Annotated in this window: 44 protein-coding genes (2 of these 44 cut by a window edge); 12 read left to right on the forward strand and 32 right to left on the reverse strand. The window is 49.5% G+C overall.

Going from position 1 to position 57,671, the window contains the following annotated elements:
- The 6 genes from cpsG to QZQ97_RS10000 form a co-directional block, all read right to left on the reverse strand.
- Window positions 1–858, reverse strand: the 5' portion of a protein-coding gene (cpsG, locus tag QZQ97_RS09975; protein ID WP_311993297.1) for a phosphomannomutase CpsG. The gene continues 510 nt to the left of window position 1, outside the view; only the first 858 of its 1,368 coding nucleotides appear in the window; the start codon lies at window positions 856–858; its stop codon lies beyond the left edge, outside the window.
- Window positions 859–873: 15 nt separating this feature from the next.
- Window positions 874–2,298 carry a mannose-1-phosphate guanylyltransferase/mannose-6-phosphate isomerase gene (locus tag QZQ97_RS09980; protein WP_212559129.1) on the reverse strand — a complete coding sequence of 475 codons (1,425 nt, stop codon included), beginning with the start codon at window positions 2,296–2,298 and terminating at the stop codon, window positions 874–876.
- Window positions 2,299–2,599: 301 nt separating this feature from the next.
- Window positions 2,600–3,976: a TolC family outer membrane protein gene (locus QZQ97_RS09985; protein ID WP_311993298.1), complete on the reverse strand. Its 1,377-nt coding sequence runs from the start codon at window positions 3,974–3,976 to the stop codon at window positions 2,600–2,602.
- A 2-nt stretch (window positions 3,977–3,978) separates the two neighbouring features.
- Window positions 3,979–5,310 carry an HlyD family type I secretion periplasmic adaptor subunit gene (locus QZQ97_RS09990; RefSeq protein WP_311993299.1) on the reverse strand — a complete coding sequence of 444 codons (1,332 nt, stop codon included), beginning with the start codon at window positions 5,308–5,310 and terminating at the stop codon, window positions 3,979–3,981.
- A 56-nt stretch (window positions 5,311–5,366) separates the two neighbouring features.
- Entirely contained in the window at window positions 5,367–7,133 is a 1,767-nt protein-coding gene (locus QZQ97_RS09995; protein ID WP_311993300.1) for a type I secretion system permease/ATPase, read from the reverse strand.
- A gap of 387 nt (window positions 7,134–7,520) precedes the next feature.
- Window positions 7,521–10,499, reverse strand: coding sequence for a beta strand repeat-containing protein (locus QZQ97_RS10000; protein WP_311993301.1), 2,979 nt, complete (start codon window positions 10,497–10,499; stop codon window positions 7,521–7,523).
- A gap of 419 nt (window positions 10,500–10,918) precedes the next feature.
- Here QZQ97_RS10000 and QZQ97_RS10005 point away from each other — a divergent pair, with 419 nt between their 5' ends.
- Window positions 10,919–12,202, forward strand: a complete 1,284-nt coding sequence (locus QZQ97_RS10005) for a cellulase family glycosylhydrolase (RefSeq protein WP_311993302.1) — start codon at window positions 10,919–10,921, stop codon at window positions 12,200–12,202.
- Between the two features lie 112 nt (window positions 12,203–12,314).
- Here the strand turns inward: QZQ97_RS10005 and wbaP are convergent, their stop codons facing one another.
- The 14 genes from wbaP to galU all read right to left on the reverse strand — a co-directional run bounded on the left by wbaP (window position 12,315) and on the right by galU (window position 29,699).
- A complete protein-coding gene (gene wbaP / locus QZQ97_RS10010; RefSeq protein WP_311993303.1) occupies window positions 12,315–13,748 on the reverse strand; it encodes an undecaprenyl-phosphate galactose phosphotransferase WbaP in 1,434 nt (477 codons plus the stop codon).
- A gap of 198 nt (window positions 13,749–13,946) precedes the next feature.
- The gene (locus tag QZQ97_RS10015) at window positions 13,947–15,032 is read right to left on the reverse strand and encodes a glycosyltransferase (RefSeq protein WP_311993304.1); all 1,086 of its coding nucleotides are present in this window, start codon (window positions 15,030–15,032) and stop codon (window positions 13,947–13,949) included.
- Between the two features lie 6 nt (window positions 15,033–15,038).
- On the reverse strand, window positions 15,039–16,109 hold the full coding sequence (locus tag QZQ97_RS10020) for a glycosyltransferase family 4 protein (RefSeq protein WP_311993305.1): 1,071 nt from the start codon (window positions 16,107–16,109) through the stop codon (window positions 15,039–15,041).
- 27 nt (window positions 16,110–16,136) lie between these two features.
- Complete coding sequence (locus tag QZQ97_RS10025) at window positions 16,137–17,465, reverse strand: hypothetical protein (RefSeq protein ID WP_311993306.1); 1,329 nt, start codon at window positions 17,463–17,465, stop codon at window positions 16,137–16,139.
- Between the two features lie 20 nt (window positions 17,466–17,485).
- Window positions 17,486–18,658: an acyltransferase family protein gene (locus QZQ97_RS10030; protein WP_311993307.1), complete on the reverse strand. Its 1,173-nt coding sequence runs from the start codon at window positions 18,656–18,658 to the stop codon at window positions 17,486–17,488.
- Window positions 18,659–18,745: 87 nt separating this feature from the next.
- On the reverse strand, window positions 18,746–19,804 hold the full coding sequence (locus QZQ97_RS10035; protein ID WP_311993308.1) for a glycosyltransferase: 1,059 nt from the start codon (window positions 19,802–19,804) through the stop codon (window positions 18,746–18,748).
- A gap of 19 nt (window positions 19,805–19,823) precedes the next feature.
- On the reverse strand, window positions 19,824–21,050 hold the full coding sequence (locus QZQ97_RS10040; RefSeq protein ID WP_311993309.1) for a glycosyltransferase: 1,227 nt from the start codon (window positions 21,048–21,050) through the stop codon (window positions 19,824–19,826).
- Entirely contained in the window at window positions 21,004–22,080 is a 1,077-nt protein-coding gene (locus QZQ97_RS10045; protein ID WP_311993310.1) for a polysaccharide pyruvyl transferase family protein, read from the reverse strand. Before QZQ97_RS10045 ends, QZQ97_RS10040 begins: the two co-directional genes overlap by 47 nt.
- A gap of 43 nt (window positions 22,081–22,123) precedes the next feature.
- Window positions 22,124–23,569, reverse strand: a complete 1,446-nt coding sequence (locus QZQ97_RS10050) for a lipopolysaccharide biosynthesis protein (RefSeq protein WP_311993311.1) — start codon at window positions 23,567–23,569, stop codon at window positions 22,124–22,126.
- Between the two features lie 78 nt (window positions 23,570–23,647).
- Window positions 23,648–25,825, reverse strand: a complete 2,178-nt coding sequence (wzc, locus tag QZQ97_RS10055) for a tyrosine-protein kinase Wzc (protein ID WP_311993312.1) — start codon at window positions 25,823–25,825, stop codon at window positions 23,648–23,650.
- Between the two features lie 12 nt (window positions 25,826–25,837).
- Window positions 25,838–26,272: an arsenate reductase/protein-tyrosine-phosphatase family protein gene (locus tag QZQ97_RS10060; RefSeq protein ID WP_311993313.1), complete on the reverse strand. Its 435-nt coding sequence runs from the start codon at window positions 26,270–26,272 to the stop codon at window positions 25,838–25,840.
- Window positions 26,273–26,280: 8 nt separating this feature from the next.
- Complete coding sequence (locus tag QZQ97_RS10065; protein WP_311993314.1) at window positions 26,281–27,417, reverse strand: polysaccharide export protein; 1,137 nt, start codon at window positions 27,415–27,417, stop codon at window positions 26,281–26,283.
- Window positions 27,418–27,860: 443 nt separating this feature from the next.
- Entirely contained in the window at window positions 27,861–28,754 is an 894-nt protein-coding gene (locus QZQ97_RS10070; protein ID WP_311993315.1) for a UTP--glucose-1-phosphate uridylyltransferase, read from the reverse strand.
- A gap of 45 nt (window positions 28,755–28,799) precedes the next feature.
- Complete coding sequence (gene galU / locus QZQ97_RS10075; RefSeq protein WP_311993316.1) at window positions 28,800–29,699, reverse strand: UTP--glucose-1-phosphate uridylyltransferase GalU; 900 nt, start codon at window positions 29,697–29,699, stop codon at window positions 28,800–28,802.
- Window positions 29,700–30,377: 678 nt separating this feature from the next.
- Between galU and QZQ97_RS10080 the strand changes: the two genes are divergently transcribed.
- Entirely contained in the window at window positions 30,378–31,964 is a 1,587-nt protein-coding gene (locus QZQ97_RS10080; protein WP_311993317.1) for a TerC family protein, read from the forward strand.
- A 29-nt stretch (window positions 31,965–31,993) separates the two neighbouring features.
- Here QZQ97_RS10080 and dcuC read toward each other — a convergent pair whose 3' ends face one another.
- The 4 genes from dcuC to udk all read right to left on the reverse strand — a co-directional run bounded on the left by dcuC (window position 31,994) and on the right by udk (window position 36,768).
- Window positions 31,994–33,352: an anaerobic C4-dicarboxylate transporter DcuC gene (gene dcuC, locus QZQ97_RS10085; RefSeq protein ID WP_311993318.1), complete on the reverse strand. Its 1,359-nt coding sequence runs from the start codon at window positions 33,350–33,352 to the stop codon at window positions 31,994–31,996.
- A gap of 189 nt (window positions 33,353–33,541) precedes the next feature.
- Window positions 33,542–35,374 carry an outer membrane assembly protein AsmA gene (gene asmA / locus QZQ97_RS10090; protein ID WP_311993319.1) on the reverse strand — a complete coding sequence of 611 codons (1,833 nt, stop codon included), beginning with the start codon at window positions 35,372–35,374 and terminating at the stop codon, window positions 33,542–33,544.
- Between the two features lie 44 nt (window positions 35,375–35,418).
- Window positions 35,419–36,000, reverse strand: a complete 582-nt coding sequence (gene dcd / locus QZQ97_RS10095) for a dCTP deaminase (protein WP_004942378.1) — start codon at window positions 35,998–36,000, stop codon at window positions 35,419–35,421.
- A gap of 126 nt (window positions 36,001–36,126) precedes the next feature.
- Window positions 36,127–36,768 (reverse strand): uridine kinase, encoded by a 642-nt coding sequence (udk, locus tag QZQ97_RS10100; RefSeq protein ID WP_004942376.1) that lies wholly within the window; start codon window positions 36,766–36,768, stop codon window positions 36,127–36,129.
- A gap of 243 nt (window positions 36,769–37,011) precedes the next feature.
- Between udk and QZQ97_RS10105 the strand changes: the two genes are divergently transcribed.
- Window positions 37,012–37,641 carry a phosphatase PAP2 family protein gene (locus QZQ97_RS10105; RefSeq protein ID WP_311993320.1) on the forward strand — a complete coding sequence of 210 codons (630 nt, stop codon included), beginning with the start codon at window positions 37,012–37,014 and terminating at the stop codon, window positions 37,639–37,641.
- 49 nt (window positions 37,642–37,690) lie between these two features.
- Here QZQ97_RS10105 and apbC read toward each other — a convergent pair whose 3' ends face one another.
- The gene (gene apbC, locus QZQ97_RS10110) at window positions 37,691–38,803 is read right to left on the reverse strand and encodes an iron-sulfur cluster carrier protein ApbC (protein WP_311993321.1); all 1,113 of its coding nucleotides are present in this window, start codon (window positions 38,801–38,803) and stop codon (window positions 37,691–37,693) included.
- Window positions 38,804–38,963: 160 nt separating this feature from the next.
- Between apbC and metG the strand changes: the two genes are divergently transcribed.
- The 7 genes from metG to sanA all read left to right on the forward strand — a co-directional run bounded on the left by metG (window position 38,964) and on the right by sanA (window position 47,546).
- Window positions 38,964–40,991: a methionine--tRNA ligase gene (gene metG, locus QZQ97_RS10115; protein WP_311993322.1), complete on the forward strand. Its 2,028-nt coding sequence runs from the start codon at window positions 38,964–38,966 to the stop codon at window positions 40,989–40,991.
- A 244-nt stretch (window positions 40,992–41,235) separates the two neighbouring features.
- On the forward strand, window positions 41,236–42,462 hold the full coding sequence (locus tag QZQ97_RS10120; protein ID WP_311993323.1) for an MFS transporter: 1,227 nt from the start codon (window positions 41,236–41,238) through the stop codon (window positions 42,460–42,462).
- A gap of 138 nt (window positions 42,463–42,600) precedes the next feature.
- Window positions 42,601–43,008, forward strand: a complete 408-nt coding sequence (locus QZQ97_RS10125; protein ID WP_197912850.1) for a CidA/LrgA family protein — start codon at window positions 42,601–42,603, stop codon at window positions 43,006–43,008.
- Window positions 43,005–43,700, forward strand: a complete 696-nt coding sequence (locus QZQ97_RS10130) for a CidB/LrgB family autolysis modulator (protein WP_311993324.1) — start codon at window positions 43,005–43,007, stop codon at window positions 43,698–43,700. Before QZQ97_RS10125 ends, QZQ97_RS10130 begins: the two co-directional genes overlap by 4 nt.
- A gap of 137 nt (window positions 43,701–43,837) precedes the next feature.
- Window positions 43,838–44,722: a cytidine deaminase gene (gene cdd, locus QZQ97_RS10135; RefSeq protein ID WP_311993325.1), complete on the forward strand. Its 885-nt coding sequence runs from the start codon at window positions 43,838–43,840 to the stop codon at window positions 44,720–44,722.
- Window positions 44,723–44,943: 221 nt separating this feature from the next.
- A complete protein-coding gene (locus QZQ97_RS10140) occupies window positions 44,944–46,641 on the forward strand; it encodes an NAD-dependent malic enzyme (RefSeq protein ID WP_311993326.1) in 1,698 nt (565 codons plus the stop codon).
- A gap of 167 nt (window positions 46,642–46,808) precedes the next feature.
- Window positions 46,809–47,546 carry an outer membrane permeability protein SanA gene (gene sanA / locus QZQ97_RS10145; protein WP_311993327.1) on the forward strand — a complete coding sequence of 246 codons (738 nt, stop codon included), beginning with the start codon at window positions 46,809–46,811 and terminating at the stop codon, window positions 47,544–47,546.
- 269 nt (window positions 47,547–47,815) lie between these two features.
- Here the strand turns inward: sanA and mglC are convergent, their stop codons facing one another.
- The 7 genes from mglC to QZQ97_RS10180 all read right to left on the reverse strand — a co-directional run bounded on the left by mglC (window position 47,816) and on the right by QZQ97_RS10180 (window position 56,377).
- Complete coding sequence (gene mglC, locus QZQ97_RS10150; RefSeq protein ID WP_006322189.1) at window positions 47,816–48,826, reverse strand: galactose/methyl galactoside ABC transporter permease MglC; 1,011 nt, start codon at window positions 48,824–48,826, stop codon at window positions 47,816–47,818.
- Window positions 48,827–48,837: 11 nt separating this feature from the next.
- Window positions 48,838–50,346 carry a galactose/methyl galactoside ABC transporter ATP-binding protein MglA gene (gene mglA, locus QZQ97_RS10155; RefSeq protein WP_006322187.1) on the reverse strand — a complete coding sequence of 503 codons (1,509 nt, stop codon included), beginning with the start codon at window positions 50,344–50,346 and terminating at the stop codon, window positions 48,838–48,840.
- 175 nt (window positions 50,347–50,521) lie between these two features.
- Window positions 50,522–51,514, reverse strand: a complete 993-nt coding sequence (mglB, locus tag QZQ97_RS10160; RefSeq protein WP_006322185.1) for a galactose/glucose ABC transporter substrate-binding protein MglB — start codon at window positions 51,512–51,514, stop codon at window positions 50,522–50,524.
- Window positions 51,515–51,768: 254 nt separating this feature from the next.
- Window positions 51,769–52,806, reverse strand: coding sequence for an HTH-type transcriptional regulator GalS (gene galS / locus QZQ97_RS10165; protein WP_311993328.1), 1,038 nt, complete (start codon window positions 52,804–52,806; stop codon window positions 51,769–51,771).
- A gap of 129 nt (window positions 52,807–52,935) precedes the next feature.
- Window positions 52,936–54,117 (reverse strand): DUF418 domain-containing protein YeiB, encoded by a 1,182-nt coding sequence (yeiB, locus tag QZQ97_RS10170; protein ID WP_311993329.1) that lies wholly within the window; start codon window positions 54,115–54,117, stop codon window positions 52,936–52,938.
- Window positions 54,118–54,306: 189 nt separating this feature from the next.
- Window positions 54,307–54,972 (reverse strand): GTP cyclohydrolase I FolE, encoded by a 666-nt coding sequence (gene folE / locus QZQ97_RS10175; protein ID WP_004942347.1) that lies wholly within the window; start codon window positions 54,970–54,972, stop codon window positions 54,307–54,309.
- A 247-nt stretch (window positions 54,973–55,219) separates the two neighbouring features.
- The gene (locus QZQ97_RS10180; RefSeq protein ID WP_311993330.1) at window positions 55,220–56,377 is read right to left on the reverse strand and encodes a YbfB/YjiJ family MFS transporter; all 1,158 of its coding nucleotides are present in this window, start codon (window positions 56,375–56,377) and stop codon (window positions 55,220–55,222) included.
- 107 nt (window positions 56,378–56,484) lie between these two features.
- Between QZQ97_RS10180 and ptrR the strand changes: the two genes are divergently transcribed.
- Complete coding sequence (ptrR, locus tag QZQ97_RS10185; protein ID WP_311993331.1) at window positions 56,485–57,402, forward strand: putrescine utilization regulator PtrR; 918 nt, start codon at window positions 56,485–56,487, stop codon at window positions 57,400–57,402.
- 28 nt (window positions 57,403–57,430) lie between these two features.
- Window positions 57,431–57,671, forward strand: partial view of an S-(hydroxymethyl)glutathione dehydrogenase/class III alcohol dehydrogenase gene (locus QZQ97_RS10190; protein ID WP_164713374.1) — the start only. The gene runs 887 nt beyond the window's last position; 241 of the gene's 1,128 nt are visible here — the first part of the coding sequence; its start codon is at window positions 57,431–57,433; its stop codon lies beyond the right edge, outside the window.

Consider the following 57,671-nt stretch of genomic DNA (forward strand, 5'->3'; position numbering starts at 1 on the left):
CGGATCATGAATGATTTTTGCCCCTGGTTGTTTTTGCAGAAAAGCTTCCGCCAGCAGGCCAACAATATAGTAACCCTCGATGAAATCGCCTTTTTCATCAAACAGGAAGCAACGATCGAAGTCGCCATCAAACGCTATCCCCATATCTGCACCCTGTTCACGCACAGCATTGGCAGTATCTGCACGACACTCAGGCAATAACGGGTTAGGAATACCGTTCGGGAATGTGCCGTCCGGCTGATGATGGACCTTAATAAACTCCAATGGGACATTCAGGGCTTTGAGAGATGCCTCAATCGCATCGATTGCATGCCCGGCCGCACCGTTTCCTGAGTTGATAACCAGTTTCAACGGCTTAAAGTTTTCGGTATTCACATAAGACAGCACATGCTGAACATAATCGGCCAGCACGTCCTGACGCACATAGCTACCGCGCGTAGCGACCGGTGCAGGGAACTGATTGGTTTCCGCCAGCTCCTGAATTGCCCGTAATCCGGTATCTCCGCTGATCGGGCGTGAACCTTCGCGAACCAACTTCATTCCGTTATAGTCGATGGGATTATGGCTCGCCGTCACTTCCACGCCGCCGTCAGCTTTCAGGTGAGAAGTCGCAAAATAGACTTCTTCAGTGCCTGTCATGCCAATATCGATAACATCAGTGCCAGCGTCCTGCAAACCCTTTGCCAACGACAGCTTCAAGCTTTCGCTGGTCAGGCGCACATCACTGCCCAAAACAATGGTCTTTGGCTTTAAAAACTCGCCATAAGCACGCCCTATGCGGTAGGCAATATCATCATTTAATTCTTCACCTAATTTACCGCGCACGTCATAAGCTTTAAAACACGTTAACTTTTCCATCGCCAAACCCTTTAATTAAACTCTGCCATACCGATCGTGTAAACGCTCGATGTCATCTTCTTCAAGGTAAAACCCCGATCGAACTTCAATAATTTCAAGATCGATTTTCCCAGGATTCTCCAGCGTGTGAACGCTGCCGGCCGGGATGAATGTGGATTGATTTTCCGATAAAAAGAATTCTTTATCTTCAACATTCACTTTTGCCGTGCCACTGACGACCACCCAGTGTTCTGCGCGATGAAGATGACGCTGTACTGACAGCCCTTCGCCGGGACGGACAATGATCTTTTTGACCTGGAAATGCTCGCCGCTGTCGATATCGCAGATCTTGCCCCATGGGCGATAAGACGAGGAATGTTGGCGGAAGTGATGAAGATTGCGTTTCTTCAGTTCATCAACCACTTTTTTGACATCTTGAACGCGATCTTTAGTCGAGATTAACAACGCATCATTGGTGTTGATTACGATCAAATCGTCCAAACCGATGGTCGCCACAAGAGCAGAATCCGAGGAGATGTAGTTATTGTTGGAATCGATGGAGATAATCTGCCCAACGTTTACATTCCCCAAGCCATCTTTTTCGGAAACCTCCCATAAAGATGACCAAGACCCCACATCGCTCCAGCCGGCATCGATAGGAATGACGACCGCATCACGCGTTTTTTCCATGACCGCATAGTCAATTGAGTCGCTTGGGCAGTGCTTGAATATTTCCTGATCAACGCGGATAAAATTCATATCACGCTGGCTGTCAGCAACGGACTGCTGCGTAGTGTTAAATATTTCCGGGCTAAATTGTTGCAGCTCCTGCAGGAATTTGGCCGTTTTAAACATAAACATACCGCTGTTCCAGCTATACTCGCCGCTGGCCAGATACTCGACAGCTTTCTCCAGACAAGGTTTTTCAACAAACGAGTCAACCTTGAAGCATTCGTTAGAAAGAGCCTTACCGCGCTTGATATAACCGTAACCGGTTTCCGGATGTCCGGGAATGATGCCGAACGTCACCAAATTATCTTCGGTGGCATGTTGAATTGCGGTTTTTATCGCCGAGTGGAAATTATCAATTTTTTTAATCAGATGGTCGGCTGCCAACACCAGCAGCATGCTGTCCTCATCTTCTTCCGCCGCCAAATGTGCTGCCAGCGCTACGGCTGGGGCAGTGTTGCGCCCAACGGGCTCTAAAATGATATTGGTCGCAAGTTGATCGATTTCACGCAGTTGTTCAGCGACTAAAAAACGATGCCCCTCATTGCAAATAACCAATGGGGCGGCGACTTCCACGCCATCGAGCCCGGATAAACGTTGCAGAGTTTGTTGCAACAGGCTAAATCCACTGTCATCAATGGATAAAAATTGCTTGGGAAACGATTCGCGCGACAGCGGCCACAGCCGGCTACCAGTACCGCCAGCCATAACCACAGGAATTAGTTTTGCCATTATTAACCCTTTACTCAGTTGTCTTTCTCATAAACGAGTGCGCCATTTATCGCCAGCGGATCCCTTCACTATAAAAGCCCTTTATCTACACACAGTTACGTTTGTTATGCCAAAACCAACGCTTCCCCGGAGCTGGCTGGAGCTCAAAAGAGGTATGCGAGTACATTCATCGAAAAATGGGCCATCCAGGGTGACGATAGAAGCACTATTGACAGCTAACATAACGTATTCATGCAAAAAAGAGCAGCTTGGCGCTGCTCTTTCAGATTAATACTCATGGTCACTACGCAGCGGAAATTCTCTAGCGATTATGGAAAAAATACTGAGCCACGCGTTTCACATCATGCTCATCCAGGGTACCTGAATCACTTAGCAGGGTGATCCAAGCCTTGATATAGGTATATTTCGCCGACGCCAGGTCCTTTTGCGCGCTGTATAATTGTTGTTCCGCGTTAAGTACATCGACGTTGACGCGTTGCCCCGCCAACACGCTTTGCCGAGTAGCCGTGACCTGAGTGGTCGCGGACTTGACCGCCAACTCGTAGGCAGCCAGCTTGGCACGGCTGCTGATGCACAGGTTGAACTGCTTGCGTAAATCATTCAGCGTGGTGCCCGTCTGGGCATCCATTTCATACATTGCCTGCCCATAACGTGCGGCAGCCTGTCGGGTTGACGCCGAAACGCCGCCCCCGGCGTAGATGGGTACGCTGACCTGCACACCAATGCTGTCGGTGCGATATTTTTGATTAACCGTGTTATCGCTGCTGGAGTCATTTTCCGAATGTGAGGCGTAAAGCTGCACCTGGGGTATAAAACCTGCGCGATTTCTTTCCACTTCATATTTCGCCGCATCAACGCCGTGGCGCGACGCCGCCAACGTCGGGTTATTTTCCAGAGCGATCTTTTGCCATTCTTCAAACCTGGAAGGGATTAGCGGTGCCACCTGGAATTTCCCTGGGCGCAACGTTTGCAACTCATCCAGTTGGTTGAGCGGAACACCAATAATCACCTCCAGCTCGCGCTGGGCGGCATCCAACGCATCACGCGCTTCAATCTCCTGCGCCTCGGCCAGGCTGTAACGAGCCTGAGTCTCCGAAACGTCGGTAATGGTGCCTTCACCCGCTCCCATTAAACGATCGTTCAGCGCCAACTGCTCTTTATAAGCCGCCTTCTGCGCGGAGGCCAACGCGATCTGGTCTTTCGAGTACGCCACCTCCACGTAGGCAGAAATCACCCGCACCGCCAAATCCAGAAACTTGCTGCGATAGCGCTCATCCGACATCAGTGTTTGCGCCACGCCGGCTTTGTAACGGGCATAAGCCTCATAGTCGAACAACGGTTGTGTCAGCGTAATCGAGCTGGAATAGCTGCGATACTGCCTGCGCTGGGTGACTTCGCTAACATTGCCAAAAATGTCACTCGACGGATACTTTTGCGTCTGCCAGTTTCTCGGCGAGTTCTGGTAATTGCCCGATATCTTCGGCAGCAGCCCCGCCCTGCCGATATTTTCGTTTTCGTCTCCTGCCTCTTTCTCTTTTATGGCCGCCCGGAAGGTCGGATCTTTTTCAAGTGCCAGCGAATATGCGTCTAGAATCCCTATCGAATGAACCGGCGCAGATATCGCAAACAAGAGGGTACTGATAGCAAGGCCAGCAACCTGTCGTTTAAATTGAATCAAAATTATTCCTCGGTTAAAGAAGTATGAGCGCGATCCAAAATAGGTTTAAACAGATAACTCAACAGTGAGCGCGACCCCGTCTTCACGAACACCTCAACAGGCATGCCTGGTTTGATGTCCTCCCCACTCAGCATCTTCATGCCTTCAGGCGTTACCGTGACTTGCATCTGGTAGTAGGGTTCGCCGTTGGCCTTATCCACCAGCCTATCGGCGGAAACCAACGTTACCGTTCCCGGAATTTTTGGGGTCTTGTTTTGGTTGAAAGCGGTAAACATCAAATCTACCGGCAACCCGTTGTACACTTTATCTACCAACTCTACTTTCAGGCGAGAATCCACCACCAGCGTAGCCTGGCTGGGTACAACATCCATCAGGTGGTCACCCGCTCCCACGACGCCCCCCTGAGTAAAGATGCTTAATCCGACCACGGTGCCATCTACCGACGAAGTGATCGCCGTGTTGCCGAGCTCAAAATTCGCCATTTCAAGCTTATTTTTGAATTCACTGGCATCCATTTGGGTTTGTGCCAATTGGGTTCTGACTTCACGCTGATAATCGGCAAAGCGTTGATCGATCCGCTGCTGAGACTCCTGCAATTGTTTTTGCACTTGGCCAATCCGCCCAACGGTTTCATCGATACTGCTGTTCACCTCGGCAAACTGGCGCTGAACTTCCAGATAGCGGTTGCGCGGCAAATAGCCGTCCGCAGCCAGCTGTTTCATGCTGTTCATCTGCTCGCGCAGACTCGAAAGCTGGATCTGTTTGTTAACCCGTGAGTCCTGCAGGCCTTTTAACTGGAAACGCATGCCATCCATTGACTGCTTATAGCCGTCAATTTCGCTTTGCAGCCCCAGGCGCCGGGAAGAAAACAACTGTGTTTGCAATGCAATAATTTCGGCAACGCGTGGCTGATCTTTGATTTGCTCAAAAACGGGGGAAAAAGTGACTTTGCTTAATCCATCTCGCTCGGCGAGTAACCGCCCTTCCGAAGCCAGCGTGGTGTAGTACTGGTCCCGCAGCGAAGCGACCTGAGCCTGTGCCTGCACCTGGCTCAATTGCACCAGGACTTCGCCGGCTTTAACCTTATCACCTTCTTTAACTGCGATATTTGTGATAATGCCACTGGCCGGTGCCTGCACCGTTTTACGGTTACCGGAGACGGTAACGGACCCAGGTGTCGCAACCCCTTTATCCAGAGGCGCAAATGCTGCCCAGGCGAAAAAGCCAAACAGGCCAAACCCAACCACTAGCCATCCCATGCGGGTGAAACGCCGCTCGTCCTGAGGGATCTGCTCTGAATACGAGTCTTGCGGCTCGCCAATGTGCGTAGACATACCAACTCCTTTGACTGCAGACGACGCATTTCAGCGCCGCCCGGCAAGTTCACAGCTTAATTAATTTGAGTTTTTGGGATATTGCCTTCGTCCGGCTCGGAATTGACTGCACGAACCGCTGGCTGCGGAGCCTGCGCTTTCTGAGCATTCGCCAGCGCCTGCAACACCTGTTGAGTTGGGCCAAACGCATTGACGGTGCCGTTCACCAACAGCAACAACTTGCTGGTCATCGACAGCAGATTGGTTCTATGGGTAATCAGAATCACCGTTTTATTCCGTTGCTTAAGGAACAGAATCGCCTGATTCAGCGCCTTTTCACCGGCATCATCCAGGTTGGAGTTAGGTTCGTCCAACACGATCAGGGAAGGATCGCCATACAGCGCACGTGCCAAGCCAATGCGCTGTTTCTGCCCACCAGACAGCCCTGCGCCACCGTTGCCGATGACCGAATCATAACCATTAGGGAAACGCAGAATCAGTTCATGCACGCCAGCCAGTTTGGCGGCCTCAATCACTTTCTCTGAATCGATAGCGTTAAAACGCGCGATATTCTCGGCAATGGTGCCGGCGAACAGTTCAATGTCCTGCGGCAGGTAGCCGATATAGGGCCCCAATTCGTCTTTGTTCCATTGGTAAATGTCGGCGTTATCAAGCCGTACAATGCCTTCGCTTACTGGCCAAATACCGACCAGCAAACGCGCCAACGTGGATTTACCGGAAGCGCTTGGCCCAATAATCCCCAGCACGTCGCCCGGTTGAATGGCAAAGCTGACGTTATGCAATACCGCATCGGCTTTGGATCCCGGCGGCGTGGCGGTTACGCCTTCTACCGAGATGACACCTACAGGCCGAGGCAACGACATGCCCAAACCGCGTGGCGGGTGCTTATCAAGCAATTTTACCAGGCGTTGGTAGGAGAGCTTGGCTGAGCTCCAGCTTTTCCAGACGTTGATCACCTGTTCAATCGGTGCCAGCGTGCGCCCCATCAGAATAGAACCGGCAATCATCATTCCGGGAGTAATGTGGCCATCAATCGCCAACCATCCGCCCAACCCCAGCACCAATGATTGCAGCGAGAGACGAACAAACTTGGTGATTGAGGTAACGGTGGTGGCGCGTTCGCTGGCCACTCGTTGGCTATTGAGGAAGCGCTGGTGCAATGTAAACCAGCGCTGTTTCAGATTGGGCAACATGCCCAATGCCTCGATCACCTCGGCATTGCGCAAATTGGTGCTCGCCAGGCTGCTGGACATGATCGACAGCTTGCTCGCCTCGCCCAAAGGTTTCTTGGAAACCATTTCGTTGATAACCGCCAGGGCGATCAGCAACAACGATCCCACCAGCGCAAACAAACCAAGCCAAGGATTGAACAGGAAAATCACCAGCAGATAGATCGGGAACCAGGGCGCATCGAAGAAAGCGAATAAAGCGCTGCCGGTAAGGAATTGGCGAACGGTAGTTAAATCACCCAGCATCTGCCCTGCATCGGAAGAGCCATTTTTAAGATTTGCCTCATACGCCGCAGTATAAATGCGGGTATTCAAGCGCATATCCAACTGGCTACCGATACGGATAACCACCATGCTGCGGACATACTCTAATAACGCCATCATACCGAACATGCCCAGCATAATCAGCGTTAACATCAGCAACGTGATCTCGTTGCCCGACGGAAGCACACGATCATACACCTGGAGCATATAGATCGAGGGAACGAGCATTAACAAATTAATAAATGCGGTAAATATGCCAACGGTCCAGAAAATTTTGCTGCGAGTCCGTATAACATCCGCAATTTCATTACGCGGTATAAATTGGTTCACTTTCTGCCCTTACATCATGTGCACTGTCAGTCCAATCCGCATTGATTTCTTCTAAGGAAATTCCTAAAAAGGAAAAAATAAAAAAAATCCTAAAGAAGGCTCACCCCAAACATGCTCGAGACTGCAGATACTTTTTTTTAACTATAGGTAGAGAAAGTGGATATCGGCAAGGTGGAGCATGAAAAAAACCTCTCGCAACCGGCCGCGCTAAAACCAGTGAAAACAAGAAGATGAAAGGCATGATGAATAAAGTGGGATTATTTAGAAGAGAAATAAGACGGAGGTGATGACGCAGCTCACAAATTAAAAAACGGGGAGATTTACCCTCCCCGTATTATTTAATAACTAACAGTTTCCATAGCAACTATTACTCTGCGGAGTTTACACTCATGCGTAATGCAAAGTATCAATCAGTTGCTGATGGTTTTGACCCGTCAGGTAAACAACGCTGTCGCCGAGGTCCAGAGCGTGGTTATCGTTGTTATCGACAATCACGTAGGAGCTGGCATTGTCGCCTGCACCGCCGAACACCACGGATGCCACGCCGACTTTAGCGGTCAACGAGTTACTGCTGTCCAGACCGAGGATACCGCCCAACAGCCCGATAACGCCGTTGGTCAGACCGCCAACCAGGGTACCCAGCAGAGCATCCAGCGTATCGGAAGCACGAGTGCCGTAATCCGCCACCGCAGTGCCGCTGGTATCGCCGGAAATTGTCAAGGCAGAAGCTACGTCGACAATCTTGTCTTTGGTGCTGTCAAAATCGGAGATGGTGATACCGGCCTGAGTATTACTGGCCTTCGCTTCGAAGGTATTTGCACCACTCCCACCGGTCAACGTGGTATTGCCGATCGCCGCCAGGTTGTCGGCAGCTGTAGAGCCTTCCACAGTCAGTTGGTAACCATTCAGACCCAGAGCCGTCAGAACCGGCGCCAGCAGTGCGGTAGTGACACCACTCAGCGGCAGAATGTTCAGCAGCTGAATGATGATACCGTCGCCGGTACCGCCGTGGCTTGAATCAAGATTCAGGCCGCCAGTGTTGGCCGATGCATCGATATCACGCACGTTGCTGTACCCGCTACCCAGAGTCAGGTCAAGCAAGTGATCGCCGGTAACGGTGATGTTTTGTACCTGAGCATTGGTCCCGGTCAGCGCCAGAATGTTGTCGAAATCACCGGTGCCGCCAGAGGCGATGTTCACGTCGGTCAACGCCGTTGGTAACAACAGGCTACTGCTGCTGTTCAACGCCAGAGAGCCAGCGTTCACATCAGAAGAGCTTGTAGCGGTAAAATTGACATCAAAGTGATTGGTCGCATTCTGCAGGAAAGTAATTTCCACACTGCTTGCCGCAGTCGCATTACCCGTCACTTCCAGTTGCGCCGAGTTACCGCCGGCGGCGTTAATCACTTTCACCGCTTCAGCCAGGCCAGAGAGTACGAAGCCTTGTGAACCGATGTTAGAGGTTGCAGCCTGAACGACGTTATTGGTCAGCCCTGTGGTGCTGGATTCCGATACGGCATTGCCAGTCAGCACACCAAAGTCAAAGGTATGGTTTGCTGCAGTAGAACCGCTGCTTACCGTTGCTTTACCAATGTAACCGGCCAAATCCAGCTTCTCAAAGTTGCTGAACTGAGCAGAGTTACTGCTGATAGTCGCGGTACGCACAACGGCGTTGCCTGACATCACGACATTCTTGGTAATGAAGTTTGCGGAGATAGTGTCAATACCAGCGCCGCCATTGCCGGAAATGCCTGCACCTACGGTATTAGCACCACCAACCGCAGCATTGCCCAACCATTTCAGCGAGTCATTCCCTGCACCCAGATTGAAATCACCGGTACCGGTATTGACCGCCGCCGTAGCGGTTACCAGCACATCATCCGCGCCGGAGCTGGCGTTAAGGATTACGTTGCCGTTATTTACTGTGATATCAACACCCGGGTTAACCCCGTTGTCTGACAGGTTGACCGTTGCTGCGCTGGTACCGTTAATGGTCAGATTCGCCAGATGATCGGCGAACTTCAGATTCACAGCGGCCGCAGCCCCCGCATTCAGCACTGCATTCGTCAATACGGCTGTTTCAGCATTGCTCAAAACATGGCTGCTGCCTGTATTTACTGTTCCGGTAGCATTGCCACCTGCCGCAGTAACGGTTAAGTTCGCTGCAGTTTTATAAAGCAGGCTGTTACCAATATCGGCCTCAAAAGCATGCTGTTGAGTTACAGTGGTATCATCTGTAGCGATAGAGTTACGCAAATCATTAATAATCGCCTGAGTAATGACTGACTTATCACTGCCTAAACCACTGTATGCCGCCAATTGTCCTGCTGTCGCAGCAACGCCATGAACAGCGGTGTAAACATGTTGGATAAAAGCATCGCCAGTCAACTGAGCGCCCTTCAGCTGAAACTCCTTGGAGTTCAGCAGCTTAGCTGTCAACGAAATGGCTGTCAGGCTGCCTGAGGAAAGAATTTTGCCCCAAGTGTCCAATGCCTGTGCGTCAATACCACGCTCAGGTACGCCGAGGTAGATCGCCGCAACTTGTTCTTGAATATTCAGTGCAGGCAGTTGACCCGGTGAATAAACGCTTGTGATTGCATTAAAATGCGCTTGAGCGGTCGAATCTGTAGGAGCAACACTCCCACGCAAGGCTTCAATAAGATCGACAACGATGTTACCTCTCGTTGCGCCGCCTTCCAGTTGTGCCAGGTAACTTGCCGCCTCAGATGCCGTCGGCGCACGTTCAAAGCCTGCCTGGAAAATGCGTGCTATGAAGTCTTCATTGCTCAACGAACTAAGGTAGGAACGATCATTCACAAATGCTTGGGCAACTTTGTCGATGGTGGCAGTACCAGCATTGAGTACCCCCCCCCAATAGTTCAGACCTGACGTTGATAGCCCTGCGCCAAGTACATGGTAAATCGCCGCAACATCAGACGCCCCGCTGCCCGCAGAACCCGTTGAAGAAGAAGGGAATAAAGCAGATTTTATTTTGGTATCGAAGAATGTTTGCTGCGTGAGCGTTGCACTGTCAGACCCCAAATAACCTGTCAAATCATCAATCAGGTTATTGACAATGGTCCCTACACTGTCACCCGTTGCAAGTAACGCAGAAAGAACACCTGCAGAAGCTGCAACGCCATGAATATTAGTATAAATAGTTTGGAGAATTTCAGTAGGCGTCTTGGTACCATAACGCGCTGTACCATCAGCTGAAGAAAGCAATACATCAATGAATTGCACATCAGTCCGGGTGCCTACCTGCAATTGTTGCGCAAAGTAATCAATCGTACTCGAAGATGCGTTCTTACCCAAAACAGCGTAGTAAATCGCTGCAGATTCGTATTGAGAAACTAGAGAAGCCATAACATCCCCCTTGGATGCATTATTTGTACAATCACAAGATTACGACGCCTGCCGACATTAAAAAGGCCAGCTTTAACGGTAATAAATAAAAAAGTAATAAATAAAAAAATTTACTGCTCTTATATGAAAGGAAAAGAACCGAATTTTGTCAAGGTAGGTAACATTTTTACAACATAACCAACAAGGTTTAACAAAAGAGTTAAGCCTGCAATAATTACACATGACATGAAATCAATATGGCTTCAAAAACAATGAGATAATGGATAAAAACTCCCATTAATCCTATATACAGTTAACGAAAGATCAGCCACCATCACATAACTGGCTGAAAAAAAGACATTTTCCATTAAGCTCAAAAAACTGTTTCATGCTAATTTATTAGTGAAAAAATCCATCAATTTAACCAAAAAGGACATTTTATGACTCCTTACAAACTCGGCAAACGCGTGCTGCAGATGATTTCAGCGGCAATCATTTTACTGCCCATCAGTTATACCCATGCATTTGAAGTGGGAATAAACATGCATGTCCGTCATTATCCAAATTCCGGGGATTATTATTTAAAACTTGCAAAAGATTATGGCTTCACGTCAATACGGGAGGACTATCCCTGGTCACAAGTCGAAGGCCCAGTCGGAAAGTATTCGTTAATCGGTAACTTAGGCAAGGTCGATTCGGTTTTCAGCCGCAGCCAATCAAATTTTGGCATGAGTTCGATGCTTGTTTTAGCTTATACCAATCCTTTGTATGACAAAAACGGGTATCCATCAAGCGAGGCCGCTATTGATGCATTTGCTAATTACGCATACTGGACAGCAAAAAGATTTAAGGGAAAAGTTAAGTACTATGAAGTGTGGAATGAGTGGTTGGTGGGTACGGGAGTCCGGGGAAACAAAAAACCGCCGTCAGAAGAAGTGTTTTTTGAACTGGTAAAGAAAACTGCTTTGGCAGTTAAAAAAGCCGACCCAGATGCGATCGTAATGACAGGTTCTTTAAACCCTTTAAAAGACAAGGACAATGCCTGGCTGGATAAATTACTTGATATGGGATTGATGCAGTACGTAGACGGTATATCAGTACACCCCTACTCTTATCGTAATCCTGATCTTGAAATGCGAAAGCCTGAAGGCAATCTGGCCGGTATAGATGTTTTCGAAAAGAAATTACAGGCCAAGGTCGGTCGCACAGTCCCTATTTATATTACAGAAATGGGTTTCCCGACGCATATCGGCGATGGCGGTATTTCAGGTGATTTGGCGGCTCAGAACGTGATCAAATACACTTTACTCGCTAAATCCAGGGATTATATCAAAGGAATCTGGTGGTATGACTTGATTGACGATGGCTCAAATCCAAACAACCGCGAGCACCGGTTCGGATTTGTTGCACAAAACCTGGTTGCAAAACCTGCAGCGGCCAACTTGCAAAAAATCGCTTCAATTGCCAGTAACTACCAGATAGTTAACTATAAGCAATCAGAAAATGGCGACAACATTGTAGTGCTGAAAAAAGGCAATGAGCGAGCCACCGTCACTTGGAGCAACAGACCAATAAAAACTGAGGGCGGCGTGATCAATAAGCTCAAAAGTTTCTCTTTATCAAAACCACAACCCGATAAAGTAATACCGTTGCTGATTCAGGGCGATACCCCCGTCAACATTGATAGCAGTACCCCGGTTTTGAAAATGAGTAATCAGCCCTAATCGGTTTCGGTCTATTCCAATAACTTGTAATCAAATCCTTTAAATAAAAAAAACCTGCTTGCTAAGAATAGCAAGCAGGTTCTAAAGGTAATATGATACTTAGCAAATACTCTTAATAAGCACCATCTCGTTTGAGCACAACAGATATTGTTTTGAAAAGAATGGCGATATCATTCCATAAAGCCCAGTTTTTAACATACCAGGCGTCAAAGTAAACACGGGTGTCGTAATCAATATCATTACGACCACTTACCTGCCAAAGGCCAGTCATCCCCGGTTTTGCCATGTAGTAATAATCCACATCACCAGCATAACGCTCAAGCTCATCCTCAATAACCGGACGCGGACCAACCAGGCTCATTTCGCCGATGAAAACGTTCCACAACTGTGGAAGCTCATCAAGACTTGTCTTACGGATAAAAGCACCAATCTTGGTAATTCGCGGATCATTTTTAAGCTTGAAATCACGGTTCCATTCGGCCAGAGCTTCAGGATCATTTTTCAATAGTTCTTCAAGGACCTCTTTAGAGTTCATCACCATAGAACGGAACTTTAGGCACTTGAATTTTTTGCCGTTATGTCCAACTCTTTCATGACCATAAATAGGTTTTCCGCCGTCTCTCGAGACCATGAAAGCCAAGAAAAGTAATACTGGCGAAAGCATTAACATTATCGACAAGGATCCAAAAATATCGAAAGTTCGTTTGATAATGCGAGACGAACGCTTAGCCAAATTATTGCTTACACGCAGTATCATCACTTCATGACTGAAGATGAACGACATATCTGTACCATAAAGCGGCACACCACGGAGGGTCGGTATAACAGATACTGAACGACAATTATGCTTGGCGAGATCCTTTAACCACCGATCACGTAATGCATGCTGCTCAAACTCAAGTGCCACAATAAATTGTGTTGTCTCGATATCAGCAGCGGCCCAGAGTTCATCTTCCGAATTAATTACTGGAACCCCAAAGTAGTTGTTTTCGCAGGGTTCATCGGTACACACAAAGGCGCAGACCTCAAAACCAAGGATTGCCTCACTCTGCAGAGCAGCATAAGCTTCGAACGCATTTTTTCGAGACCCGATAATAATCGTATGTTTCTTCCAATAACCAAGCTTATCAAGCAATCTCTTGGTCAGTGAGCGTCCTAATGGAATCAGGAAAATTATGAGTAACCAAGAAATCAGCCACACATAGCGAGAGAAATTCCATTTTGAAAAAGCCACTAATGCCAAGTCTAACAATGCAAAAATTAATAGTGTTCGAATAACCTCTTTCAACTCAAACCAAAATGGCTTTCGGTAAGTGTAGTGCCGTAAACGCACCCAAAACCATACCATGCATATCACTGACAAAATAAACTGAACCAACAATCGAATATTGAACTGATCTGCTGGAACAAACTTCTCCAACCCACCAAAAAAATTATCCAATAATAAATAGGTTATATATACCGCTAGATTAAAAAAGAAGACATCAGAGAAAGCAAGAGCTAGCTTTGCCACTCCGCCACTACGGTACTTTTGTTTTTTTGCCATAATTTTTACCATGCCAAATAAATGACGAAACCGTCAAAAATCATTTAATATAAAACGGATTTGAAATCAGCGGAGCCTCATACCAATTGAATTACTTGTATAAAAATGAGAATCCATGAAACTAAAATACAGTTAACAAAACCATTTCAATAAATTTGAAAAGTCCTAGAGATGCAGTACAGTATAGCCCAACATCTGTTAGTTCAGGCTTTTTTTGTAAATGTTAAGTGTTCCCTCTATCATTTTCTCAGAGATGAATTTTTCCATAAAAATAACTTTGGCATTAATACCCATCAAAGCCCACTCCTCTTTTGATTTATCCTCAATTATTTCAGTCAGGCTTGACGGAGAAGATAAATCAAACATATAGCCATTCTTGCCAGGGAAAATCATTTCCGGAAATGATGTGCAATTACTGGACACGACAGGAATACCATAGCTCATTGCTTCAAGTGAGACCATTGCAAAACCTTCCCAGCGACTAGGGACAATCAAAACATCTGCGTGAGAAAAATAGGGTGCAATCTTATCAGAGGATAACCAGCCTGTATAAGTAGTTTGCGGTAGTTCGGGGTAAATATCCTCTCCATGAACGGCACCGCCAACAATAGTCAGGTGATAGGGTTTTCCCTTTAATTTTTCAATCATCTCTGACAGAATATCGAAGCCCTTCTGATAGTCGAAACGTCCTACGAACAATAAATTGACGACATCTTCTTGATAAGGATTAGGAAACGTTTTACTTACATCAACTACAGGAACTCCGTTATAAACAACATGGAGCTTTTCCTTCTTCAGACCATTCTCTATTGCAGCGTTCCGTTCAAACTCACTCACACATATGACAGCATCAGTGATCGGAAGTAACAAGCGCTCAATATTTTTATAAATACTCTTTTTTAACTTATTGCCTTCCATCAAAAAAGAAAAAGCATGGGGGCAATAAATCACCTTCGGCCGATAAATTGGGTAAAGTATCATTAAAGCAATTCGGCCCAGTACTCCAGCAAAAGTACTATGCAGATGAATTATATCCGGTTTATATCGATGGATGCTTAAGATGAAAACTCGCAAAAATGAAAAGAAAGAAGATATATTTCGTCCCGTTCGTTTAAATGTAATTACGTTATCAGGAGAAAGACCATTAATTTCATTTTTTTGATTTTCTGGCACTAAACAGTGAATATCTTCGACTTCCGCACTCGCAACATTGGCCAAGGCAATCTGGCGCATGACAGTGGCAACGCCACCTTTTATGGTTTCCGCAGCATGAAGAACCTTCATAGTATTTTAGGCCCTCGATGCAGTAGCAGTTTCAATTATGGAATTAACTTTTTCAGCTGAGTTTTTCCATGAATATTTTTTCACATTTTCCAGGCCTGCATTCACCAGTCTATCTCTGAGAGCCGAATCTGAGGTAATCTTGAACATAGCATCTGTCATTTCAGGAATATTATAAGGATCAAAGTAAATAACACTATCATTCAATACTTCAGGCATTGAGGCTTTGTTGGATGAAATAACAGGGCATCCGCATGCTTGCGCCTCAAGAGGGGGTATACCAAACCCTTCATAGAAAGAAGGGAATACAAATGCCGTTGCATTTTGATAAAGTGATATCAACTCACTGTCATCAACTCTACCCAAGAAGGTAATGTTTTCATCTTTTGCATTCGTTGAGAAATCTTGAGTCGCAAAGCTAGCCGATGATTTCCCAATAACTTTTAATTTAATATCACTATTATGATTACGTTTTAGTAAATTATAAGCTTCCAGCATACCATGAAAGTTTTTATGGAAATTTGGCGACGAAACCGCCAGGAGATATTTTTCTGACTTACTGGACCCTTCAAAATTAGGGGAGAACTCATCACCTACAGCGTTATAAACAATATGTATTTTCTTAGGATCATATGTAAAGCACTGTAATATTTCTGATTTTGAGAATTCACTCACAGTTATCAGCGCCTTACTACTCCTTAACATCATGGGAACGAGCATCGAATAAAGCATCCTAAACTTTAACGAGAAACTCTTTTTGTATCGCTTATACGTTACATCATGATGCGTGACAATTTGGTTTTTATAAAACACAGGTGCGGTACTGCAAAGATTCACTAATAATGGAGAGCCAATAGATTTTAAATATCTTGGCAATTCGATCTGTTCCCAGTAATGGCCGCTTTTTTTTCCGATAGTTTGAATATTAAATCCAGACGGAAGTGAAGATCGTTTTATATCCTTAGGAGCCAAGAGGACAATATCATCTCTCAACCCGACTAATTCCATGCAGATTTGTTCAGCAAATCGTTGCACACCAGTCACATCTTGCGTAAGAAATCTAGCGTTGATATAAATCATAACCTCTCTCTATTTTTTAAAAACTATTTATTTATAGCTATAAGCGGCAATATCTTCTCTTGTACAACCTTTTTTCTTAAGCACAAATGGAACTGCAACAAAAACCACCAAAAATATGTTATTAGGGAAATTACCAAGTCCCAAGTTATAAAAAAGCTCAATAGTCAGAGTGAAGAATATTAGATGACGAGCCCCAAAAACATCACAATCCTTTATCATGAACAACTTCAACTGAATATATACAAGAAGGAATAAATAAGTAAAGAATCCTACATATCCATAATTGCTAACCAGGTAAATATAAGCACTGTCAGTTGGGATTGCATTTATACCATACTCGGACTTATCTAATCCAAAGGTTCCATTAATACCCAAGCCAGCGCCAAAGAGTACTTTACCTACCGAATCTAACGAATTAATAATATTATGATGTTCTAACACACGCAGGTAGATAGAGTTATATGCTGCAGTCTGGTTATAAACACGAACGCTATTATAAACAGAGTAGTCATGGGTTGAGTATACGAAAAACAGAACGAGAATAGCGCCAATAATGAATATAGATATTTTTGAAATGGAAGGCAGAAATTTCTCAAAAAACTTAACAAAGAAATATACTACTACACCGATGATTGCCGTTTTATAAGTGGTACAGAAAATTGCAACGAGGAATAGACTAAAAAGAAATATTTTAATTATTCTGCTCTTGATAAAATGACTACACTCAACGGACAAGATCATACAGAACAACATCAAAACACCGGACATAGTAAAGGACAACTGCAACCCTATCGCACGGATATTTCCTTCAGTTGAGTTTAGTCGTACTCCCGCATCACTACCCCACTGCCCAGCGTCAAGACCTAACAACCCCATGAAAGAGTCTGGGAATAGCTGCTGAAGAATAACAGCGATGGCATTCAGTGCACCTAAGAACAGGGTCATTTTGACAAATTTAATACTAAAGGCCAGTAATTCTTCTTTACTCATCTTTGAAAAAATGAGCAATACTGCGACAATAAACATTACAGGAATAATATCAAACTTTAGCTGATAAAATATTATAAACGTATGTGATGCCAATATGTCGAGCATAGAGTAGATAGCAAAAACCCCAATAAGCACTAAAATAAGCGTCGGGATTATTATCTTACTACTCACTTTGCCTTTAGAGAATAATAATGCAACTACGAAAATGACAACTATCAATGCTTCTTTCCACACTTTTAAAACTGGCATAGCGAACATTGCCGAGGCAACACCGATGATACCTGAAAAAAAGCACAAAGTAAGAAAAAGCAAAAGTAAGCTTACCGGTATATTCTTAAGTTGAAATACTTTCATTGTATAAGCCATAAATGTAATCCATGCAAAGGCTAAACTTTACTGTCGGGTTTTGTTTTTAAAATATGAAGATCACTTTCTTTCTTGGAAAAACGTTTACCTGCAGATATCGACCTTACCTCTATTATCCTATATGTCAAATAGGAAACGATAACAACTACAGCTAGAATTATCAATGCGAAAGCATTATTAAACGTACTTGAACCAAAATCCATATACCTCGTCGTACTTTCAGATTTTGTAGTTACCGAGTAAGTTAGATCTTTACCAAAAAATTTCTCACAGGCCATGGTGGCACTTATCGCGATGAAAATAACAGCCGCATGGGTCATGTATATGGAAAAAGAAATCTTCCCAAAGAACTCAAAGAAGGCTTTACCTAGTAATGATGAGACAATACCCGCTTCAAAAGAAAAAACATATATAGTTATGCAAAATATCAAACTCGTAATCACACTTTTCAGTTCATATTGCATAGTCACAGAGAAATAACATAGCAATAACATCACAATTTCGAAGAGTGAGAACAGTGTTGAATTTATTTTTATCGGTTGTAATTTTTTATAAATAAAGTATGTAACAGCTCCACCAAAGAAGCAGGACAACCCATTAAGAACTTCAACTTTTACGTTATGCGCTATTGGGTAAATTAAACCAAGGAAAGAAACTATTGAAACAATAAGAAAAGCCAGCACTATAGTCTTGCTGAACTTACGCAATGAAAACATAATAATTGCGAATATAGCATACAAATAATACTCAATACTGATACTCCAAGAGGGATAGTTAAAGGACAGCGTCGCGGTTGTCGGTAACCAAGCTTGAAGCAACAAGAGATTCGGTAATATTTCTATCGGGGCATTAACACCGGTAAATGCTGGTTTATTGAAATCAACCCCTTTTGACTGAGCTATGAGCTTTATGAACTCAAGGGCAATAAAAACTACCAACATGAATAAATGTAACGGAAACAAACGAAATGTACGAGTTATTGCAAATGACCTCATGTTATTCCAGTCAAATTCACGCTTGCTGTATGCATGAGTGAGAACGAATCCACTCAGGACAAAGAAAAACTCAACCATGTAGGTTGCATTTCTAAACAAACTCCATTCCGTAATGCTGCCTGTAATATTAAAATGATGTAATACAACACACAGTGCACATATGCCGCGGAAGCTGTCAAGAACAGTGAATCGCTTCATGAATAACCTCGTACGCAATGGTAATGAAAGACCTTACGCACTTTACTAAGTAAACTGTACATTTCGTAACACTCAAAACGATTTCATTTACAAAATATCTTCATATTTCCGCAAAATGCTGTCGATAACACTTTGGTCTATGAAAACATTCTCGATTTTAAGAACTTTACTCAGTTCCGGCTCTATATCTCCCGTAATATCGCAAATGATACCGTTGTTATCATTTATGATTTCATTTATTCCGCCTGGGTAAGTATTCGCGAGAACAGGAGTCCCACAAGCAATTGCCTCAATGACGACGTTAGGATACCCTTCCCAACGTGAACTCGAAATAAATACATCACAATTTTTCAGCAGAGCATAAGGATTGTCCGTCGCAGGAATAAATGTCACGCTGCCGTCGAGCCCCAGCTCCGAAGACATTGTTTTCAACATAATTTCATCTTCGCCTTCGCCCACAATTGTCAAATGATATTTATCCTTTGACAATCTACTAAACGATTTTAATAATTGATCGTAACCTTTCTGATAGGTTAATCGTCCAATAGTAAGCAAATTTATTCTGTTTGCAGGAAATTGATGTTCGGAAGGCTTAGTGCTCATGGATTTAATGCGTTTATAATCGAGAGGGTTATTTATTTTAACTATTTTCCTCTCCGGAACATTCATTTTCGTAACAAGATCGTTAACCATGTCGTCACTTTGAGCCACAATCACATCATAACTTTTATAGCAAGTTTTATACAAGAACTTTGCAATAAAGTTTTTTTCAAACAAACTGGGTAAATTTGATTCCCGTGCGATCTTTCTAATGTTCCTCCCAAAATAAGAAAGGAAAGGAGATAATGTTGCGTTCGATGTTCCTGAACTAATGAAAATCGTATCTATATTATGTTTCTTACATGTATCTTTAATTCCGAAAACAATTTTCGGCAACGCATAGCGTGCCCTACCGGTAATATTTAAATATTCAACAACAACGTCTTTTTCCAACTCCTTCACAAGTGCATTTTTTTCCTTGTCATTTTTATAAAGGAGCAAGTGAGGCTGAAATTGACTTCTATCGATATTATTTAATAGTGTAAAAATAACCCTATCCGCACCTGACCGTCCCAAGATTGGCATAATAAAAAGAATTTTTTTCACAGTTCCCTCGACTTGTAAATCAGTGTGCATTGCTGTTGAAAATGATATCAAGAAGCTTATCCCATTTCGCCGTCTGAAGATTGCTCACATCCATTGCATTCTTCTTCCCGGATAATGACAACCGGTGATACAGCTCTTTGTTGTGATAAAGTTGAGAAATCCTATTTTCAATTTCGTTTATATTGACAGGATTAAAATAGACAACATTATCTTTACAGACTTCAGGGATACTTGAAACAGCAGCAGCAATCACTGGCGTTCCATAATGCATAGCTTGCAGCGGAGGGTAGCCATAGCCTTCATTAAGGCTTGGGTAGATGAAAGCAAAGGCATTTTTATAGAACCAGTCTAAAGAATCATAATCGACATAATCAATAAAGATAAACTTCTCAATGTTCTCGATACCTGGGTGAGGATCTTTTTTACCCAACACTACCGTTTTTAATTCACAGTCCGGGTTTTTTCTGTAAAAATCATCGAGTGCTTTTATTGCACGATAATTATTTTTCATCCACCGGTTCGCGCTAACCAGTAAGAAAAACTGACGACTGTACTGCGAGATATGAGCATACTCATTGGCTAACTTCGGTTCTTCTTTACCAAAAGGACAAGGTGCAGGAGATACGTAAATACTCTCTTTTTCCAAGTTAGGATAAAAACACAGCATCGAGTATTTACTATGTTCTGACACAGTGATTATTTTTATGTTCTTCTTGTTTAATAACCGTCCAAAACGATCGTAGTACGTATTCCACTCTTTGTTGCGAAATAACGCGCGCTTTATCAGCAGTTTCAGTTTTGACATCATTCCCTTTCGATAATGCCACTGTACCGGATCATAGCTGCATTCAATTTCACGCAAGCCGTGCACCGTCATAATAAACTGTACATTGCTAGTATCTATATCGTAAAGATGATAAGGCAAAGCCGAATAAAAGGTAGAAAATCGATTAGAATTAACAAGCGAAACTAGCGCACTATCGCTGTCAACCTCAATCATTTCTATATGATTCTCTTGACAAGCTTTTTTTATTTTTTCGTCAAGTTCCTTGTTCTTATCATAAACGCAGACAAAGTCTCTATAACCCTTTTCTACACTTGAAAAGAATATTTGCTTAGCATATTCAGAACCACCATGAAATTTAGACTCTGGCGATGGCTGTGTTGCTGTTAGATCAAATAAAAGCAAAATTCTCTCCTCACTTGAATCGCTTGATAATTGTTGAAAAAACGTCAACAAGCTCACTATTAATTTCCGAAACACTACGAGAACCATATTCGTCCATGAAATACTCAATTTTCTTGGAAATCAACCATGGTTCAAGATCATTGGCCAATATCTTACCAAGGATCAATGAGTGCATTCGTCCGGAGTAGACCTTATGTGAGGCATTGAGATAATTCAGATAGACCGGTAGCGCAGGTACAGCTTCACACAACTCAACATTGGCGCCAGGATTTTTATGCATGACTTCGCGATAGATCAATTTATTAAGTTCAGCATCTTCAACAGTAGTAGAAACAAGTACTATTTTATTTTCTGATGATGCTATTTCTTTTTCTACTACTTCTCGCCAGTCACTAACATATTCCTCTTGACTTTTAAAGTTAGTTTGCTGTAGTTCCTTCACGTTTTTCAAATAAACATAATAGGCTGTGGCACCTATAATTACGCTATTTTTATTCACAGCTTCCTTCTTGCCATAAAGCGCAAATGCCAGGTCAGGAATATAATCAGGCGTGATATTGAAAAAATTCTTCAGTTTATCAATCGAGCGTTTTTCCCGAACATATACTCCATCGGCCTGGCCAAGCGCGTACTTATACAGGAGCTTATCAAGATAGGTAAACTTCTCAGCACACCCTACTCCTAATATGACATAAGGTTTTTTTGCCACCTTGGAATATTTTGCCCAAGTGTACATAGCAATGGGAAAAGTCCCTCCGCTCTGAATTAATTGGCCACCACCAATCATCATCAAGGCTGCATCGCTTTGCGTCGCCGATTTTATTCTTTTCTGATTCTGCAAATACCACCGTAAATACTTTAATATTTGCACACGGTTGAAAAGGAAATTTTTTGCTTTTCTCAAAAAAACTTTTGGTGTTAATTTTTCATTTTTAACATTAGGTATAGCCGTCTTTTTTTCAGCATCAAAGCCATAACTCTTTGCTGCAAACCCTGTTTTATTAACAAGCTCGGTCAGCCCTTCATTAATCGCATGATCACCTATATTGTCTGAACAAATTTCGTTTATAATTAAAACCGTCTTCATTACCCTTCCTTAAAAACATTTTTTGTTGTCAGGCGATAGTTAATCATGCTTTCTTTTTATTTATTTTCGAAAGAATAATTCTGTTAACTTCATAGCAAGATTCTATTTTCAGAAGCATACTAGCCAGGTAATATACGATAGCACCAACAATGACCTTTACAAGAATTTCATAAATACCATTATCAACCCGTATAAACCATAATGCCGCCGACATGAGTAATGTGGCCATCATCATTGGAAGCATACTTTTAATCTGTTGCCACGCACCGTGCCCATACCATTTACCTGGATAGTAAGCATTGATGAAGAAGCAAATCAGCGACACCAGAAAGTTACCGACCACTACCGCAGTCAGACCAAATGGTGCGGTAATCAATAACGCACCTACAGTGATAGGTAACTTGCTTAAATCTACCTTCAAGTAAGTATCTGACCGCCCTACCGCATTAATCAAACTGCAATTAAGGGCACTAATAGGAATAATCATGCGTGACAAACAAATCCACTGAATCACCACTACTGCAGGCAACCATTTGTCAGTGAGAAAAAAGTGCACAAAGGGTTCTGCCAGGAAAGTAAACCCTACCATCGCAGGCATGACGATAAATGCTGTCATATCGAGGCTTTTCTTGTAAATACGAATAAGGCGCTCGGTATCATCTTGAGTAGATGATAATATCGGGAATAGTACACCCTGCAGAATATTGAACAAGTTCACTGATATGAGATCAGGAATGTTTCGCCCTTGTGTATAATAACCAACTTCTTTGCTGGAGAAGAAACGACCGATCAAAATAGCATAACAATTATCTACAATTGTCCGAACAAAGCTGGCAAGTAACAGTTTAGAACCGAAGCCAAAAAGGCGATTTAGTGAATCAAACGAGAACTCAAAATTTGGTCGCCATCTTAATAGCAGGGCCATGAAAATGGTAACACACACGGAGTTTATTAAAGTTTGATATACAAGAGCCATTGCACCATAACCATGGTAGGCAAGATACAAGGCAATTGAACCACTAATAATGACAGATAAGAAATTTATTTTCGTTCTTAACTTAAAATTAAGATCAATCGCTAACTTCGTCGTTTGAACTAAGCATAATGATTTTATTATTATACTAATCCCCAAAACGCGAATTATATGAACCAACGGTGGTGCACTATAGAAATCTGCGACATAGGGAGCAATAGCGTAAATAATTGCGTATAAAACAACGCTTATAAACAAATTAAAATAAAATACTGTGGAATAATCTGTCTGCGTTCTATCTTTTTTCTGAATAAGTGCCTGCGTAAAGCCACTATTAATTATTATGTCAGATAAAACGATAAAAACTGCGACCATGCCAATCAGGCCAAAATCTGAAGGGGATATAATACGAGCCAGAACTATACTAATACCAAACTGCACTCCCTGAACTAAAAACCGCTCTACAATGCTCCATATCATCCCTGATACAGCTCGCTCTTTTAATGAATGAGTCATTTTCTGCTACTTTTATTAAGTATCTGAAAGTAAAACTACCAGGTCTGACCCTGGTAGTTTTAACCTTAGAGCTTGGGACTACTGTTTTTTATCACTTGTATAACTATATTGGTAGTATCCATAGCCGCCATAATAATTGCTGGCACGCTTCTCTACAGCATTCAGAATTATGCCTTTAATATTGATACCGTTTTGCTCAAATCTACGGATACTGAAATCAACTTCTTTAACTGTATTGATACCAAAGCGAGCCACCATAAGCGAAGTGCCTGCCAAGCGACCAATGATGGATGCATCTGTAACAGCCAATACTGGTGGCGTATCGATAAGAATTAAATCGTATTTTCCACCAGCCCAGTTGAGTAAATCGGCCAGACGCGAATGCATCAACAATTCTGAAGGATTCGGCGGCAATTGCCCGCGAGGAATAAAATCCATCCCTTCAACTTTCGTGCGGTGAATCGCCTGCTCTTGCGAAATTTTCCCAGAAAGGAAATCAGACAAACCATTGTTCCACTCGGTTCCCACCAGAATATGAGAGTACCCTTTACGCATATCCGCATCAATTACCAATACGCGCTGGCCGGTTTGTGCAATAACGGCAGCCAGGTTAATACTGACAAACGTTTTACCAATGTTTGGGCTCGCACCCGAGATCATTAGCACATTGTTATTAGCTTCCATCATGGCAAAATGCAAGCTTGTACGCAGGCTGCGGATTGCTTCTATAGCAAGGTCTGCCGGATTACCGATTGCAAGTAGAGATACTGAGTCCGTAGAAGATATTTTTCTCCCACGCTTATTAGCCATCTCAATATCTTTCTTTTGCTGCCATTCAGAAAGTGGAATGCTCGCATAAACATTAATACCATGCTCTTCTAGCGCTTCAGGATTGTCTATTCCTTTGTGCAGCATAGTTTTCAGTAATACGAAACCAACTGAAAGTAACCCACCCACAAACACGGCCAGCAACACGATGAGAGTCTTGCGCGGCTGAACAGGATTGATTTGGGTTAAAGCCGGGTCAATAATACGTACATTGCCGACCGTACTTGCTTTGGTCACACTCAATTCTTGTTCTTTATTCAAGAGCTGCATGAAAATCTCTTGCTCGACTTGAACATCTCGAGTCAAACGTAAAATTTCCTGCTGAGTTTTCGGCATTGTTGCAATGCGTTTATTTAATTTATTTCTTTCATCTTCTAATGTCTGTCTTTTCTCAAGCAAAGCGCGATAGGCTGGATGCTGTTTAGTGTAAAGTTTTGAAACTTCTGCTTCTTTAAACGTTGATTCATTCAATTGAGTCTCAACAGACACAATTGAATCTAATACCGCTTTTGTTTCTAAAGAAAGGTCTACTGAATCGTTCTTTTGACGGTACTTATTCAGCAAATCTTCAGATGCATCGAGTTTTGCTCGTACATCTGGAATCTGCTCTTTAAGGAAGCTTAAACTCTTGCCTGCCTCTTCGGATTTGCGCTCAACGTTTTGCAAAAGATAATTTTTGGTAATACTGTCCAGGATTGCACGAATGCGCCACTGGTTTTCACCCGTCAGGCTCAAGGCCAATACACCGGTGTCCTTACCTTTATCTTCCGCGGTCAGACTTTTTAACAAATCGTTAATAACATTAAGTTTTAAACGTTTAACGACTTGGAACGTGGTGCCCTCTTCAGCTTTGATGTCAGAAACCAGTATATTTATACCTTTTCCTGATGCCAAAACGCCCACGGTACCTTTTAACATTTCGCTACCGTCGTAACTCAATGAATACTGCTTTCCACCCAGCGCTTTCAGCTCAAAAGGTTTTTCAACCATATACTCAGGAACTGTAAAGCGATTAATGGAAATCTCACTAGGCTCTTTGCCGCTTAACCTTTCCCAGCCCCGACCGAACATTGGGAAATAATCTTGACTTACGGCGATGTCAAGATTTAAGTCATCTACAGTTTTACCTATCACCATTCGTGAGGAGATAAGTTCGATTTCAGTAGCTGAGGCCGGCTGGCTCGAGGGTAACATCTGGGAGAAATCACTAAGGATCGAGTTGCCTGCATTTTGTTCTACCTGCACCATGGCATCGGCCTGGTATACTGGGGTAGAAAAAATCGAGTAGATAATCCCTATCACTGCAAAGAGTGTTGTCACTCCGGTAATTAACCATCGATGGTCAAGCAAAACACCTAAAAGGCGACTTAAATCAATCTCATCATGATCGTTGGCCGTAGATAAGCCTGCTTTAGTATTATCAGTCATTGTGATCTCTGGTTAACGATTTAGTGCCTGTGCCCATTTCTGAGCAGCTTCATCAATAAGGCGGTAGACAAACTCGAATGCCTCAGAACTTTTTCTATATGGGTCGGGGACTTCTTTCTGACCGAGCCAATGACCTAAGAGCATCGTCTTCCCACGAACTTCAGGGGCTAATTGACAAACAGCATCAATATGCCCCTTTTCCATGACCAGAATAAGCGAATATTCCCGGCACATTTCTTTAGTCAACTGTCTTGCGACGTGCCCATCCAGGCTTAAGTGATTTTTCTCTGCTATAACGCAGGCACTCTTGTCTGCTTCATGCCCTACCAGAGCCGAAATCCCTGCTGAGGCGATTTTTTTATCTGGCAGATATTTAATCAATAATCTTTCCGCCGTAGGAGAGCGGCATATATTGCCAACGCAAACAACCAGAATTGATTCAAACATATTCATTCCTATGGCCAGTTACGTATCCGCAGTGAACCTTCAGTCAAATCATTGAAACTAGCAATTGTTGGTGCCAGCTGTGAGATCAGACGGTTCCAACGTGCAATAGGGGCGGCGGTCACATAAACAATGTCATAGGGTTTTAATTTGAACTCCGCCCCCATAACCAACGCCGTCGCATCAGCCATATTCAACTGGTAGATGTTTGCAAGCTTACGGCCTTCGGTACCATGCAGTGGTCGAATCACAAATACGCCTGTAGCATCAGCAGTGCTTTGAGTAAGCCCTTGAGCGTTACCTAACGCTTCAGTTAATGTCATGCCACTGCGATCCATCTTCAGTGTCGCAGGTGCTTTAACTTCACCCATCACGAAGATCTTAAGGTCATCGTTGCGTGGAACATAAAGAATATCGCCAGGATAAAGCAGACGGTTTTGAGTCAAATCGCCATTTTGCATCAACTGCTGCAGTGAAAGAAGTTGTTCTTTCCCGTTATGAGTCAATACAATATTACGCCAATCGGCATTTTCCGTTAAGCCCCCTGCAGCATTGATAGCATCCATAACAGTGAGTGGCACATTAGTAATTGCCTGCTGGCCTGATTTGGATACTTCGCCTGTAACATAGGCTTTCTGTGAACGGAAAGCAGCGATGCTGACATCCACCTGAGGGCTTTCAATGTACTGCGCTAAGCGGCTGGAAACCTGATCGCGGATCTGCGTAACAGTTTTACCCACGACTTTCACTTTGCCAATGTAGGGATAAAAAATGGTGCCGTCAGAATGTACCCAGTTCCCCGTATCGCTTGCGCTGCGGTATTGGCCGGCAGGCGTCGTCAACTCGGGATGATCCCAGACGGTCACATTAAGAACATCACCCACACCAATACGATACTCATAAGTACTGAGAGAAGCATCGAGAAGTTGGTTCGGTTGGGCAACAATTTTTGCAGGACGCAGAGTGTCCAATAACTTTGGCGTCATCGGATAGACATTGACTAAACTATCAATATCAAAATCCGCATCCTGCTGTTTTACAACATCTTTTCCTGATGTTGACAGATGAGATCCAGGAAAAACCGTGCAGCCACTAATTATACTGATTGATACCAATACCGATATCATTTTCAATTGTCGTTTTGCCATCGAGTTATCATCACTTTCAAAGTAAATGTATCCGCAAAGCTACCAAGCCAGCCTGCCTTGGCTGTGTATTTGTAACCTTACCAAACTGTATGTATTACTCACCTGCAGTCACAGGTATCGACTTCAGAAAAAGCCGGCAGTATATGTCGTTGAAGTTAGGGACCGTTAAGCCGTCATTGAAGTTAAGAGAGTTAGTATGGCTTTTACAGAACCCTATATCTATTCGAGCCTCACTCGCGATCCCTGAGGCCGCTATATCGAATAAGATTATAGTGAGTATTTTTTAGCATCAATCGGAGTGAAGCATAGCTACAGGATACCCTGATCGCCGTATTATTCCACTAACCTATCGATACTAGTATAAAAATATTTAGCGGGAAATGAGACTGTAGACGCAATGAATAGATGTTCAGTGCGTCCACAGTCGAGCAGAAATGCAAGGATTAGAGCGCCAGTTTTTCAGCCCACTCGCGGAAAGCTTTACCCTGAGTCGGGTGGCGCAGGCCATAGGTGACAAAAGCCCGCAGATAACCCATCTTTTCTCCGCAGTTGAAGGATTCGCCCACCAACTCCATGGCCTCAACCGGTGCGTGCTTAAGCAGCTCGGCAATTGCATCCGTGAGCTGAATTCGCCCCCAAACACCTGGCTCCGTTTTCTCCAGAATAGGCCAAATATCGGCGGACAGAACATAGCGCCCTACTGCCGAATAGTTGGATTTTAGCTGAATTTCATGACCCGGCTTTTCGATAATCGAGGTCATGCGAGCGCTTTCGCCGGGTTGCAGACTGTTGGTTTCACACTCCACGACCGAGTAGTCGTGTAACACATGCTCATCAGCCGCCTGCACCAGTACCTGGCTCAGTCCCGACTGTTCAAAACGAGCAATCATGTGCGGCAGATTATCTTTTTTCAGATTGGCTTTTGCGTCGTCTAATAGTACATCTGGCAAAAGAACCACAAAGGGTGAATCACCTACCAAAGGTTTGGCGCACAGCACGGCATGGCCCAAACCTTTAGGTTGCCCCTGACGAATGTGCATCAACGTTACGCCTTTAGGCGTAATCGACTGCACTTCGTCCAGCAGTTGGCGCTTTACGCGCGCCTCAAGCATCGCTTCCAGCTCAAAAGAGGTGTCAAAATGGTTTTCGATCGCATTTTTGGAAGAATGGGTCACCAGGATAATTTCTTTGATACCAGCAGCAACGCACTCATTGACAATGTATTGAATCAACGGCTTATCAACGATCGGCAACATCTCTTTGGGAATAGCCTTGGTTGCAGGCAACATGCGCATACCCAGGCCTGCAACAGGAATGACAGCTTTCAACTTGGTCATGGTAATCCTCTTTTCAATCTTGTGATCGCGTTTAAGCCGCAAAACTTATTTACTGTTCAATGTCTGCTTCAGCCATTGAGTAAAATCTTCACCTTCTGAAGCATGACGCAGGCCATATTGTACGAATGCCTTCATATATCCCAATTTATCGCCACAGTCGTGCGACTTGCCGCTCATGTGGAAAGCCTCTACGGTCTCTTGCCCCATAAGGGCAGCAATGGCATCGGTAAGTTGAATTTCATCACCGGCACCCGGCAAGGTTTTCTCCAGCAACGGCCAGATATCAGCTGACAGCACATAACGACCTACCACTGCCAGATTGGAAGGCGCTTCCTCTCTTGTCGGCTTTTCAACCACTGCAGTCATTGGTGTGCTTTCACCTGCTGCCAGCGCAGCACCGCCACAATCTACAACCCCGTATTTCGAAACGTCCTGTTCCGGTACCGGTTCCACCATGATCTGGCTGAAGCCGGTATCCGTAAAGCGCTGAATCATTTTGGCCAGGTTTTCTTTACGCAGATCGGCGGTAGAGTCATCCAGCAAGACATCCGGCAACAACACGATAAAAGGCTCATCGCCAACCATCGGCTTGGCACACAGTACTGCATGCCCCAGACCTTTCGCCTGCCCCTGGCGGACTTGCATCACTGTCACATCCGCCGGGCAGATGGTTTGCACTTCTTCCAGCAACTGGCGCTTAACCCGCGATTCCAAAACGGCTTCAAGCTCAAAGGAGGTATCGAAGTGGTTCTCAATCGCATTTTTGGAGGAGTGAGTTACCAGAACAATATCTTTTATCCCCGCAGCAACACATTCGTTAACGATGTATTGAATCAGTGGTTTATCGACCACGGGCAGCATTTCTTTAGGGATTGCTTTCGTTGCCGGCAACATACGGGTTCCCAGGCCAGCTACGGGAATCACGGCCTTCAGTCTCTTTTGCATGTTTTTTATCCACAATCAAATAACTATAATGTAGCCGAACTGCCCTTTACCTGGGTTGTTTGCGTAGCGCAAAGCGGAAATGGTTCAGACACGCTACCGCCCTTGGCTTTCAGCTACCAATGCACTGTCATCGTTCTCTAGGGGTGACCAAGGATTCCAGCCACACTTTAATGTAAATTAAGGCCCGTACTTTCCACTAAGTGATAGGTATGTCACAGAAAAACAAAAAAATACGTCCTTATAACCAAACGATGATACTTGTAAATGTTTATGTGCCTAAGATTCTTATACTATTGCCTTAGCGATACAAGCCTAAGATGTCCGTTGAGTGCCCTTTTCAGAATAAGACTACTGCCGGGGTTTTTCAGCACAAAGTGTAGCAGCTAGATACATTCATAACGGATTGATTTAAAAAAATATTTTTCCGCCGCTTTTATCATCAAGCAATGAACATCACGCTTCGCAACTGTAACTCTCTACTGAAAACTATCCTTTTATCTCGGCGAAACATGTTAAAAAAAACGATGGAGGATGATTTTTTATGCACTATTTTGGCTTAAAATCATGATGCCGTACTCTTCCCCCTCCCATTATAGTTTTAAAGTTGAATTTTCCCCGCCCAACACCCATCATTCCCTTACGGCATAAGCCGTCGAACTTACAGGTGAAATTGGGCGTATGGAATGGATCGCAGATCCAACAATTTGGGCCGGCCTGGCCACTTTGGTCGTGCTGGAAATCGTTCTGGGTATAGACAACCTTATCTTTATCGCCATTCTGGCGGAAAAACTACCAAAACAACAAAGGGATAAAGCCCGCGTCGTCGGCCTGCTACTAGCCTTGCTGATGCGTTTGGCACTGCTCGCCTCTATATCCTGGCTGGCGACGTTGACCAAACCGCTGTTTGTGGTCGCGGAGCACCCCTTCAGCGGCCGCGATCTCATTATGCTGGTCGGCGGTATCTTCTTGCTGTTTAAAGCCACTATGGAGCTGAACGAGCGCCTGGAAGGCAAAGATGATGAGCAACAAGGGCCGCGTAAAGGCGCTCGCTTCTGGCCGGTAGTGGCGCAAATTGTGGTATTGGATGCCGTCTTCTCTCTCGATTCGGTGATCACCGCCGTCGGCATGGTTGATCATCTGGCGGTAATGATGATTGCGGTCTGTATCGCTATCGGGCTGATGCTTTTGGCCAGCAAGCCGCTGACGCGATTCGTCAACGCCCACCCGACTATCGTCATTCTGTGCCTGAGTTTCCTGCTGATGATCGGCTTCAGCCTGGTTGCTGAAGGGTTCGGCTACCATATTCCGAAAGGTTATCTGTACGCAGCCATCGGCTTCTCCGTGATGATTGAAGCATTAAACCAGTTGTCTCAGTTTAACCGTCGCCGTTTTCTGTCAAAGGTGCGGCCACTGCGCGAACGAACCGCAGAAGCGGTGCTGCGCATGCTGAACGGTAAACATGAAGAAGCCGAAGTAGACAGCCACTCCGCCAACCTGCTGGCCGACAGCGCGAGCGAAAGCGGAGAGATATTCAACCAGCAGGAGCGGCACATGATAGAACGCGTGCTGGGCATGGCGCAGCGTACCGTAAGCAGCATCATGACCTCCCGCCATGACGTCGAATACCTTGAGCTGAACGATCCGCAGGAAAAGCTGACCCAGTTGCTGGAAAAAAATCAGCATACGCGCATTGTGGTGGTCGAAAACAGCGCCAGTGATGAACCTCTCGGCGTTATCCATACCCTTGATGTTCTGAAACAGCAGTTGAGCCAGGTGCCGCTCGATTTACGCGCGTTGGTGCGTCAACCGCTGATTTTCCCGGAGCAGTTAACGCTGCTAAGCGCGCTGGAGCAATTCCGGCAGGCGCAAACGCACTTCGCTTTTGTAGTCGATGAATTCGGTTCGGTCGAGGGGGTAGTGACCCTGACCGACGTAATGGAAACCATCGCCGGCAACCTGCCGGAAGCGGGCGAGGACGTTGACGCAAGGCATGACATTCAGCAAAACGAAGATGGCAGTTGGACCGCCAACGGCCATATGCCACTGGAAGATCTGGTGCTGTATCTGCCTCTGCCGCTGGAGGATAAGCGCGAATACCATACAATAGCCGGTTTGTTGATGGAACACAGCCAGCGCATTCCCCGGGAAGGTGAGCAATTGCAGATCGGTGACTACCTGTTTGAACCGCTGGAGGTCAATAGCCACCGTATTTTGAAAGTGAGAATCACCCCGCTGTCGACGCCAGAGTCTGACTACGAGGTCTAAATGTGTGCCGGGCTAAGCCCGGCCACCCTTTATAGGTGCTGAGGCACCAGCAGTTCGGTTGCCGCAATCACCACGATCAACCCTACAATCACCGGTACCGACGTACGTTTCACCACTTCGAACGGCGATATTTTCGCCATGCCGGATACCGCCACCACCACACCGGAAACCGGCGACAGAGTGCGGCCCAGGTTCGAAGCCTGCAACATCGGGATCACCAAATAGGCCGGATTAACGCCCATCTGCGCAGCCAATTTGGGGATCAGCTCCACAAAAGCATAAAACGGCGCGTTCCCTGAGCCGGTGGTCATCGCCGCCAGCATGGTAATCACCACCAACACCAGCATCATGATAATGCCGCCAGTACCGAAAGACTGCGCCAGACTGATTAACCCACTGATAAAGCCGACAGTGCTCAACCCCTGAGCGAATACGCCGGCGGCGACTAACAGCATCACTACGCTGGCGAAAGCGTCCGCCATACCGCGATAAGCGACTTCCAAACCGGTAAATACCTGTTTGGCACTGAAGCTACGCAGGAATTCAATCACCGCCGCCAGCAACATGCAGCCAACCAGCACCGTGATGATATGCAGCTCCGGCCCCCATTTACCGTCAAAAACCAGCACACCCAGGATCGGCGTGAACGGCAAAACGGCATAGAAACCCGGCGCATGCGTGGTAATTTCACTCACATCCATAATGTGGTGCTGTTCGTTATTCTTCTTGTCGAGGTAGCGTTGCCAAAAGAAATGCGCAATGGCCATACAGACAATTGCCGCAATCGAAATGGGTAAGGTGGTTTTAAAAGCGAAGTCAACCAATGGCATTTCCGCCGCCTTGGCAGCCAACACTACGTCACCGGACGTCGGTGCCAGAATAATCGCCGCAGGCGAAGCGCAAATCGCGGCCGCAGCCCCCCGGCTAATGCCGACGTTAACCATCAATGGGAACAGCGTAGCCATCAGCAACACGCCCAGGCCAGTGGCGGAAGAGACCGCCAGCGACATCAGGCAGGCGACAAAATAGGCTGCCACCATCAAAAGATACGGGGAATTAATCATCTGCAACGGACGGGAGGCCAACTTCACCACCACATCATTGGCGCCAATGTGCGTCATATAAGCCGCAAATCCGCATAGCATCATGATCATCATGCCAAGATCGCCGCCACGGCTCATTAGCAGAATTTTAACGTACTCGATGATGTCGGTGGCACGCCATCCGGTAGACGCAGCGCCGGCAGGCAGTAGGTTCTTCCCCATCACGGCGCTTATAGCCAGCAACAGCAGGCCGCCAACCATCAGCACCCCGGTGGCGGAGTAGCCTTTAATGATGTAACGCCCCACGGCAGCCGCAACGGCTGCACCAATAAAAAGTTCTATCATATTCCCTCAACTTGTTGTTTTTAACCGTGCTGAAGCCCAGAAATCGCATAACTGGGCGATACTCTGCACAAACGCAGCAGAAGGCGTCATGATTTCTATCAAAATTACGAGAGGAAATAATTGGGAAAGGCAAATACTCTGCGGAGATAAAAATGTGCGGGCCGCTGACCGGCCCGCATCTGACTGGGGTTAAAGCTTATCCAACAACTTTTTAAGATCCTGACCTTCTCGGGACTCTTTGTTCTTCTCGGCCCATTTGTTCAGTGCGTCCTTCGCCCGGTTTTGCAGCGTCTTACGCAAAACCTGATCGACCTGCAATTGGTAGTTAAGCTGTTGCCAAGGGCCATAGACCCGCAGCGGAATTGGCGTTTTCTGTAATTGCTCGATCAGTTCGCCGCGCCCTTGCCAGCCACCGATCACCCGCACGTTAAGCGCCATATCGCACTGTTTCCCCGGCATATTCACCGTGCCGCCACCGCTCAGATTCAACAACGGGGAATCCGCACTCAGTTCGCTGATGTTCACCGCCCCCCCGCTCAGGCTGGCTTTAGCCGAAAGCTGTTTCACTTCGGTAAAGCGCTGATAATTATCCTGCCCGCGCACACTGCTGTCGTTGCGCGCTACCGCTTGCTGAATCAACTGCTGAATATTCAGGCCGTGCAGTTGCGCGTCCTGCATCGCTAACTGCGCGGTTCCCTTCCACCGATGTTCAAACGACTGCGAAGTCAGGCGATCGCCCGTTAAATCCCCTTGCATGCTGAATTTGCCGGTCAAGACCTGCGGCATTTCGAACGCCTTCAGTACGGTACCCAGCTCAACCTGTTTCAGCACAGGTTGCACAGAGATCACCGGCCTGGCGCCGCGTGCATCCAACGAGCCCGGTAACGCAAAATCCCCCCCAGCCAATTGGCCGGAGAGCGTATGCACCGTCAACAGGCCCTGCTGATTATCAGCTTGCAGTGCCAAATGGGCGATGTTCATGCCACGATAGGTCAGTTGGTCAACGTTCAAATTGAGCTGCGCAGTAAAATCTCGCAGCACGTCCAGATTTTGTTGCGGATCCTCCGCCTGGTTGGCTATCACCGGCGCCGCAGTCATACTCATTGCTTGTTGCGTGGCCGCGCTGGATTGCCAGCCGGAAAGCGCGTCCAAACTCAGTGCGGTCGATGCCAGATTCAATGTATAAACCGGCACCTCGCCGAATCTGACGCTGCCGCCGCCAGAGAACTGGCTGTCATTGGCGCTCAGGAGCAACTGGCTCAGGGCAATTTGCTGCGGCGTTTGTTGATACACCACCTGGGCGCTGCCATCGCCTTTGATGCCGCCGCCCAGAATATCTGCGCCTTCCAGTCGATAATTGAACTGAGTGACCGTGGCCGCGATGCGCCGCGGGTATTGCTGCAGATCGATATCTGCCGCCATGCTGAAGGTCAGATCGCGTTGATCACGGTTCACCCGGCTGGAAAGTTCCATTTGCGCCTGACGTTTGGCATTTTGCTGCAAGGTGAGATTAATATCGCGAACGTTAATCTGTTCATTATTGGCGCGCTGCCAAATCAGCAGGCTGTCCACCACCCGCAGATTATCGATATCAAATTTCCACGGGGTATCTACGGTCTCTTCGGAGGCGCCAGCAGGGGCAATAGGCGCGTTTGGCTGATTTTGTTCTTCGCTGTCGGGTGTCAGGCGGATGACGGCATTTTTCAGCATCACCTGTTTCACAAACAGTTGATGCGACAACAGCGGCAACAGTTTGACATCGAGACGCATATTATCCGCACTCACTACCGGTACTTTGGCACCGGGTGCCGTCAACGTCATGCGCCCGGCCAGAATGCTCAACTGCGGCCAGATATGCCAGCGCAGATCGCCATCCAGCGTCAGATGATAACCGCTCTTTTGTTCGACCTTCGTCACCATATAAGCGCGAAAATCGTTCGGATTAACCAACAGCACCAGCGCGGACATTCCCGCCACCAGAACAACCAGCAAAATCACCAAAGTCGTCAGTAATCTTCTCATGCCATCCTCTTGTCAACGCCACACCGACAGTGTTTCCGGCGCTGCTAGTCCTTGTCGATTCGACTGGCCACTGCGCCCTGCTGATCGCGGTACTTTGCATCCTGCCGGCTGTTGTAAGGACGTGCCGCCGGTCCGGAAAGCGGTTCAAAGCTCAGCGCACCGATCAACATGCCCGGACGCAACGCCAGCGGCAACTTGCCTGAATTATAGAACTCCAGAACGATTCGGCCCTGCCAGCCGGGATCGATACGGTGTGCGGTAACGTGAACCATCAGACCAAGGCGCGCCAATGAAGAGCGCCCGTCAAGCCAGCCCACCAGATCGCTGGGCAACGTAACCGACTCAAGCGTCACCGCCAACGCCAGTTCGCCCGGGTGCAAGAAGAAGGCTTCCCCTTCCGGCAGCACGATCTCGTCACTCATCACACGGTCCAGCGCAGCGCTGACTTCGTCTTTTGGCCCGCTGAGATCGATAAACGCGGCGGTATGGCCGCGAAACACGCGAAACTGATTGCCTAAACGGACATCCACTGTAGCCCCGTTAATACGCTCAATAGGCGGACGCGGCGAAATCACCAGTTTTTCACTATCCAGCCAGGCTTCTATATCACGGTCGCACAGTCTCATTTCTTCATCTCCATCAGGGCATGTCACTAAAACAAAAATTGCCACACAACGGACGAAAGGTCTACGCCACGGCGTAAATACTTGCCCGTCGGCCGGAAACACAGGTTTCCCGGCCATTGAACGACATTATTCAAAGAATTGGCTGATTTTGGCTTTCAGAATGTCGATCGCAATGCGGTTTTTGCCGCCGCGCGGAACGATAATGTCGGCATATTGCTTGGAAGGTTCAATAAACTGCAGGAACATCGGGCGGACGGTTTTCTGATATTGCGCCATTACCGAATCCATAGAACGGCCACGCTCATTGACGTCACGCTTCATGCGACGCATCAGGCAAATATCCAGCGGCGTATCGACAAAGATTGAAAAATTCATTTCCTGACGCAGGCGGATATCCGTCAGCAGCAGGATCCCCTCCAGAATAATCACCTTTTTCGGTTCAAGGTGGATAGTCTCTTTCTTACGCGTATGTTCGGTGTAACTGTACAGCGGCAACTCTATCGCCTTACCTGATTTCAGCATTTGCAGATGCTGGAACAGCAGGTTGTGATCCATGGCGCTTGGGTGGTCGTAGTTAGTCTTGACCCGTTCTTCCATGGTCAGGTGCGTCTGGTCTTTGTAGTAACTGTCTTCAGGAATAACGCCGATGTGTTCATCGCCAACCTGATCGCGAAGTTCGCGATATAACGTGCTGGCAATAAGGCTTTTTCCGGAGGCAGATGCGCCAGCTATACCAATAATGACGCACTGATGCGGCTTGTCAGTCATAAAATTTAAAGACCTGATTTCGAAGTGTGAGGGAGGGAACTAAAACGCGACAATTATAGGGAGTTAGCGGGCATTGCGCCACTCTATATTGTCGTCGCAGGGCCGCTATCTCCGGTTATTTCGCCAGAAACGGCTCCAGGTTTTTAAGATTATTGCGTCTAGGGCAATCCGATGCGGCAGGGTAAACTCCGTAGCTTGTTCATTATCCTGCTGATGGGATGATGTATTTCACCGGAGACTGACGTGCTGGACTGGTATTTTCTGACATTTTTTGGCGACAGCATGCTACTGCTGCCCTGCGCGTTGATTCTTTTTGTCGCGTTAATCGCTCCGCGCGCCACCCGAACAGCGGGCTGGCAATGGGCACTGATCTTCGGCTGTGCCGGTGGCATTGTATGCGTATCCAAACTGGCCTTTATGGGTTGGGGCATAGGTATCGAACGCTATGACTTTACTGGATTTAGCGGACACTCGGCGTTGGCGGCCAGCATCTGGCCGGTATTTCTCTGGACGCTGACCGGGCGTTTCTCGCATGCGGGGCGCACTCTGGCATTGGTCGTTGGCTACGTATTGCCACTGACGATTGGTCTGTCACGGTTGGCCATTCAGGTACATTCGCCTTCGGAAGTCATTAGCGGCCTGGCGTTAGGCTATCTGGCCAGTAGCCTGTTTTTGTGGTTACAGCTTAGCAAGGCACGTCCGCAACTTTCCTGGTGGCAAATCGCCGGCGCGCTGGCATTACCGATCCTTCTGATGGGGCATCGGCAACCGGCTCCCACCCAGGGTTTGCTGGAGCGTATAGCCACGACCTTGGCACATATCGATCACCCCTATACCCGTGCCGATCTGCACCGTCTGAAAGACACGCCATAAACAAAAACCCCGGACCTGTGCCGGGGTTTTGCTTTTTAACCTATCAAGATCACAGCGCGCGGAAAGAAATTTCCGTCGGAATGGCCTCGCCCTGCCAATACATTTGCGCCGCGACACGGCCGGCAAGCTGGCGATACAGTTCAGCGAATTCGCTGTCCGGGCGACTGATTACCGTCGGCGCGCCGCGATCCAAATCTTCACGCAGCGAGATATGCAACGGCAGTTGCCCCAGCAAGCGGCTGTTGTACTTCTTCACCAACTTCTCTGCCCCGCCAGTGCCGAAAATCGGCTCATGATGACCGCAGTTGCTGCAAATATGCACGCTCATGTTTTCCACAATGCCCAGCACCGGCACATGAACTTTTTCGAACATCACAATGCCTTTTGCCGCGTCCAGCAAGGCGATATCCTGCGGCGTGGTAACCACCAGCGCGCCGGTAACCGGAATGTTCTGTGACAGCGTCAGTTGGATATCACCGGTGCCCGGCGGCATATCCAGCACCAGATAGTCCAGATCCGGCCACAGCGTGTCCTGCAGCAGTTGCATCAACGCCTTGCTGGCCATCGGGCCACGCCACACCATGGCGTTGTCGTCGGTCACCAGATAACCGATAGAATTGGTCGCCAGGCCATGCGCCAGGATCGGTGCCATATGCTGGCCATCCGGCGAGGTTGGCCGCTCATGTTCGGTGCCCAACATATTGGGGATCGACGGGCCATAGATGTCGGCGTCCAGGATGCCGACCTTCGCGCCCTCAGCTGCCAGCGCCAATGCCAGGTTGACGGCGGTAGTGGATTTCCCCACGCCGCCTTTGCCGGAACTGATGGCGATGATGTTGCGCACGCCCTTGATGCCGGCCTGATCGTTGGCGCGTTTCAGCGTCGCGATGTCATGCTTCAACTTCCAGTCGATCGCCTCTGCGCCGGTAACGCGCAGCAGTTCTGCACTTACGCGGTCTTTCAGCACCTCAAAGGCACTCTGCCAGGCAAACGGCATGACCAATTCAATGTGCAATACATGATCCAACAGCGTGCAATGGTGAATTGCCTTCAGCGCGGTCAGATTGTTTTTTAACGTCGGGTGTTCAAAGGCGGCCAGTACACCGGTCACCAGGGCTCGCAGAATTTCGGGGTTGGTCTGCTCGGGGGATTTTGCGCTCATCCCGGCTCCTTGATTTTGAATGGATAGCTTCCCGCTAAGCATATCAGAACTGCAGGTCCGCTGGCGTGTGTCTGTGGAAAGAAACCGCCCTAGCCGTAGAGAGCGCGATCGGGTAACATCGAAGACCCTTTTTATTCATTACAGAAAGCAAGTTCTCACTATGGCTCAAGTCGCGAAAAAATTATTGGTGACGTGCGCGCTACCGTACGCAAATGGTTCCATCCATCTCGGCCACATGCTCGAGCACATCCAGGCAGATATCTGGGTTCGTTACCAACGAATGCGCGGCCACGAGGTTCATTTCATCTGTGCGGACGACGCGCACGGCACGCCGATCATGCTGAAAGCTCAGCAGTTGGGCATCCAGCCGGAAGAAATGATTGCGGAAATGAGCCAAGAGCACCAACAGGATTTCGCCGGTTTTGGCATCAGCTACGATAACTATCATTCCACCCATAGCGATGAAAACCGTGAACTCTCGAGCCTGATATACGGCCGCCTGAAAGAAAACGGCTTTATCAAGAACCGGACTATTTCCCAGTTGTACGATCCGGAAAAAGGCATGTTCCTGCCTGACCGTTTCGTGAAAGGCACCTGTCCGAAATGCAAATCGCCGGATCAATACGGCGACAACTGCGAAGTGTGCGGTGCGACCTACAGCCCGACCGAGCTGATCGATCCTAAATCCGTTGTTTCCGGCGCCACGCCGATCTTGCGTGATTCCGAGCACTTCTTCTTCGATCTGCCTTCGTTCAGCGAAATGCTGCAGGCCTGGACCCGTTCCGGCGCGCTGCAAGAGCAGGTAGCGAACAAGATGCAGGAGTGGTTTGAGTCGGGTCTGCAACAGTGGGATATTTCCCGCGACGCGCCCTACTTCGGCTTTGAGATCCCGGACGCGCCGGGCAAATATTTCTATGTCTGGCTGGATGCGCCAATCGGTTACATGGGCTCCTTCAAAAATCTGTGCGACAAACGCGGCGATCTGGACTTCGACGAGTTCTGGCGCAAAGACTCCAGTACCGAGCTGTATCACTTCATCGGCAAAGACATCGTTTATTTCCACAGCCTGTTCTGGCCGGCGATGCTGGAAGGCAGTAACTTCCGCAAACCGACCAATCTGTTCGTACACGGCTATGTGACGGTAAACGGCGCCAAAATGTCCAAATCCCGCGGCACCTTTATCAAGGCCGGCACCTACCTGCAGCATCTGGATGCCGACTGCCTGCGTTACTACTATGCCGCCAAGCTGTCCTCGCGCATTGACGATATCGACCTGAATCTGGAAGATTTCGTGCAACGCGTGAACGCAGATATCGTGAACAAGGTGGTTAACCTGGCTTCGCGCAACGCCGGCTTTATCAGCAAGCGTTTTGGCGGCCAACTGGCCGATAACCTGGCCGATCCGGCGCTGTACCAAACGTTCGTTGATGCAGCGCAAAGCATCGCCGATGCCTACGCCAGCCGTGAGTCCGGCCGTGCAATCCGCGAAATCATGGCGCTGGCCGATCTGGCCAACCGTTATGTGGATGAGCAGGCGCCATGGGTCGTAGCAAAACAAGAAGGCCGCGATGCCGAGTTGCAGGCAATCTGCTCGATGGGCATCAACCTGTTCCGCGTGCTGATGACCTACCTCAAGCCGGTGCTGCCATCGCTGACGGAACGTACCGAAGCCTTCCTTAACTGCGAACTGACCTGGGATGCGATCCAGCAGCCGCTGTTGGGCCATCAGGTTAATACGTTCAAAGCCCTGTTCAACCGTATCGATCTGGACAAGGTGAATGAAATGGTCAGTGCTTCAAAAGAAGACATGGCGGCGGCTAAAGTGGTCACCGGCCCGCTGGCTGAAGATCCGATTCAGGAAACCATCACCTTTGACGACTTCGCCAAGGTTGATATGCGCATCGCATTGATCAAGAGCGCCGACTTTGTCGAAGGCTCTGACAAACTGCTGAAACTGCAGTTGGATCTGGGCGGTGAGTCTCGTCAGATTTTCTCCGGTATCCGTTCCGCCTACCCGGACCCTAAAGCGCTCGAAGGCCGCCTGACCATCATGGTCGCCAACCTTGCGCCGCGCAAAATGCGTTTCGGCATCTCCGAAGGCATGGTGATGGCCGCGGGCCCTGGGGGCAAAGAGATCTTCCTGCTCAGCCCTGACAGCGGCGCCCAGCCGGGAATGCAGGTGAAGTAACTTCCGTTTTACTGCCATGAGGGCCAAGCAGCAGCTTGGCCCTTTTTATTTGCCGTCATTTTCTCGCCGCAAATGCCCTTCGTTCCTCCGAAAAACCCTCATCAGGCTCCTGAAAAAATTCGCTCCCATCCCTTAACGGTGACAACAGATATAACCTCTTTTTTCACACAACGCCTTTCCTGTTGGCCAAAATGCGCTATGTTATCAATATCGCAAAATAACTGTATGCATAAACAGGTCTGACATGAAGGGATTCCCCCCACTTATCATCGCCTTGCTGGCCAGCTCGCTGGTGTTGACCATTGGCCGCGGCGTCACGCTGCCGTTCATTACCATTTACCTCACCGGGCATTTCCACCTGTTGCCGAAAAGCGTCGGCATTATTCTGGGTATCAGCCTGGCGATCGGTATTTTCGCTAGCCTGTATGGCGGCTATCTGGTGGACAAGTTCAACAAAAACACATTGATCCTGCTTTCCATTTTACTGTTCGCCCTGAGCTTTTTCGCCATCCCGTGGATCCCGCGCCCAGGAGGCATCGTTGTGGTACTGGCGATCCTGCATACAGCCTATTCGGTGCTGGGCATCACCATTAAAGCGTGCTTTGCCGACTGGCTGCCGGTCACACAGCGTATAAAAGCCTTTTCGCTCAACTACACGCTGGTGAATGTCGGCTGGGCTGTGGGGTCATCGCTGGGTGTTATGGTGGCCGGGCTGAACCCGCTGCTGCCGTTCTACCTCTCCGGTGGGCTGGCCTTATTGACGGTGGCGACACTGAGTGTTCGTCTGCGTGGGCAGTTGCACCCAAGGCAACCTGCAGCCGCCGAATCCGCGCCGACCACATTACCTGATTTTCGTCAGACGCTGGCCATCCTGCGCGGCGATCGTCGGCTGATTTACTTTACTCTCGGCAGTACGCTGGGTGCAGTCGTTTTCGGCCAGTTCACCGGTTATCTGTCGCAATACCTGATTATCGTCTCGAACGCCGAATTCGCGTACAAAATCATTGGCGTGGTGATGATCGTCAATGCCTGTATCGTCATCGCGTTGCAGTATCTGCTGAGCCGGGGCATGCGTCAGGAAAACATGCTGCGCTGGCTGGCGCTGGGCACACTGTTTTTCATTGTCGGGCTGGTCGGTTTCATGATGGCGGGGCAATCCGTCTGGCTGTGGGCCGTGGCCATGGCGATATTCACGCTGGGGGAGATTATCGTCATCCCGGTGGAATATATGTTTATCGACTTTATCGCACCAGCGCATCTGAAGGGCAGCTACTACGGCGTGCAAAACCTCAGCGCGTTGGGGGGTGCCATCAACCCGGTGCTCTGCGGGTTTATCCTCAGCTATGCCGCACCGCCATTGATGTTTCTGATGTTGATTGCCGCCGCGTTATTGAGCCTGCTATTCTTTTTCCTCGGCCACCGGCTGGCGCAGAAACAGCAACCGAACTCTATCGCCACCTACGTGGAATAAGGCCGCTCGCGATCTTTCGCCGGTGCTGTCAACCAGCCCAACAGGCATGGATGCCATAGAGAGAATTCATGGTGTGGTTTGTGGCGCAGGTCACAGTTTAATTGTATGATGAATATATCAGTTAAACGGGAAAAGGTGATGGCCAACGTGCTTACACTGTGCTGGAAATACCTGAGGGCAATCGTCCTTATCTACCTCTGCTTGTTTGCCGGCAATGCCATCACGGCGCTACTGCCGATCGCCATTCCCGGTAGCATTATCGGCATGCTAATCCTGTTTGCCCTGCTCTCCAGCCAAATTTTGCCGGCGAAGTGGGTCAAGCCCGGCTGTCATCTGCTGATCCGCTATATGGTGCTGCTGTTCGTGCCGATTGGCGTCGGCGTGATGAACTATTACGACCAAATCATCGAACATCTCAGCCCGCTGGTGGTTTCCTGCGTTATCAGCACCCTGATGGTGCTGATTGTCGTCGCCTGCACCTCTCATTACTTTCACCGTGAACGTAAAATCATCGGCAGTGACGATCCTGCGGAGGGTAAAAAATGATCCATGAAATCTGGTGGTCATTGCCGTTGACGCTGCTGGTCTACTTTGCGGCTCGCTGGCTGGCTCAGCGACTGAAAATGCCGCTGCTGAACCCGCTGCTGGTTTCCATGGCGGTGATCATTCCCCTGCTGCTGCTGACCGGCGTTCCCTATGAACGCTATTTTCAGGGCAGCAAGATCCTCAACGACTTGCTGCAACCGGCAGTGGTGGCACTGGCCTTCCCGCTGTATGAGCAGTTACATCAGATCCGCGCCCGCTGGAAGTCGATTATCGCAGTGTGCTTTATCGGCAGCATGACGGCGATGATCAGCGGTGGCGCCATCGCGCTGTGGATGGGCGCAACGCCGGAAATTGCTGCGTCGATCATGCCGAAATCCGTCACTACGCCGATCGCCATGGCGGTAGCGGAATCGCTTGGCGGCATCCCCGCTATCAGCGCCGTCTGCGTTATTTTCGCCGGCATCTTCGGCTCGGTATTCGGCCATTCGCTGTTCAGACTGCTGAAAATCACCACCCGTTCTGCGCGTGGCCTGGCGATGGGCACCGCTTCGCACGCGATAGGCACGGCACGCTGTGCGGAAATGGACTATCAGGAAGGCGCTTTCAGCTCGCTGGCGCTGGTGATTTGCGGAATTATTACTTCGCTGCTGGCACCCTTTGTCTTCCCGGTGCTGCTGCATTTATTCGGTTAACGGGCTGGAAACTTGCGATACATCCCGCATTTATCATTTTCATTGCATTGATTTCACCAATAAAGAGACTTGAATCACACTTTATTACCGCGAGGCTGCCTAAAATGTTATCCCGTTAACCTGTAGAGAGAGTTTCTATGCACCCGCGTTTTCACACCGCTTTCGGCGAACTGTCCGCGACATTGCAATCCGTCCTGCTGCCTTATTTTGATGCGCCTGATTTCCCGGCCATGTTCAAGGCAGAGCAGGTAGACGCGATCAAGCAGCGCTGCGGGCTGGATGATGATGCTCTGGCATTTGCCCTGCTGCCTTTGGCGGCGGCCTGCTCGTTAACGCCGATCTCCCATTTCCACGTCGGTGCCATTGCCCGCGGGCAAAGCGGCAATCTGTATTTTGGCGCCAATATGGAGTTCAGCGGCGCCCCGATGCAACAAACCATTCATGCAGAACAGTGTGCCGTGACCCACGCCTGGCTGCGCGGTGAACCTGGCCTGGTCTCCATCACCGTAAACTACACGCCTTGCGGCCACTGCCGTCAGTTTATGAACGAACTGAACAGCGGTGCCGGCCTGCAAATTCGCCTGCCCGGCCGTGAGCCGGCAACGCTTGGCGACTATCTGCCGGATTCGTTCGGCCCGAAAGACCTGGATATCGCCACACTGCTGATGGACCGGGTCGATCAGGGCTACCAACTGACGCTGTCTGACGAACTGGATAAAGCCGCGCTGGCCGCCGCTAACCAGAGCCATGCGCCCTACAGCAATGCCCACAGCGGCGTCGCGCTGGAGGCCGAAGACGGCACGATTTACGCCGGGCGCTATGCGGAGAACGCCGCCTTTAACCCGAGCCTGCCGCCGCTGCAAGCTGCGTTGATTCTGCTGAACGTCTCCGGACGCGACTGCCAGAAAATCCGCCGCGCGGTGCTGGCTGAGCCACAAACCGCGATCCTCACCCAGTGGGACGCCACCCGCGCCACGCTGGAAGCGCTGGGTTGCCAAAACGTCAGCCGCGTCACTTTCTGATCCCGATCACGGCGGTGCCGCCCGGCGCCGCTGTTAACAGCCCCGTAAGCCGATTACAATGGCATTCACGTCTTAAAACACTTTCTTTAGTTAAATTAGGACGTGATCGTCGATAATTACGCCAATTTACCTCATGATCCGATAACAATTGCTGTACATATTTTCCCGATCTTTTAGGATCGGCATCATAAAAGTTATCCGATACGTTGAAGAGCAAAACAATGGAACTTGAATACGAAAGCAAACGCCCCCTCTACATCCCTTACGCCGGCCCGATTCTGCTGGAATTTCCGCTGCTGAACAAAGGCAGCGCCTTTACCGAGGATGAGCGCAGCCATTTCAACCTGCACGGTTTACTGCCTGAAGCGGTGGAAACCATCGAAGAACAGGTTGAGCGCGCCTATCGTCAGTACCAGGATTTCAAGAACGATAACGACAAACACATCTATCTGCGCAATATCCAGGATACCAACGAAACCCTGTTCTACCGCCTGCTGGATGCGCATCTGAGCGAGATGATGCCCATCATCTACACCCCGACGGTCGGTGAAGCCTGCGAGCACTTCTCCGATATCTACCGCCGCGCACGCGGGCTGTTTATCTCCTACCCAAACCGCGATCGCATCGACGACATGCTGCAAAACGCCACCAAACAAAACGTTAAAGTGATCGTGGTCACCGACGGTGAACGCATTCTCGGCCTGGGCGATCAGGGCATCGGCGGCATGGGCATTCCTATCGGCAAGCTTTCACTGTATACCGCCTGCGGCGGCATCAGCCCGGCCTATACCCTGCCGGTAGTGCTGGACGTTGGCACCAACAACCCGCAGCGCCTCAACGATCCTCTATACATGGGTTGGCGCCACCCGCGCATCTCCGGTGATGAATACCACGCCTTTGTCGAAGAGTTCATTCAGGCAGTAAAACGCCGCTGGCCAAACGTGCTGCTGCAATTCGAAGACTTCGCACAGAACAACGCCACTCCGCTGTTGAACCGCTATCGCGATGAGATTTGCTGCTTCAACGACGATATTCAGGGCACCGCGGCGGTCACCCTTGGCAGCCTGATCGCCGCCAGCCGCGCCGCCGGTAGCCAGCTGCGCGACCAAACCGTGACCTTCCTTGGCGCCGGTTCAGCCGGCTGCGGCATTGCGGAGCAGATTATCGCGCAGATGAAATCCGAAGGACTGAGCGAAGACGAAGCCCGCGCCCAGGTCTTCATGGTCGATCGTTTCGGCCTGCTGACCGACAAACTGCCTAACCTGCTCGATTTCCAGAGCAAGCTGGTGCAAAAGAGCGAAAACCTGGCTTCATGGCAGACGTCCAGCGACGCTATCTCTCTGCTGGACGTAGTGCGTAACGCCAAACCAAGCATTTTGATCGGCGTTTCCGGCCAGCCGGGCCTGTTTACCGAAGAGCTGATCCGCGAGATGCATCAGCATTGTCCGCGCCCGATCGTCATGCCGCTGTCCAACCCGACCTCGCGCGTGGAAGCCCGCCCGGAAGACATCATCAACTGGACCGACGGTGCAGCGCTGGTCGCGACCGGCAGCCCCTTCGCGCCGGTGAGCTATAAAGACCAGCTGTTCCCTATCGCCCAATGCAACAACTCCTATATCTTCCCGGGGATTGGTTTAGGCGTGCTGGCCTCCGGTGCTACCCGCGTGACCGACGCCATGCTGATGGCCGCCAGCCGTGCGCTGGCAGATTGTTCGCCGCTGGCGACCGACGGACATGGCGCGCTGTTGCCGAATATCGACGATATTCAGGGCGTATCCAAGTGCATCGCAATGGAAGTGGGCAAAGCGGCGCAACTGCAGGGAATGGCGGTAGTCACCTCTGAAGAAGCGCTGTCGAAGGCCATTGAGCATAACTTCTGGCGGCCACAGTACCGCAGCTACAAGCGCACCTCGTTCTGATTTGCGCAGGTAAAGCACAAGGTCCGGTACGCCGGGCCTTTTTTATTGTCAAAACCGCCTAAAAATGCGGCTCAATGCGTACATCAGACGGCGGACAGCTTGCTTCAACCAGTCAGGTAAAGTAGCCTTGAACCCTCTTTTTCACCCCCTGCGCGTAAGGCAATAACATGTGGAAACGCCTGATAATCAGCCTGTTCATCATCATTACGGTGTTGATGCTCTCGGCGCTCGCGCTCGATCGCTGGATCAGTTGGAAAACCGCCCCTTACGTCTACGACGAACTCCAGGGTCTGCCCCATCGCCAGGTCGGTGTGGTGCTTGGCACCGCCAAATATTACCGTACCGGCGTCATCAACCAATATTACCGTTACCGCATTCAGGGAGCGATTAACGCTTATAACAGCGGCAAAGTGAAATATCTGCTGCTCAGCGGAGACAATGCCCAGCAAAGCTATAATGAGCCCATGACCATGCGCCGCGATCTTATCGCCGCAGGTGTGGCACCCAGCGATATCGTGCTGGATTACGCCGGGTTCCGTACTCTGGACTCCATAGTGCGCACCCGTAAGGTGTTCGACACCAATGACTTCATCATTATCACCCAGCGTTTCCACTGCGAGCGCGCGCTGTTTATTGCCCTGCATATGGGGATCCAGGCCCAGTGCTACGCTGTGCCGTCGCCGAAAGACATGATGACGGTGCGTGCTCGCGAGATATTCGCCCGCCTTGGCGCATTGACCGATCTGTACATACTCAAACGCGAACCACGCTTCCTCGGCCCGCTGATCCCCATCTCCTCCATGCACGCGGTGCCGGAGGATGCCCAGGGTTATCCGGCGGTGTCGCCGGAGCAATTGGTTGAGCTGGAACACAAGCTGGCAGCGGAAAAACAAAAGGCCAAATAGCCTTGGTTGCAACGGTGAAAATAAAAACGGTCGGCATTTGCCGACCGTTTTTTCCATATTTTATACCCTATGGCTTTCGAGTTGCAGCTAGGCGACCAGCTCGCTCATCCCCAGGCGCTTACTAAAGTCAAGTAACTGGGGTGACAAATCTGCCGGGAGCAGATTTGAACGCTGCTTGCAGCGGCCCCTTTAGGGGCGTGGCCCACGGATGGGCCACGTAACTGAGTGCAGGTAACAACGCTGCGGCTTGAAAGACGACGGGTATAAGATTATTTCTTCTTGGCGTACTTTAGTGAATCCAGCGCCACCGCGAAGATAATGATGCCGCCCTTGATGATGTACTGCCAGTAAGGGTTAACGCCAATGTAGGTCAGCCCGTAGTTGATGACGGTAAAGATGATCACCCCGGTCACCACCCCCAACACCGTTCCCACCCCACCGGCAAAGGATACCCCGCCCACCACACAGGCGGCGATGGCATCCAGTTCATACATAAAGCCGAGGTTGTTGGTGGCGCTGCCGATACGGCCGGCTTCCAACAGGCCGCCGAAGGCGTAGAACACGCCGGACAGCGCATAGATCATGATCAGGTTCAACGGCACGTTCACGCCGGACACCTTTGCCGCTTCCGGGTTGCCGCCGATGGCGAAGATATTTTTGCCGAAGCGGGTTTTATTCCACAGGATCCAGACAAAAATAATCGCGATAATGGCGTAGAAGGTAATGTACGACAGTTTAAAGTCGCCAAAGCGCAGGAATCCCTGGGCAAAGGTCGAGAACTTCGGATCGAACCCCGCTACCGGCGAAGCACCCACAGAATCGTAATACAGCGAGTTGATGCCGTAGACGATGATCATGGTACCCAGGGTGGTAATAAACGGCGTCACATTGAGGTAGGCAATGATCAGACCGTTCACCAGACCGATCACCGCACCAACGGCGCACACCAGCAGGATAACCAGCGGGATCGACCAGGTTTCCATATGCGGAAACACCTTATTGACGTTGTCCATCGACTGCAGAAGCGTTGCCGCTACCACCGCCGCCAGGCCAACCTGACGCCCGGCGGACAGGTCTGTACCCTGCGTGACGATCAACCCGGCCACGCCCAGTGCAATAATAATACGCACCGATGACTGAGTCAGGATGTTGCTCAGGTTCATTAAACTGAGGAACGTCGGGTCCTGGATAATAATAATTGCCAGCAGCACCAGCAATACCACGTAAATGCCACCTTCTTTAAAATAGGTGAACAAAGTTTTTTTATTCAGCGCGTTCATAATTCTGATCCTTAAAGGTGCAGGGATGCGAGACGTAAAATTTCATTTTGCGAGGTCTGTTTGGTGTTAACGATGCCCGCAACCTGACCATTACTCATCACCAGTATTCTGTCGGTAATTCCCAAAAGCTCCGGCATTTCGGACGAGACAATAATGATCCCCTTGCCCTTCTTCGCCAATTCCGTCATCAGCTGATAAATTTCGAATTTGGCGCCGACGTCAATGCCGCGCGTCGGTTCATCCAGCATTAATATTTCCGGTTGGGTTAACAGCCAGCGACCGATAATCACCTTCTGCTGGTTGCCGCCGGACAGCGAACCGATATGGGTGTGATGACCCGGCGTTTTGACCCGCATGGCGTCGATCACCCATTGGGTGTCGCTTTTCATCCGGGCGTTGTCCAGCAGACCGATTTTATTTTTATAGTTGCGGATATTGGATATCAGCGAGTTGAAGCCCACGTCCAGATAGGCATAAATCCCGGTAGAGCGGCGCTCTTCCGTTACCAGTGCAAAACCGTGGTTTATCGCTTCATTGGCGCTGTGATTGTTGATGGCCTTGCCATGCAGCTTGATGGTGCCCGCCACTTTCTCACGGATACCGAACAGGGTTTCCACGATGTCCGTGCGCTTGGCGCCCACCAGCCCGGCAATGCCAAGGATTTCACCTTTATGAAGATCGAAAGAAACATCGCGAATGGAAGGCTGGCGCAATGACGTCAGGTTCTTCACCTCCAGAATCACCTCTCCCGGCGTATTCTGCCTGTCGGGGAAGCGCTGACTGAGCGAACGCCCCACCATCATCGAGATGATTTTGTCCATATCCAGCCCTTCCAGCGGCTGGGTGGCGATCCACTGGCCGTCGCGCAGGATGGTGATTTCATCACACAGCTGGAAAATCTCTTCCATTTTGTGCGAGATATAGACAATGCCGCAGCCACGCTCTTTCAGCTTACGGATAATGGTGAACAGATGGTTCACCTCTTTTTCCGTCAGTGATGAGGTCGGCTCATCCATAATGACAATCTTGGCGTCATAGGAAAACGCTTTGGCGATTTCGATCATCTGCATTTGCGATACCGATAGCGTACCCACTTTATCCCGTGGGTTGATATCAATATCCAGCTCGTCGAATATCGCCTGGGTATCCTTCAACATCTTGTCTTGATCGACAAACATGCCTTTGGTCGGGTAACGCCCCAGCCACATGTTGTCCATTACGGTGCGTTGCAGAACCAGGTTTAACTCCTGATGCACCATTGAAACGCCATGTTCCAGCGCCTCTTTTGAGCTTTTGAAATCAATTTCCCGTCCCTGAAAAACAATGCTGCCGGCATCTTTTTTATAAATGCCGAACAGGCATTTTAACAATGTCGATTTCCCGGCGCCGTTCTCCCCCATTAACGCATGAATGGAGTGCGGACGAACGCGCAGGTTAACGTTATCCAATGCCTTGACGCCGGGGAATGACTTGCTGATATCGGTCATTTCCAGGAGGAATTCGCGTGGGCTGTCGGCCATAAATACACCTGGCTAGTATTGTACCCATCGGCTTTCAAACCGCAGCGTGGTTGGCTGCAAGGTGAAATCCGCAGGTATAGGCTGTCATTTTAATAAAAAATTCCCCCGCCTGCGGCTTTCCTGGTGTTGGCGCTGAACGCACCCCAGGCGGGGTCATTACGGGTTAGCTCAGCACTTACTTAACAAACTGAGACAAATTGTCTTTATCTACGCCAACGTAAGGAATGCGCACCACTTTATTTTCGATTTTATATTGGGTGCCGTCGGCAGCAGGTTTGCCCGCAGCCAGGTTTTTCGCCAATTGGAAGGTGGCTTTAGCCTGGTTGTCGGCATCGTTCAGCACCGTCCCCGCCATCGCACCGGATTTGACCATCGCCAGAGCTTCCGGCAATGCATCCACGCCGAATACCGGAATGCTGGATTTGTTGTGCGCCTTCAGCGCTTCTACCGCGCCCATCGCCATGGCATCGTTGTTGGCGATAACCACTTCAATTTTGTTGGCATTCGGGCCGGACAACCAGGCGTCCATTTTGTCTTTCGCCTGAGCGGTATCCCACATGGCGGTGTCCATCTGCAGTTGCTGAGTTTTAAGACCGCCTTCGTTCAGCGTCTTCACCACATAAGTGGTGCGCGCTTCGGCATCCGGGTGGCCCGGTTCGCCTTTCAGCAATACATACTGAATCTGACCGTCTTTGTTCAGATCCCAATTCGGGTTGGCTTTCCAGTGCTTGGCGATCAGCTGGCCCTGGATCACGCCGGACTCCTTGGAGTCGGTCCCCACATAAAAAGCTTTGTCGTAGCTGTCCAGCGCTTTGCGGGAAGGCTCTTTGTTGTAAAACACGATTGGGATATCGTTTGCGCGCGCCTTATCGATAACTACCGGGGCCGCCGCAGGGTCAACCAGGTTAATCGCCAGCGCTTTTACGCCTTTGGCGATCAGCACGTCGATCTGGTCATTTTGCTTGGACTGATCGTTCTGCGAGTCATTCATCAACAGAGTGACATCTGGAGAGGCCTTGGCGTCTTTCTCGATCGCCTTGCGCACTACTGACATAAAGTTGTCGTCGTATTTATAAATGGTGACGCCAATACGGGTATCTGCATGAGCTGCGGCACCAAACATCATGGCTGCGGCCGTCGCGGCCAGGGTGAAAACCTTCTTATTCATTGTCTGTCTCCGGTTTATGTAGGTCGTACTCGGTATTGAGCCAAAGGTAACCGGCGGTGGGTGCACGACCGGGTCTGGCAGGTTCCCTGTCATCCGTGAATCATGTTATTCCTGAAAAGTGCTGTGTCAGCGCGAGATCAAAACGGCAGCGGCAAGTGCCTTTGCGCCGGAAAACGCCTAGAGCATAGACGGGGCGATGTTAATAATCTGTGAATTTTCTCACAGATTGAAAACGGTTACACAAGATTAAATCTTCAGAGAGTGACCGCCGCCTCACTTTGCCAGGGCGCATCAGAATGGCGACGTACGAGGGTGGGCATAAACAGGTGACAGGCCTGGGGCTCCAGCCCGTCAGCCGCGCCCCGCAGAGCCAATTCGGTGGCGAGAGTCGCCATGGTAACAATGGGATAGCGAACCGTGGTCAGTTTGGGGCTGGTATAGCGTGCGATGGGGATATCATCGAACCCCACGATCGAGAAATTTTGCGGCACTGTGATACCGTTTTCTTTCAGCACCGCCATGGCGCCGGCGGCCATGGCGTCATTATAGGCGAATACCGCGCTCAGGTGCAGGTTGCGGCCAAGCAGCTCGACCATCGCGGCCTCCCCGCCCTGCAGATCCGGCGAACCGTAAGCGCGCCAACTGTCCGGCGTCGCCAGCCCCGCCGCGCTCATCGCCTGCTCATAGCCCTGCTGACGTAGCGGTCCGTCTTCAATCGGGTGATTGGAGCCCAGGTAACCAATACGCTGATGGCCCTGCGACAGCAGCAGGCGTATCGCCATCTCTGCGCCGCTGACGTTATCCAGGCCGACGCAGCGGTGTTCATAGCCGGCGATGATTCGGTTAATCAGCACCATGCCCGGCACCTGCTCGAGAAAAGCGATCAATTCGGCGTCACACAAAGCTTTTGCATGAACAATCAAGGCATTGCATCGTTGGCGAATTAATACCTCAATGGCATGGCGCTCTTTTTCCGCCTGGTGGTAACTGTTGCCTATCAGCAGGTATTTGTGGTTTTTCTGCGCCACGGTGTCTACCGCTTTCACCAGCGCGCCAAAGAAGGGATCGGAAACGTCCATCACCACCACGCCGAGGGTATCGCTGCTCTGGGTGGCCAAAGCCTGCGCGTTGGCATTGGGCCGGTAGCCCAGTTCCGCTACCGCCTGCAGCACCCCTTCACGCGTCTGTTTGCTGGTCAGGGCGCTGTTGTTCAGCACGCGGGAGACGGTCGCCACGGACACGCCCGCACGTTTCGCCACGTCGCGAATGGTGATTGGATGAACAGAGGCCATGAAAGATCCTGAGGTCGGGGTCATTGACAGTGGCGCTATCCTACCCCGTTTGTCATCCTCCTCTGCGTGAATTACGTCACAGGAAAGAAAACGTTTACATACATTTTTTTAACCTGCCTGCGCCAGATCTCAGTTCAGCGTCTTGGGTTCTGCCTGGCCGGCGGCCAGGTGGGTCAATTTTCGCCAAAGCCACTCTACCGGCCCCTGCGGGAAATAACTCAACCACAGGGTGGAAAACAACAGGTTAGCCAGCCAGACCAGCGGCACAAACGCCAACAGTTGCAGGCGGTCAAACTGCTGATACAAGCCAAAGCGATAGAACAACGTGGTGCAGATCAGCGTTTGCAGCAGGTAATTGCTCAGTGCCATACGCCCGACCTGAGTCAGCCAATGGCCGATACGCAGGCGCGATAGCGTCGGCCAGAAACCGTAACACAGCGCCAGATAACCCATCGCCTGCAAGGGTGCGCCCAGTTCACGCGGCGCTTGCAATAAAAAGCCGCTCCAGCGGTAATCCCAGTGCAGATGCCACTGCAAGGCCACCGCCGGCAGTTGGATCAGCAATGAAAGCGGTATCAGCCAGGCCGCCTGCCGCCGATAGTAGCCCGGAGAATAAGTACCGCGCAGCCAGCCGCTGCGCATCAACCCCGCGCCAAACAGCATCAATCCCGCCAACTCCCAGCCGTATTGGGCACCAATCGCCAGCAGGCTGGAAGACAGCAGGTCAACACGGCTGCGCCATGCCTCCATGCCCCCCTGTAATTTCCAGAACTTCTCATACTGCAACTCAGCTACGCCCGGTTGCCAGAAACCGCCCGGCTCACCGTGCGAAACGAATCCCAGCAGCAGCAGTACCCCAACGCCAATCAGGTACAGCACCACGCCGGTTTTCAGCAGTTGGTAAGTGTCCTTCGCGTCGCGGATCATCCGCCAGCACACCAGGCCGATTAAGCCGTAAGCCAGCAGGATATCGCCGTCCCAGAGAAAAATGGCATGCCCCAGGCCAAACAGCACCAACCACGACAGCCGCGCACGTATCCAGCCTTTGCCGCGGCGCAGCAGCATCTGCAGGCCTGCGCCGAATAACAGGGCAAACATCGCCAGAAACTTGGCCTGCGCGAAAATATCCAGCAGCGCCCAGGTCCAGGCATCGCGAATAGTCGGCAGCCCCAGATAGGCAGGATTAAGGTAGGCCGCCTTTGGCAGGCCAAAGGCGCTGATATTCAGCAGAAGAATGCCGAGAATGGCGATACCCCGTACGCAGTCCAGCGTGGCGATGCGTGGCAAGGGGGCCGTGGAGCTAGTGTTCATTATTTTACCGCTGTATGCCGGTCATTAAAAAGGCGCCCGCAGGCGCCTGTTATCCCCGTCATACTTGAAGCTGCCTCTGTGTTGACTGCGTGCACTTACCCGAATCACTTACCTGAGTAAGCTCATCGGGATAAGCGACCTTGCCGCCTTGATGCAGCTCCAATTATCTCGGGTAGAAATGGCCCACCATCACCCCTGGTGATGACGTACCGCGCGCAAAAACTCCTGGCGCGTATTCTGGCTGGACTTGAACAGCCCGCCCAGAGAGGTGGTGGTGGTGGCGCTGGTCGCGTCACGGATGCCGCGTGCCTTCACACAATAATGGACCGCATCGATCGATACCGCCACGTTATTGGTGCCGAGCAAGGTTTGCAATGCCACCAGGATCTGCTGAGTCAAACGCTCCTGCACCTGGGGGCGCTGGGAGAAGAACTGCACGATACGGTTGATTTTCGACAAACCTATGACCGCATCTTTCGGAATGTAGGCCACGGTCGCTTTGCCGTCGATGGTCACGAAGTGATGCTCGCAAGTGCTGGTCAGAGTGATATCGCGCACCGTCACCATTTCATCTACCTTCATCTTGTTTTCGATGACGGTGATTTTTGGGAAGTTGGCGTAGTCCAGGCCGGAGAAAATCTCATCGACATACATTTTGGCAATGCGGTGCGGGGTTTCAGCCAGGCTGTCGTCAGACAGGTCGAGATTAAGCAGCTGCATGATTTCCGTCATGTGCTCTTTAATACGACGTTTGCGCGTTTCGCGATCCAGCACTTCACCGCGCAACGGGGTTTCCAGACCACGCTCTTCGAGCGCTGCGTGAACCAGGGCAGCTTCTTTACTTAATGATGTCATTTATTCTCTCCAACGGACTTGAACTCACCCATCAGACGGCTTTACCGGGCAGATAGGTGAATTGCATACTCTCCTGACGGCAGAAGTTTCCGTAGTTGATAACGTGAACCCGGTCAAGATTTTGCCCCCACTCTAGATGAGAGTGAGGGGATTATCCAGTGATTGTGTTTCAACCGCAGGTGAAATATTCGCATTTAGCACAATCAGGCCGGCTGCGGGTATCCCGCGTTTTTTGTACGGAATTTAATCACGGCGGTGTCGGTTTTCGCGCCAATTCGCGCGCCGGCGTATTCACCACCAGCAGACCGGCCACGATCAAAGCCGCAACCGCCACATACAGCGCCGGTTCCAGCCTGTGGGTCAATGCCGTCGACAGCGCCGACAGCGTAGGGCCAACCAGTTGCCCCAGCGCATAACCGGTGGTCAACAATCCCGCCATATAACGTGCATGGTTGGGCGCCAACTCCCGGCCATGCTGGATGGAAAGCTGCACCACGCTGAGAAAACCGCCGCCGGTAAGTAACGCCCCCAGCGCCAACCCGGCCACACCCGGTACCACTTCCGCGCACAATACCCCCAGCGCCTGCACCCACAGGGTAATAGCCAGACGTGACTGAGTGGTCAGCCGGTGGCGGGTCAGAATGCCGAGAACGATCCCCAATACCGCCGCACCGCCGAAGATCGGCCAAACGAATTGAGCGAACAGGCTACCGGGAAAGCGCGCCGCCGCCATTTGCGACAGAAAGGTCGCCGGCAAAATATAGCCGAAGCCCGCCAAGCTGTAGCTCCATACCAGGCGTTTCAACGCCGGGGTCAGTTGCAGCGGCTCCGCCGCCACGTTAGGGCGATGCAGCTCACCGGCACGCGGCAGGTTAATGCTGATGGCGCCAATCAGCACCAGCGCCAACACGCCATACACCATCCAGGCCTGCGACGCCGTCAGCGCCAGGCCATGAATGCCCACCGCCATCATGCCGCTGATAAAAATTCCGGCGCCCGGGCCAGCGAATACCGCCGCGCTCAACGCCGGCCGGCCATAATGCGCCAGTCGCTCGTTGGTCCAGGCCGCTACCAATACCATCGACCAGCCGCTGGCCCAGCCGATGACAAAACGCACCGCACCATGCCACCATTCGCCCTGCACCACGGCGGAAAGCAGCGTCAAGACCACTGCGCCCCACACGCCCAGCCACAGCCGGCGCTCAACGTGGCGGCTGGCGCGCATGGCGTCGTAAGCACCGCACAGATACCCCAGGTAGTTGATCGCTGCCACCAGCCCGGCCCCGGTCAGGGTAAACTGGTGTTCGGCAATCATCAGCGGTACCTGCGGGGTAAAGGCGAAGCGCCCAATCCCCATGGCGACGATCAACGCAATAAAACCGCTCAGGGCAATTCTTAAGGCCATGTAGAGTTATCCAGACTGTTAAAAGAAAGTTGCCAGTATCATGCCGCAGTATTAAACTCACAAAAACTGAATAATACTCATCAAGTTCATCACAAAAAGAGAAGACAATGGATCTTACCCAGCTTCGCATGTTCTGCAGCGTCGCCGAAACCGGCTCCGTAGCCCGTGCCGCCGAACAGTTGCACCGCGTGCCGTCGAACCTGACCACGCGCCTGCGTCAGCTCGAGCAGGAACTGGGTACCGATCTTTTCATCCGCGAAAAGCAGCGCCTGCGCCTTTCGCCGATGGGCCACAACTTTCTCTGCTACGCCAACCGCATTCTGGCGCTCAGCGAAGAGGCCATGAGCATCACCCATGCCGGTGAGCCGGCGGGTAACTTCGCTATCGGCTCGATGGAAAGCACGGCCGCCACCCGATTGCCCAATCTGCTGGCAGCCTATCACCAGCGCTTTTCGCAGGTGTCGCTGTCGTTGACCACCGGCACCTCGGGCGAAATCACCGAAAGGGTGCGCGCCGGTACGTTGGCGGCCGCGCTGGTCGATGGGCCGGTTCAGTATGACGAACTCAACGGTTGTATCGCCTTCCCCGAATACATGGTGGTGATCTCCTGCCTTGACCACCTGCCGATTCATAACGCTAAAGACGCCAAAGGCGAAACGCTGTTTGCCTTCCGGGCAAGCTGTTCTTACCGCCTGCGGCTGGAGTCCTGGTTCAAGCGCGAAGGCGTGTTGCCGGGTCAGGTTATGGAAATACAGTCCTACCACGCGATGTTGGCCTGCGTTGCCAGCGGCGCCGGGTTGGCGATGATCCCGCATTCGGTGCTCAGCCTGTTGCCAGGCCATGAACGGGTGAAAGTGCATGCCCTGCCGGATGATATCGCCCAAACCGCCACCTGGTTGCTGTGGCGGCGCGATGCGTTCGGCCCGAACGTGCGGGCTCTGAAAGAACTGATTATTGAACAGGCGGAAACCGCCGCTGTTGACAACACAAACCTCGTTTCATCAGACGCTATCGACATAGCCTGATTTAAAAAATAGACCACTGGAGACCATGATGGAAATGATCAAAACCCGTGCCGCCGTTGCCTGGGGCCCGAACCAACCGCTGAAGATTGAAGAAGTCGATCTGATGCCACCGCAAAAAGGTGAAGTGCTGGTGCGGATCGTCGCCACCGGCGTCTGCCACACCGACGCTTACACTCTGTCGGGGGCCGATCCGGAAGGCGTGTTCCCGGCGATCCTCGGCCATGAAGGCGGCGGCGTGGTAGAAGCGGTAGGCGAAGGCGTCACCAGCG

Source organism: Serratia sp. root2 (assembly GCF_031931805.1).
GTDB lineage: Bacteria > Pseudomonadota > Gammaproteobacteria > Enterobacterales > Enterobacteriaceae > Serratia > Serratia inhibens.

Excerpts from the sequence above, each read along its gene's own strand:
- QZQ97_RS09980 (WP_212559129.1), bottom strand. The coding sequence starts at position 2,298 with ATGGCAAAACTAATTCCTGTGGTTATGGCTGGCGGTACTGGTAGCCGG.
- QZQ97_RS09990 (WP_311993299.1), bottom strand. The coding sequence starts at position 5,310 with ATGTCTACGCACATTGGCGAGCCGCAAGACTCGTATTCAGAGCAGATC.
- QZQ97_RS10000 (WP_311993301.1), bottom strand. The coding sequence starts at position 10,499 with ATGGCTTCTCTAGTTTCTCAATACGAATCTGCAGCGATTTACTACGCT.
- QZQ97_RS10005 (WP_311993302.1), top strand. The coding sequence starts at position 10,919 with ATGACTCCTTACAAACTCGGCAAACGCGTGCTGCAGATGATTTCAGCG.
- wbaP (WP_311993303.1), bottom strand. The coding sequence starts at position 13,748 with ATGGCAAAAAAACAAAAGTACCGTAGTGGCGGAGTGGCAAAGCTAGCT.
- QZQ97_RS10015 (WP_311993304.1), bottom strand. The coding sequence starts at position 15,032 with ATGAAGGTTCTTCATGCTGCGGAAACCATAAAAGGTGGCGTTGCCACT.
- QZQ97_RS10020 (WP_311993305.1), bottom strand. The coding sequence starts at position 16,109 with ATGATTTATATCAACGCTAGATTTCTTACGCAAGATGTGACTGGTGTG.
- QZQ97_RS10025 (WP_311993306.1), bottom strand. The coding sequence starts at position 17,465 with ATGGCTTATACAATGAAAGTATTTCAACTTAAGAATATACCGGTAAGC.
- QZQ97_RS10030 (WP_311993307.1), bottom strand. The coding sequence starts at position 18,658 with ATGAAGCGATTCACTGTTCTTGACAGCTTCCGCGGCATATGTGCACTG.
- QZQ97_RS10045 (WP_311993310.1), bottom strand. The coding sequence starts at position 22,080 with ATGAAGACGGTTTTAATTATAAACGAAATTTGTTCAGACAATATAGGT.
- QZQ97_RS10050 (WP_311993311.1), bottom strand. The coding sequence starts at position 23,569 with ATGACTCATTCATTAAAAGAGCGAGCTGTATCAGGGATGATATGGAGC.
- wzc (WP_311993312.1), bottom strand. The coding sequence starts at position 25,825 with ATGACTGATAATACTAAAGCAGGCTTATCTACGGCCAACGATCATGAT.
- QZQ97_RS10060 (WP_311993313.1), bottom strand. The coding sequence starts at position 26,272 with ATGTTTGAATCAATTCTGGTTGTTTGCGTTGGCAATATATGCCGCTCT.
- QZQ97_RS10065 (WP_311993314.1), bottom strand. The coding sequence starts at position 27,417 with ATGGCAAAACGACAATTGAAAATGATATCGGTATTGGTATCAATCAGT.
- QZQ97_RS10070 (WP_311993315.1), bottom strand. The coding sequence starts at position 28,754 with ATGACCAAGTTGAAAGCTGTCATTCCTGTTGCAGGCCTGGGTATGCGC.
- galU (WP_311993316.1), bottom strand. The coding sequence starts at position 29,699 with ATGCAAAAGAGACTGAAGGCCGTGATTCCCGTAGCTGGCCTGGGAACC.
- QZQ97_RS10080 (WP_311993317.1), top strand. The coding sequence starts at position 30,378 with ATGGAATGGATCGCAGATCCAACAATTTGGGCCGGCCTGGCCACTTTG.
- dcuC (WP_311993318.1), bottom strand. The coding sequence starts at position 33,352 with ATGATAGAACTTTTTATTGGTGCAGCCGTTGCGGCTGCCGTGGGGCGT.
- asmA (WP_311993319.1), bottom strand. The coding sequence starts at position 35,374 with ATGAGAAGATTACTGACGACTTTGGTGATTTTGCTGGTTGTTCTGGTG.
- dcd (WP_004942378.1), bottom strand. The coding sequence starts at position 36,000 with ATGAGACTGTGCGACCGTGATATAGAAGCCTGGCTGGATAGTGAAAAA.
- udk (WP_004942376.1), bottom strand. The coding sequence starts at position 36,768 with ATGACTGACAAGCCGCATCAGTGCGTCATTATTGGTATAGCTGGCGCA.
- apbC (WP_311993321.1), bottom strand. The coding sequence starts at position 38,803 with ATGAGCGCAAAATCCCCCGAGCAGACCAACCCCGAAATTCTGCGAGCC.
- metG (WP_311993322.1), top strand. The coding sequence starts at position 38,964 with ATGGCTCAAGTCGCGAAAAAATTATTGGTGACGTGCGCGCTACCGTAC.
- QZQ97_RS10120 (WP_311993323.1), top strand. The coding sequence starts at position 41,236 with ATGAAGGGATTCCCCCCACTTATCATCGCCTTGCTGGCCAGCTCGCTG.
- QZQ97_RS10125 (WP_197912850.1), top strand. The coding sequence starts at position 42,601 with ATGGCCAACGTGCTTACACTGTGCTGGAAATACCTGAGGGCAATCGTC.
- QZQ97_RS10130 (WP_311993324.1), top strand. The coding sequence starts at position 43,005 with ATGATCCATGAAATCTGGTGGTCATTGCCGTTGACGCTGCTGGTCTAC.
- cdd (WP_311993325.1), top strand. The coding sequence starts at position 43,838 with ATGCACCCGCGTTTTCACACCGCTTTCGGCGAACTGTCCGCGACATTG.
- QZQ97_RS10140 (WP_311993326.1), top strand. The coding sequence starts at position 44,944 with ATGGAACTTGAATACGAAAGCAAACGCCCCCTCTACATCCCTTACGCC.
- sanA (WP_311993327.1), top strand. The coding sequence starts at position 46,809 with ATGTGGAAACGCCTGATAATCAGCCTGTTCATCATCATTACGGTGTTG.
- mglC (WP_006322189.1), bottom strand. The coding sequence starts at position 48,826 with ATGAACGCGCTGAATAAAAAAACTTTGTTCACCTATTTTAAAGAAGGT.
- mglA (WP_006322187.1), bottom strand. The coding sequence starts at position 50,346 with ATGGCCGACAGCCCACGCGAATTCCTCCTGGAAATGACCGATATCAGC.
- mglB (WP_006322185.1), bottom strand. The coding sequence starts at position 51,514 with ATGAATAAGAAGGTTTTCACCCTGGCCGCGACGGCCGCAGCCATGATG.
- galS (WP_311993328.1), bottom strand. The coding sequence starts at position 52,806 with ATGGCCTCTGTTCATCCAATCACCATTCGCGACGTGGCGAAACGTGCG.
- yeiB (WP_311993329.1), bottom strand. The coding sequence starts at position 54,117 with ATGAACACTAGCTCCACGGCCCCCTTGCCACGCATCGCCACGCTGGAC.
- folE (WP_004942347.1), bottom strand. The coding sequence starts at position 54,972 with ATGACATCATTAAGTAAAGAAGCTGCCCTGGTTCACGCAGCGCTCGAA.
- QZQ97_RS10180 (WP_311993330.1), bottom strand. The coding sequence starts at position 56,377 with ATGGCCTTAAGAATTGCCCTGAGCGGTTTTATTGCGTTGATCGTCGCC.
- ptrR (WP_311993331.1), top strand. The coding sequence starts at position 56,485 with ATGGATCTTACCCAGCTTCGCATGTTCTGCAGCGTCGCCGAAACCGGC.